Genomic DNA, 46,004 nt, shown 5'->3' on the forward strand with positions numbered 1-46,004 from the left:
CTCTCATTTCAGCATGAGCCTGCTTGAGCTGCCCCACAACCCAGGGCAGTTCTTCCACAGCCTCTTCCAGGGCAAAAAACTTGTTGAACTCATAAGCGGTCATAAACGTGAACACCTGATTGAGTGGGATTTAAGAGAACAGCATAGTTCAAACCAGTCTATCTGTCCATTCTCCGTACCGCTGAGAGACTGTTTTTCCGCCCACTCTGCGTGCTTATTCAGAATTTGAGACGAATCTTCTGGATAACCAAGGTATAAAACAACAACGCGCCCCAGTACATGCCGGTGGTCACCATCATGTTTTTAAACAACGAATTATTACCCGCAATGGGGAAAACCAGCGAAGCAATGGGCTTGGCGAAGGTTTGCGCCAAAGGGTAGCACACCACGATTACAATCATAATCAGCAAATAAATAACGCCGTAATAGCCCAGAAACCGCCAACCGTCTATTTCACGCATTTTAAGCTCGTTCCACATCACTCTTAGAGCCGATTGGGACACCCTCGCCCAACCGAAACGCTTTAGGCCCATTTTACTACATATCAAACATTTCTCTACAGTTTTAAAGCAATGAACCGATAAGGAGAAAGAGCAACCGACCCAAGCATCCAGAAAAGGAAAATGGCCATGACTTACCATGACCCCGATCAAACGCCAGACGATATTCAAGCGGCGCTGGATAGCGCCAACCAGCGCAACCCGGAAACTCAAACACCCGCTCACGAGGCCTTGCCCTCCGAGGTATTGACCCAGGGCGCAACAAGCTGCCCCCTGCTTAGCATTCGTTACGCCTTTACCAAATGCGGGCTCATGGCCGAAAAAGCGCCATGGCAAACCTTGAGCGCACTGGCTTTGGCCATTGGGTGCGGCTGGGTATGCAACTATTTTGGCGTTACCGTACTGGCGGGCTTGATTGCATACGCCATTGTTGCGGAAGAATAAGCAGCCAGCCGGTTTACCCCCATTTTTAGTGGTAGGCCCGACGTTTTCCGCCATCCACGCACAAGGTGCTCCCGGTAATGTATGAAGCCAGCTCCGAACATAAAAAGGCCACCGGGGGGCCAAATTCATCGGGATTTCCCAACCGGCGGGCAGGAATGGACTGGGCGTAATCGGCCAGCCAGGAAGCCCGATCGCTGTGTGGATTTTTGGCCAGATGATCGGCCAGCCGTTCTTCGGTGCGATCGGTTAAAATCATGCCGGGCGCCACGCAATTCACCGTAATCTGGTCCGGGGCCACCTCATTGGCCAAGGCCTTCAACATGGCCGTAATGGCCGGACGAAAGGCGTTAGACACCGCCAGTTCCGGGATGGGTTCAAACGCACTGAGAGAGGTGACGCAAATAATCCGCCCCCAGCGTTGCGCTTTCATACCGGGCAAAAACGCCGCATTGAGATGCGCCACGCTTTGAAACAACTGCTCAAAGCCCTCCTGCCAGGCCAGCATTTCGGTGTTGGCAGTGCGAGACGGCTTAGGGCCTCCCACGTTGTGAATGAGAATATCCGGGTCGCCAAAAGCAGCCCGAACCGCTTCAATCAAACGCTCCCGCCCCTCGGCAGAGGCCAGATCGGCCACGCTGCACAATACGGGGTGAGTAGAAAACTGCTGAATTTCAGCCACTGCCGCCGCCAGCGTTTCCGCGTTTCTGGCGCACAAGAATAGGCGAACCCCTTCTTGCGCCAACGCCTTGGCAACCGCTTTGCCCAGTCCTTTAGAAGAAGCGCACACCAGCGCCTTGCGGCCCGCAACGCCTAAATCCATACCCACACCCTTTCAGCAGTCACAACAAAAAAACATGCTAGCCCGAACCCCCTGGAATGAACAAGACAGAGGGTTGGCTCAGCCCGCTTCACGCCAGCGCCGCTCTGCCCATTGCCCCAAAGAAAACCCCCTTCCAATCGGGAAGAGGGTTCTTTGCAAAGTAATTTTTCATTACCTTACCTTCTTATGATACAAAATGGCGTCTGCCATCGCCATTGGCCATCTGTCTATAAACATGGACTGTTCTATTCAGTAACCGGGCCAAATCCGCACAACAGAGCGAGCTTGCCAAGCGATTTTGCTTGTTGAATGATAGAATACAAATCTGTTTGAGGGGGGGTGGCCATGATATTTTCCAAATTTATCGCACTGGTTTGTCCCAACGGGAAAGATCCGGCTGAAAAATACGCGGAATCTCTGGAGCAGATCCAAATGGCGGATGACATGGGTTTTTACGGCATTTGGCTGTCCGAAAATCACTTTTCATGCAAAACCGGTCTGCCCCAATTTCAGGGAGAAATCGGGATTACCCCCAAGCCGCTCATGTTTGGCATGAAAATTATTGAAAATACCCGGCAAATCCGGGTAGGTACAGCAGTTCGCAATATTGTTTTTTCCAATCCGTTACTGGTGGCCGAAGAGGCGCTGGTTTTTGATTTGCTCTCCAAGGGGCGTCTGGATTTGGGGGTGGGCTGCGGGTATCGGCCCTGGGAATTTGAAGGCTTTAAAATCAACCAGGCAGAAGCCAGAGCCCGTTTTCTGGAATCCCTTGAAATTCTGGATCGGGGCTTGCGAGGGGAAAGCTTCAGCTTTCAAGGCCAGTACTACGATATTCCCGAGGTGGCCTTGGTGCCAAAGCCTTACTATACGCTTCCCCGTCCCAAACTGTTTTTGGCCACCGGGGATATGGAGCAGGTGAAGCTGGCCGCACAGCGGGATTACGGGGTCATGTCCTTTTCAACCTCTAGTAAGGAACACCTGGTTGCGCTTTATGAAACCTACCGGGATATCGCTCAGCCTCTAGGGCATGATGTTTCTCGGGATCGTTTTCCGGTGACCCGCCAAATTTACATTCATCAAAACCCCGCCGTGGTGCAGGAATACGCTGAACGCAATTTGCCTCATTATCAAGCCGCCCTGGGCGATTTTAAAACCTGCCCCCCGCTGGAAGAACTGAAAAAACTCTACATCATCGGTACCCCGCAAGAGTGCGTGGCACAACTGCAAGCGCTGCGTGACGAGATGGGGTGCAGCCACGTTATTTTATGGTTTAACTTTGGCTGGCTCACCCATCAGGAAGTCAGCGAGCAAATGCGCTTATTCGCCGATGAAGTGATGCCTCATTTCGCCCCGGAAAAGAAAGCGGTGCCCTGCTAATGCCCACGGAGCAACACCACCCGGAATTACCTTGGGCCCCTATTTACACCACCCTGCGCTCTCATATTCCAGAAATCAGCGTTCAGGGCATCGTTTATATTTGGGCTGAAGATCGAAAACTGTTCGCCAATGCCGGTCGTTCCCTGCTAAAAATTGGCAATACCGAGGCCCCCTTGTGGAGCCGCTCCCTGCTGAAACCTTTCCAGCTGATGGTGTTATACCCCACTTTAAAGGCCGCTTATCCTCAACTGAGCGACGCCCATTTTGCGCTAATGAGCGCCTCCCACAGTGGCGATCCTGAACAAATTGAATTACTGCAAGACATGTTACACATTGGCAACTTGCAGCCCTCCGACCTGCAATGCCCTGCCTGTCGGTCCATGAATGGCCGTTCCAGCTCGGACAAAAGCACACTCAATCATCCTTGCGCCGGAAAACATCTGGCCCATTTGCTGTATCAAAAAGCAAAGCAACAACCGCTGCAATCCTACCTGTCATCCCACATAGAACCCTACCAACGCCTTCGGCAATTATTGCAATATTTACTGGGTAAAACGACGCTGGCGGAAACCGTTGACGGGTGCGGCATGCCCAACTATGAAATGAACGCCATAGAAGCCGCCCAGCTTTATCATGCACTGGTCATGCCGGTGGGCCCAGATTTGATGCGCCAAGCCCCGGATGAATTAACCGACATTTTAGGCGGCTGGGATGAAATCTCTGAACTGATTCGAAATAACCCGATGCTGATTGGCGGAAAAAACCGGCTGGATACCCGGCTGATGAGTGAGTTTCAGGCATTGAATATCAAACTCATCGCCAAAGAAGGGGCGGATGGACTTTTGGCGGTAGGACTGGGCCCCAGCCCCAAATTTTCGGACGGGCTGGGTATTTTCATTAAGGTGGCCTCCGGGTATGAACCCCAGCAACTAGAATTGATTTTGCAAACGTTGCTGGCGCAATTGGGTTTGATTCCCCCTCGCCATCAGGAAGCCGGAATTCTGGAAACCCATTTCCAGTTTGATGTATCGGGAGTGTCGGTATCCACATGATGGGGCCGTTTGAAATCATTGATATTTCCCAGCCCATCGACAGCCAAACCGCCTGTTTTCCGGGGGATACTGCCTTTCAGCGCAATATCACCGTTCACCACGATCAGTCTGGGGTGATTAATTTATCCGCCTTTACCATGAGCCCCCATGTGGGCACCCATGCGGACGCGCCGGTTCATATTCAGGGCGATTTAAACCAGCCTGCTCACAATACGGAAACGGTGGGGCAACTGCCCTTAACCCCGTTTATGGGGCCAACCGTGGTGGTGGATCTCTCCCCGCACACAGGCGAGATTGGCTGGCATCAGGTGGAAAGCCAACTGATGGGCTATTCCACGTTTCCGCAGCGGATTTTATTTAAAACCAGCCCATCCATTCGCTATGACGTTTTTGAGGACACTTACCCCTGTATATCCGTGGATTTGGCGGAAAAGCTGATTGCCCATCACGTCCTGTTAGTGGGCATCGATACCCCCTCGGTGGACGCCATCGACTCTAAAACACTGGAAACCCATCACGCCTTGCTGAAAGGCGGTGTGGTGTGGCTGGAAAATCTGGATTTAAGCGCTTTAAAAATCCGGCCCCATCAACCAGAGACTTATTTTTTAAGCGCCTTACCGCTCAAATTCATGAGTCTGGAAGCCTCTCCGGTTCGGGCCGTGCTGCTCAAGTTAGCACCCTGAACCAAGTCAGCTTTTTCAATAGCCTATTCGCTTTTCAGCAGAGCATGACAGGTATTTGACTGATTTCGCATCGGCTCAGAGAGCCTACCCAGCGCCTCTCATGCCCACTCAGTCGCTCCAAACCCAAGCAAAAAACGCCTACCATCACAATGGGAGACGCTACATTAACAGCGATCGAACTTACAATCACCGATCAAAATTTTAGACTTTAAAGAGTGAAGTAAAATGGAGGCGACAGGAATTGAACCCGCGACATCCTGCGTGCAAAGCAGGCGCTCTACCAACTGAGCTACCGCTTCGCGATTGCGTTTAGACATATTCCATTACTCCTGACTTTTACTGAAATGTTGAACTTTTGTTGTAGTTGTCCATTTTAACAACTATTCAGGGCGCACAAAACCGCTCATCAATTTACATAAATGGCCAATGGATTCGAAAAAAATCGGAAATTGTCGTAAAAGTTAGCCTTAGTTAGCATTGGAACAAAATTTCCAGTCCTTTAGCCTAAAATGATATTGTGACGGTTCCATTAACTAAATAGAAATGGGGGGCTTGCATGATGAAACGAATTACCACGGGAAGCTTGGCGCGCGCCATCCAGAAGGTTAACCCGATTGTGACCGATGACATGGTTAGAGGTTGGGTAGAAGAAAATTCCCTGCCAGCACACCGGAACCCCGGCAATAAGCGTGGATGGTGGTACGTTTTGCCCGAAAGCATCCCCGCATTTCTTATAAAAAGTCTGGAGATGACCAAACCAGAAGCCAAAGAGGTGTTGTTATCTTTGGGCTTTACGCCGAGCAAGGCAGCATAAATTTTAGCAAACACCAATTTTTCACATAAACCACATGAACCCAGGTTGGCCCGAATGAGCAACTTGGGTTTTGTGTTTAGGAAAACCTTTGCGTGAACCGGAGAGAAACAGGCGGGAAATATTGCTAAGAAAGAAGCTTCCTTTTTTATAGTGCATGCTCACACGTCACCAATAATATATATATAACGACGACGTGTGAGCAGCCTACACTGTAGTAGACGGATGAAAATCCTTAGTTCCATTTCAGGGAGAGGGTTTAAGGCGAATTTTTCACAAATTCAAATCTTTAAAAAACTTGAAAAGTGAGCTTCTTGGGGCAAGTGTTTACATTTACCAACATTCAAAACCATTTTTCAGAACATCAGCCGTCACCTTTGGCCAAAATTTCAATTCTCCTCCGCGCGTCAAAACCCAAACCCATGAAAAACAGCCTGTCTCTTCCGTTGGTCGCTAACAATGAAACGCTCAGCCATCAAATGCAGCCCCATAAGCAGGAGTTTTATGCTTTTAACACCTGAGCATCATCTTTTAAATTTCCGTTTGCTCTTGAGGCTCTGGCTTGAAGATTGAGCTGCCTTTAAAGTAACTTGTCTTCCCACCCAAGCTTAACCATCAGATTCCTAAACTCGTCATGAGGTAAAGCTGATATGGCAGCCCTGAATTCTTGGATTTCTATGGCAAATTGTTGTTTTTTATATTCCTCTAGAAATTGGATATTAATATCTTCCATCTCAGCCAATTTTTTCAGGGTGAAAACTTGCTCTTCTGTAAACCAACTGAACAGCTCCGCAAAGGGTTCTGGGCTTTCCTCTGTACATTCAAGAATTTTTTGCTTTCGCGCCTTTGTGGCCTCTAAACTTTCGGTCTGAAAAAGCCACTCTTGAACATTTCCCTGTAGATAGGCCGCAACTTGAGCCTCTTCTGTGAGAGGATTCCCCAGTAAGTTCAGCTTATCCCATAATGCCACCAGAGTGCTTTCTGTTATGGAAGTCAACAACTGATAGAATCGAAAAATATTGCTGTTATTCTCTTGTGCTATCGCCATGATTCCCCTTTCAATAATTACATTTTGTTTTTGTCCACATCAACAAAATAGCGGCTAAGCCTTTGATAGTTCCAGTCTCAAGGGCTCTTTATGCGGCCATGGCCGGAATGTTAAGGGTAAGAGTTTCGATATCAGAACAAGCCCCCAAAAAACAGACGGGACAAGCTGGCCGGTTATCATCGGGTAGTGCGTTTCCTCGTCTGCTTATCAGAGTCTCCAAGTGTCGATGGGTTCGTTTAGGTAGTGTTCTTACGTAAGAGACTTGGGAGTCTCAGAAACCGAGCTTGCGGCTTCGTTAGCTTCTCTTTGGCGTCTCGCCCGGATGCTGAGGATTAATTCAAACAACCCGGCTAACCTGCGGGAGCCTTCGGCATCAAAGCCCGCTTCTTCGTAGATTTTCTGCATTGGATATAACGATGTTGGGATGTCCATTTTGCCGGTTTCCTTTTTTGTCTTGCCTACTGTGTTTATAGATTAAAGTCTACGAATTTCATAATTCCATAATAACACCGATTTGATTTATGTCTACGATTTTCTTTAAAGAGGTTTGTTTTTTGTAAACTTATTTCTAAAACCTTGTAATATAGGTAGATGTTAGATATATTTGAATAATGTAGACATTCATTGATGAGGATCTAATATGACTAGAGGTGGTAAGCGGGATGGCGCAGGCCGTCCCACGAGAAGCGATAAAGAAGGCAAACAGCCTAAAGTTGTTTTGAGCTGCCGAGTAGAGGCGGAAACTTTAGCCTTTTTAGACAGCGAGAAACAGCGAACTGATCGCAGCATTGGAGAGTTGACTGATCTGGCTGTCTTCCTCCTTCAAAAGCACCCCGAAGAATCTTTTCCTTCGGTGGAGGCTTAGCCATGGCCGATCAAAAAGGCTGTGTCTGAAACTATTTTTGAATATCTGGCCTGATTCAGTACACCCGTTTTAAAGTCAGTAATTAAAAGGCAAGCGCTAATAACGCTAAATTAAGAAGGTGAGCCGCAACCCTTCTGAAGAGAGTCTTGCTAAAACACAGGGATCAAAAGCCAATGAACCACTATAAATGCTATCAGCCCTTAACGAATTTTCGGACTCCATAAAAAGAGGCGAAGCCAATGAAGCACTATAAATGCTATCAGCCCTTAACCGGAATGGATGACTTTGACTGTTTGCAAATAGCTTTTGAAATCATGATGCTCGATATGGGGGATCTACCTGGATTTCAAGCGGGTGTGAAAATAGAAGAAAACTTTCCCAAAGACCAAACCAAGGCAGAGCAAGAAAAACGGCTGACGGCGATGCTAAAGGCGCAGAATAAATTGGAATTGTCCCGGTCAGCAAGAAAAACACCTGATGCAGTGTTACAAGATGCTTTGAATCGCTTAGATAATGAGTTGGGTTTTCCACAAGATCAACAAGGTACGACAGCTTGGGAGATAGTCGGGATTTACCTTAAAAAAAGACGTAAAATGAGTTTGCAAGAGCAACTGGATGCCCACTTTGAACTCAAAGGTCAAAGACTGGCTTATCGCAATCGAGTGTTGGAGTTCCCCTACTTTGCATCAGATTTTTGGGGATTTTGCAAACAAAAATATTTACAAAAACAGCCTTTATTTTCCAACCGAGTGGTTATAAGAGAAGAAGAAGCCTATCCTAAAGAACTGTTTACTGAACTCGCTCCGAAAACATCAAAGGGCGGGTTACAACAGAAAATTGCTTTGTTCTTGTGTACACCAAGAACCATAAATGAAATAGAACAAGAATTTGGCTACAGCAAATCAGGAGCCTTCCTCAGTAATAAAAATCGAATAAATGACATATGGAATGATAAGAACCTTAACTACAAATTAAAGAAAAACAAAAGTAATGGGAAATGGGAAATCATTAAGCTTTGTTAAGCTCTTAAAACACCCTGTTCATCTATTGCGTACGGGTTTCAGTACGGGATCGCGTACGTTATATTCTTTTCTCGATCTGGCATTATTAAGTTCATCAGGCACCGACAAGCCTAAGCCCCAAAGAACAGGCTATAAGACTACCAGTCAGACATAAACGTTTATTACTGACTTTTACGTCCTGCCATCGCTCTTTGGTGGCAGGGCTTTTTTTGTGCCTGGAGTCAGTAATAAAGGATCCAATCATGACCCATAAATTTTCACATCCCTTTGTAGAAATTCGCTTTTACGTCCCTTTGGACTCAGAAGCATGGCAGGACTTTCAAGCCTCAAATGCCTTTGCCACTTTGGCTCAAGCCGGACTGGTGCAAATGCAGGAAGTTACGCAACATGTACAGAAAGGGAAAAAACATGCCTAGTACCATCAACGCCATGGCCCCATTGGTTGGTGTCACGCCGAAGGGAAAACACTTAACCCAGGAAGGCCAAGAGGCTTTTATTTCCACTTACAAAAGCTTTTGCTTCCGGCAATTGCCTCATACGGTTTTACGGCTTGATATGCCAACCTATGAAACCATCAAAGCTTTATCCAAGCTCAGAATGAAGGACTGGGCCAGTACAACACGCTGGAACCCAGACGCCGAAACCACCGGGTTATTGGGCGAGCTGGCCACCTTCCATTTCTTTGGATTTTCTCCCGAGCAGGCATTAAAAGACTTCAAGGATGGTTTATCAGGGGATGGAGGGGTTGATTTTCACTGGGCTGGCGAAGCGGTAGACGTGAAAACCACCCGTGGGCAGGCGTTAAAGTTCCGGTTTAACCGATCTAACAAAGCCAGCCGACGCGCCACTATTATTTTATTTTCACATCTGCAAGAAGAGGCAGACGGCGTTTTTGTTCAGCTATTGGGTTGGGCCTGGCGGTTCAGGCTTCACCCCTGGATGCGCTCAGATTCACGATCCGACTTTGTGCGGATTGAGACGCTACGCCGTGAAGGAATCCTTCAGCCAGTAGAAACCCTGAAAGCAATGATAGAGGGTGATTATCATGCGTAAGCCTGAAATTGAATGCAGCGCCGAAAGCCCCTGCCCTATTTGTGGAAACACGCACACTTGCATTTGGTTTGTTGATGCCGCTCAGAAGCCCACTTTAGGCCTACCCAAGAGCATGTACGATGGCTTGCCGCTGAAAAAAAGCTTCATCAATCCGCCAGCACCACCCGGCTGGTACGCAATTGAATGTTCTAACGTAAAGCACGAAGGCCAAAGAAGATGCGTTATGTTTGGCAAAGAGGCCGCTGAAGTTTTCCGCTTGATAGACGTGCTTCCCAAGCTGATTCATGCCAACTTCCAGAAACTAACTAACCAGAACCACTGGTAAGTAAAGCAATGGCCCGATTGATCCATGCTTCCCGGCATCAACCCTGCCCCATTTGCGGAAAGTTAGACGCTTGCCGCCGAACGGAAGATACCAACCCTCTTTATTTCTGCCTGCGAGTTCATAGCAGCTTGCAGACCCCTTCCGGCTGGCATTATCTGGGTGATGACAAAAACGGCGTGTTTGGACTATTCAAGCCGGACAACAAAAAGGAATATCGGCCATGGCAGGTTAAAAATGTACTGCCCCCAAACCAACCAAACCCTGATGCGCCTACAATTGCGGATAAGCTCATTACAAATCGGGCATCCGGCTATGAAGGTCTTCTTTCACAGCTCAGCATTGATCCGCTTCATTCCTATTGGGTAAAAAAGAAAGGGCTTCCTGATGCCGCTATTCAGCATTTCAACTTAAAATCCTACACTATGGCCACCCGGTTGGATGGAATGGCATCTGAGCTACCCGGCATCAGCCCAGGCGAGCCGGAGAAGATGATAGGAAAAGGCGGTTTGTTGTTGCCTGTCAGAAACTTCAAACAGCAGCTTCTTGGCTTTCAGGTTGTCCCTTCAGGGCGGATTGCACAAGAAAGCCATGGCCGACCCTGGAACAAAAGCAAATATATATGGCTCTCCTCTAAAGCAAAGGGAGGTCAAGGGCCATCATTACCAGAACCTTATAACGCCTTGCCCCTTGGTTACTTTCAGCCTGACACTTTGAATGATCCCAAGACACTCTATCTATCTGAAGGCATATTAAAATCCATGATCATCTGTTACCGGATGGGATGGCATATTTTGGGAACGGCATCGGCGGGTCGATTTTGCCCAAAACAATTAGAGGAAACCATCCAATCTGGTGAATTTTCAAGGGTGGTGTTAATTCCAGATGCGGGAATGCTCGACAACGCCAATATTGCCCGTGCCTATGCCAGTACAGCCAAAGCAGTTCAACAGATAGGCAGGCAACTTGAATGCCTTTGGTGGGAACAGACAACCAAAGCAACCGCCGACTTTGATGAACTCATTACAGATGGAAAAACGGACAGCTACCGGGTTTTAAGTTTTGACGAGTACTTCCTTAAACAATCCATTGAAACCCAAGAGCAGGCGGACAGGCTAAAATTTCTTAAAAAGCTGTTTTGGCTCCCCCGAGAAGTGCCTGTTCACCCCAAACCAACGCCCAACACGGCAAACATCCGTGAGGAAATGGCAAAAGCCTTTGAAAATATCTTGCTGCAAGGCCGTTCAGGCAAAGGGCTATTACATCTCTTTCAGGATCCAGCCGGTACCGGCAAAACAACCACGTTGGCCCGAACAGTAAAACAGTTGCATGATGCAGGCCGGTTAAAAGATCGTGTCCTCTTTCTGGTGAGAACCAAAGAACGCATAACGGATCTTGAGCAAATCTTAGGTGATGCCGCATTCTATGCTTATGGCCGGACAGAATCCCCTGAAAGCAACTTTTACTGCCAAAAACTTGAAGAATATGCCCGAATTGCAAACGCTCGCTTCAACCCTGGCCAATTTTGCCTGAATTGTCACGATGAATTAGAGTACCTCCGCAAAACCTGCCCTTATAAAGAGCAGCAAAAAGCCGCTAATCATGCCCGCATTGTGGTTGCCACCAATCATTCCTATATGGGTGAAAGCAGTCGGATTGAAAAGTTTGCAACCATCATCATTGATGAAGACCTGACATCAAGCGGCATTACTGAGCAGGTAAGCATTAACCCCGGACGGGATTTTGAGAAAATCCGCAACATAATTCAAAGCAAGCCGGATTTACAGCAGCAGTTCCCGCCAATGCATCCCCTTTGGCCTTTGCTGGATCAACTAGAGAGCTTGGCCATGGCCGGTACAGATAGCCCCGAAGAACAGCTTCAAAGCATCTGGGAAAGGCTGGAAGCGTCAAGCGTCTTTACACTCATCGGACAGTTTATGGCGAATTGGCCAATAAATAACCCAGAGGAAGCATTTCCATTTGAGAATCGCGCCCTCCTGTCTGAAGGTGGCCCAAGGCGGCTTATGTTTGATCTGATTCGAGCGCTCACCGATGGCAAAGAACGCCTGATTACAAGCAACGGGCGGATTATCTTTGAGCGCCCTTGCGCCAGTCTGAGCGTTTTGCGGAATAAAAAAGTCATCAGCCTGGATGCCACCCCTTTGGTTTCCCTTTTAGAAAATATATGGTCGCCTGAGAAAATATGCCGCTACGGCGATCTGAACTATGCGCCCAATGTAGAAGTGACACAGGTAATAGGTCGGGTTTTCTCCCCTGGCAAGCTGTCTACTACTGACACCCAAAAACTGCAAACGGTGGTTAAAAGTTTTATCCAGAACTATTCAAAACCCCTGATCATTATGCCCAAAAGCTTGGCACCAAAGTTGACAGAGGAAGACACAAGCACCATGCTCCATATTGACCATGAAAATCTGCAAGTTGGCTGGTGGGGGAATCAAACCCGAGGTAGTAACGACTATTTAGATTGTGACATAGCTGTTTTGGTTGGGAATTATCAAATCAACCCGGAAGCCATGCGCTTAAGGGTCAATGCACTTAGGCAAACCTCAGCCATCCAAGGGAAAATGCGTGAAATATTACAACCCATGACCTTGGCTGGCCATGGCTGGCTAATTCCTTACCGTTTCCAATCTTGTGAGCCTGATCCCTTAGTGCAGTTGACCATGCAAGAAGCCCAAGCTGCAGAATATGCCCAAGCGATTGGACGATTAAGGGCCATCAACCGAGATAAGCCGGTTCAAGTAGTTATCTTGAACGGCTATGTACTGAAAGGACTGCGAGTGGATTCAGTTCTAGAATGGCAAAGCTTGATGCACTCAAACCCGGAACAGAGAAAACGCCCAAACATTGAACAGTTGAACCATGAGAAGAGCGAGCAAGCACTACAGACGTTAGCATCATTCCTTGCTAAAAGCCCAAAAGATATCAGTAAGGCTCAAGTAGCAAGGGAAACAGGGCTATCCAGAAACACAATTGCCAAGTACTGGAAACAAGCGCAAGCCATTTCTTAAGGAAAGAGTTCAAACCTTTCAGCATTGATCAATCCCAATTTTTCATGGCGTCAATAACCTCTTGTTCAGCCGTCATGCAATAGTTTCGGGTGATTTTAATATCTGAATGCCCACAAGCCATCTGCAACATCACCAAAGATCGCCCTTTATTGGCGTTCAAGGTCACAAAGGCACGTCTCAGAGCATGAGGGCTAACCTTAACACCGACGGAACGCCCTATTCTCTCCAAACGCTGATAAAGCCCACTTCGAGTCATTGCCTTACCGTGTTTATCCCGCAAAATAAATGGCTTTAGGCTTAAATTGGCATCTCTCAAATGGTCTAAAAGAGCATCAGCAAGTGTTTTGGTTAAGCCTACACGCCGTGTCTTCCCTCCCTTACCCAGGCGAACAGTTAACGAATCTTTCAGAAAGTCGATATCCGACCATAGCAAAGCGCTTGCTTCCGAAGCTCTCAGCCCGGTGTGTGATAACAAAAGAACGATTAAACGCTCTTGAGTGGTTTGGCATTCAGCCAAAAGCTTTCCCAAGCTCTCCTCATCCACTGTAAAACGTTTTGGGGGCAAGTGTCGCTTGGGATAGAGCGGCTTTACCTCTTCCTGAAAATGGTCATCCAAGCACCCTTCCCTGCGAAGGAAGTTCCCTAAACAAAGAATCGACTTATAGTAATGCTCCCGTTTGGCAAACTGTACAGCCGGAATAGCCATTAGCTCTTTTTTCAGGTGGTTTGCCCTGACTTCGCTATATTTTGAGAAGTAAAGACCTACATAATGGCAGTAATCTTGAATGGTTCGCTCACTATAGACCCTACCGTTCAATGTTCCTTTGGCCATGGCGTTTACCCAAGCCGGAAGCATCCCGATATGGCTTTTCTGTTGAGCTTTTTTCTTTTGCTTAACGGCGGAAGCTTCCAAAGTGGCAATCATTTCCACCGCTTGAGGACTGATAAGCCAAGTGGTTTTATTGCCATAAGGCTTTGCAATGGCTGGAAGCTTGCCAGACTCGCACCATCGCTTAATGGTCATATCTGAAATCCTCAACTGATGAGCGGCTTCCTTAACTGATAAAAAGCCATGGCCAGCTTGCCGCTTTGTTGAAAAATGTTGAACTTTTGTTGAACTTTCATTAATTGTGTTGGACTTTTGCCCCAAATTTTGAGAATGCTCACAAACTAAAACAGCCCCTAGATTCGGTTGAATCTCTTGGGACTGTAAGTGTTTATCCAGAAGTGGGGTTTTGGAGGCGACAGGAATTGAACCCGCGACATCCTGCGTGCAAAGCAGGCGCTCTACCAACTGAGCTACGCCCCCAAGGCGATTTGTAATTTATAGCATACCCGACACTGGACTGGCAAAGGTTTTTTAAGGAAATAACTCGTTTTTAACGGGTAAGGGCCTTTTATTCCAAGCATCGGCCACCTGCGGCCCTAAAAACTAATTGCTTAAAATCGCTTGCCGCAAGGATTCCACCATGGCCGGAGTGGGTTGAGCGCTCTTCTTCCAAAGCACTTGCCCGGTGGGCCCCAGCAAAACAAATGAATATTCCTCTTTCTGCAACCCCAAAGCGGTCTTCAACTGCTTTGTATCAGCGTAAAAAGGATAAACACGGCTCATTAACATTTTATTACTAACCGTTTTTCGCATAAACGCTTCTATGGAACCGTTCAACGCTTTATAACGAGGCTCAATCACCGCGATTTCCACAATTTGAAGATTGCTGGACTGGGTTCGCAAACCATCAAACATCAGCAAGCCCTTTTCCAGCGTTGGCTGATGGCGGGGGTGAAACCCCATGGCAATCACGGTATTTTTGCCCAATAAGGCATTGGGGAAAGCGAACTTGCCAGCGCCGCTTAAACTCACCAACTCCCCTTTGGGCAACACGGCAGCCAGCCCCACACCCCAGGTACAAGTTGAAAAAGTAAGCAAAACAGCTAGAATAAGGGGAATGATTCTCAATGGTTTCATAAGGTAGCCAGAGGCCTTTCCAGTTATCCAACACGAAGCTCAGAATCACAATTATAAACGCGGATCTGGCCACGTCTCTACATTGACATCAGAATAGCTTCAGTTACACTAATTTTTATGTACCAATCGGTATATTTATGAGCACTAACCCCAATATAGTCAATACCCATTCCGCCATTCACTCAAACAACCCTGAACCCATTTACGCCAACCAATCCGAATGGTCCCGATGGATTCCGTTTGCTTTTTTACATGTGGGCGGGTTGGCCGCCTTCTGGTGTGGCTGGTCGCCGACTGCCGTTTTAATTGCGGTGGCCCTGTACTGGGTTCGCATGTTTGCCATTACCGCTTTCTATCATCGCTATTTTTCGCACCGCAGCTTTCAAACAGGCCGGGTGCAACAGTTTATATTTGCGGTTTGGGCCATGACCTCCGTGCAACGAGGCCCCTTGTGGTGGGCCTCGCATCATCGCAGGCACCACCGATTGGCCGACAAGCCCGGCGATCCTCACTCCCCGGTAACCGAAACCCTGCTGCAATCCCATATCGGCTGGATGACCGTGCCCGAGAATCTGGAAACCGATTACACCGTGATTAAAGATCTCACCCGCTTTCCAGAACTGGTTTTTTTAAACAAATTTGACTGGGTGGTACCGGCCTGCTACGCCATGGCCCTGTATGCACTGGGTTACACACTGGAGCAAATCGCCCCGTCTCTGGGAACCAATGGGTTTCAGATCCTCATTTGGGGATTCTTTATCAGTACAGTGGTTCTGTTTCATGGCACCTGCACCATCAATTCACTGGCCCACCTGTTTGGCAGCCGCCGCTACGCCACCGCCGATGATAGCCGGAACAACCTTTGGCTGGCCTTAATTACTCTGGGCGAAGGCTGGCACAACAACCACCATAAGTTCCAGAATACGGTGCGCCAAGGCTTTTACTGGTGGGAAATTGATATCACCTATTATGTTTTGCGGTTGATGGCAGGGCTGGGCATTATTCACAATCTCAATCCCGTGCCGGTGGAAGCCTACCAAACGGCTCCCACCTCTGCCCACCCCTCTGATACCAACGCCGGGGCAGGCCGATGAAGCAACTGGCCATTATTGGCAGCGGTATTTCCGGGCTGGGATGCCTCTATTTTTTACATGAGCATTACCAGATCACCCTCTACGAAAAAAACGACTACATTGGCGGCCATACCAACACGGTTGATGTGGAGGAAAACGGTAAAAAACTGCCGGTCGATACCGGCTTTATGGTGTTTAACAAAGTCACCTATCCCAACCTGTTGCAGTTGTTTGATACCCTGGCCATTCCCTACAAACCCACCGATATGTCCTTCAGCGTACGACATGAGGCGTTGAATTTAGAATGGAACGGCGCAGGGCTGAACAAACTGTTTGGGCAGCGTAAAAATTTATTCAACCTTCGCTTTTGGCGAATGCTAAAGCAAATGGAGCGCTTTAACCGGGAAGCGGTAGAAAATTTGGAAAACCCACGCTACAAAACCCTCAGCGTGGCGGAACTAGTTGCTGAACGAGGATACGGCCAAGACTTTCTGGAACTGTTCATGATTCCCATGAGTTCGGCCATCTGGTCCACCCCGCCCCATAAAATGATCCACTTTCCGGCCAGAACCTTAATCCGCTTTTTCTTTAACCACGGCTTTCTGGGGCTGGACACCCACCACCAATGGTACACCGTGGAAGCAGGTGCCCGCACTTATGTCCACCGACTATTATCGCTTTGCGCGCCTGAATTACAACTGAACCGGACGGTCGTGGGCGTGGAAACACAGGCCTCTGGTCAAGTAAAAGTCACCGCTCAAACCCCACAAGGGGCCAGAGAAAGCCGGGAATTTGACCGGGTGATTATGGCCAGCCACGCCGATCAATCGCTGGCCATGCTGACTCAGCCCACCCCCCTGCAAAAGGCCATTTTAAGCCCCTTTCAATATCAAAAAAATCAGGCCACCCTGCATACCGATAGCACACTGCTACCCAAAACCCAACGGTGCCGAGCCTCCTGGAATTATCAGATTCGTCCTGCCCAAGGGGGGGATCAGACCAGCGAATCGGTCATTTATGACGCCGCCACCCATTACTGGATGAACAGCCTGCAAGGGGTATCCGAGCATCAGGATTATCTGGTGACCATTAACGGTGAAGACTGGATTCAGCCCGATCAAATCCGAAACAAAATAGCCTACGAGCATCCCATTTTTGATGAAGCCGCCATTGCCGCTCAAGATCAACTGCCGCAACTCAACCAAGAAGGGCAACAAACCGGCATTTATTTCTGCGGCAGCTATTTCAGATTTGGTTTTCATGAAGACGCCTTTACCTCCGCCGTGGATTTAAGCACCTTTTTGCTGGGGGCCTTGTCTTGGAAGCGTTGAACTCTTGTCTGTATGAATGCGCCATTTTTCATGAACGACTGACCCCCAAAAAACACGCCTTTACCAATCGTTGCTTTTTCTTTTATCTGGATTTGGATGAACTGCAAACACTGGCCAATCGGTTTCGTTTGTTTAACATTGAAAAACCGGCCCTGTACCAGTTTAAAGCCTCCGATCATATGCCCCTGCAACCCACCGGCAGCTTAAAAGAGCGAGCCATTCAGGCATTCCGGCAAGCCGGATTGCAGGAACCCATTGAGAAAATTTCCTTACTGGCCAATGTCAGAACCCTGGGTTATGTGTTTAATCCCATTAGCCTGTTTTTTGCTTTTAACCCGGCGGGCCAATGTCTGGGCAGCTTGGCCCAGGTAGAAAATACCTTTCGGGAAATGAAAATTTTCCCCGCCCTCAACCGCCATGAAAACGAATCGCAGGGCTTTTTTAGCGAAGTGGTTAAACATTTTTATGTCTCTCCTTATTCCAAGCTGGATCAACAGTTTCGCTTTGGCATGTCCGTACCGGGGAAAAGCATACACTGCACCGTTTCCAGCCATGCCGGAGAAGAAACAGTTTTGCGCAGTGGCTTTAGCGGTAAAAAAATCCCCCTGAGCGATGCCCATTTATGGCGGTTAACCCTGCGCTATCCCCTCATCACCTGGCAGGTGACTGCCTTGATTCACTTACACGCACTGGTGCTTTGGCTTAAAAAAGTACCGTTGCACCTAAAAGAAGATCGGCTGTTTGAGCAACGAAACGTGCTGAGGCCCCGACCTGATTTGCAAATCTATTACGCGGAAAATGAGGTAACCCCATGAACGCACCACCGGAACTCAAGCAGGATGCATCCACCAGCAATCCTCCCCCACAAGGCTTGCCCCACGGGCTGAAAAACGAGCCTCCTAAAAACTTGTCATGGTCGGCCCGCATGGTATTCAACCTGTTATCGGGAATGCATCGGGGACAGCTGACCCTACGGTTTCCCGACGGCAGTGCGTCCACCATTGGCAAAGAACCCCACAGCGACTTTCAGGCCGTGATTCAAGTGCGGGATGAACGGTGCTTTAAGCGCATTATCCAGTTTGGCCATATTGGCTTTGCGGAAGCCTATCTGGATGGCGAGTGGGACACCCCCGATCTGGAAGCCGTGGTGTGCTGGTTTATCCTGAACATCGAAAATTCAACGGTGCTGGAAGGCTCTAAAAACAAGGCTTTCTGGGTCAACCTGCTGGGAAAAATCAACCGACTTTACCACTTGTTGCGCTCTAATAACGTAGATAACAGCCAAAAAAACATTCACGAGCATTATGATTTGGGAAACGATTTTTTCAAAATTTTTCTGGACCCCTCTCTCACTTATTCCTCGGCCCGCTTTACCCACCCGGAGCAATCGCTGGAAGAAGCGCAACTGAGTAAATACGAAGCGCTTTGCCAAAAAGTGCAGCTAAAACCCGGCGATCGGGTGCTGGAAATTGGCACCGGCTGGGGCGGCTTTGCGGTTTATATGGCCACCCAATACGGCTGCCACATTGATACGGTCACCATCTCTCAGGAGCAGTTCAACTTCGCCAAACAGCGCATTGAAACCGCCGGATTGAGTCATCAAATCACCGTTCACCTGCAAGATTACCGAAACATTCGCGGACAGTTCGATAAAATCGTATCGGTGGAAATGCTGGAAGCGGTGGGAGACGCCTACCTGAATACCTATTTCGCCCAATGCTCAAAATTGCTGAAGCCAGACGGCTTGCTGGGCATTCAATACATTACCTGCCCCGATAGCCGGTATGAACTGTTGAAAAACAACGTGGATTTTATCCAGAAACACATTTTTCCCGGTTCCCTGTTGCCTTCGGTGGGGCGGGTGAATCAGGCCATTAATCAAACCGGCCATTTGTTTTTGCACCAACTGGAAGACATGGGCAACAGTTACGCCAAAACCCTGCAACTGTGGCACGACGCCTTCAACGCCAATCTGCCCGAAGTTCGCAGACAAGGCTTTGACGAGCGCTTTATTCGCAAGTGGAATTACTACCTGATGTATTGCAAGGCCGCCTTCAGAATGCGTAACATTAGCGTGGTACAGGCCGTTTACACCAATCCCAACAACCTCAGCCTGTGGCAAGCACTCTAGTAAAAAAGTCAACCGTAGGAGATGAAACGATGTTGATCTGGGCCTTAAGACTCTGGTTTTTACTGGTATTTATTACCCAAACCACGGTGGTGGTGTGGGCCTGCTTACAGGAATCCCTGTTTCAAATTCCGGCGCCCGTCACCGGTGATCCGTGGTTTATTGCCACCTTGTACGATACCTATTTCGCGTTTTTTGTTTTTTACTGGTGGGTCTGCTACCGGGAATCCTCCTGGCTCAGCCGCATTTTGTGGTTTCTGCTGGTAATGGGTTTGGGCAACGTGGCCATGGCCGCTTACATGCTGATTGTGCTGTTCCGCCTGCCCACCACCGCTTCCGCCAAAGATGTGTTGTTGAAACCGGAATAAAAGCCTGTGATTGCCCAGTATGCTGAGATAACCGCATCCCAGCCAACCTAGGAAATAAACGCCATGCCGGAACTCTTCAGTTTAATGCCTTTAATAGGCTGGGCCGCTCTGGTCATTCTGGCCATGATGCTGGTGGTCACCGCCATTGCCAACCCCCTTAAAAATGCGGGGATTGTGGATGTGGCCTGGGCCTTCGGTTTTAGCCTGATTGCTGCCACCTACTTTTTGCTGGGCGATGGCTTTGTGTTACGCAAAGCGCTGATGCTGACCATGGCCACCCTGAGTAGCTGGCGTTTGGCCTGGTTTTTACTGCGCCGGGTCATCGCCCACCACCCGGAAGAAGATGGCCGCTACCATGTACTCCGAGAAGAATGGGGTCCCCAAAAATCGCCCTGGTTATTTTTTGGGGTGTTTTTGTTTCAGGGTGCCTTAATGCTGATTGTGTCCAGCCCCTTTGCCTTTTCGGCCATCAATCCCTTGCCCCAAATTATGCCCATTGAATGGGCGGGCCTTGGGCTGTGGGCCGTGGGGGCCTTGTTTGAAGCCATTGCCGATCAGCAACTCAGCGCCTTTAAGCAACAACCCGAAAATAAGGGCAAAGTTTGCCAAAGCGGACTGTGGGCCTATTCCCGGCATCCCAACTACTTTTTTGAATGGCTGCAATGGCTGGGCTACTATCTGTTTGCGCTGGCCAGTCCCGGTGGTTGGCTGACCCTTTACAGCCCCTTGCTCATGCTGTTTTTCCTGACCAAAATGACCGGGGTAGCGGCCACTGAGGCTCAGGCCCTAAAAACCAAGGGAGAAGCCTACCGCCAGTATCAGCAAACCACCAGCGCCTTTTTTCCGTGGTTCCCCAAGCAGAACCCAACCCAAACTTAGAAAATATAACAAGGACAACAACCCATGTGGATTTATAACCTGCTAGAAACCGATCGCTTGCCCGACCCGCTCATTCGCTGGGGCATTCGCAATATGCTGGCCCAAAAGGTAAAAGAAGAGAGCAAGCCCTCCTGGCAAGCCCGGCAACAATCGCTGATTCAATTTGTGGAAGAGCTGAAACGCAGCCCCATTGCCATTGAAACCGATGCCGCCAACGAGCAGCATTACGAAGTACCCAGTGAGTTTTTTGATCTAGTGCTGGGGCCTCGCAAAAAATACAGCAGCGCCTACTGGCACGAAACCACCCGCACCCTGGCGGAAGCGGAAGAAATTATGTTGGGCCTCACCTGTGAACGGGCCGATGTGCAGGATGGGCAAACCATTCTGGAGCTGGGATGCGGCTGGGGTTCGTTGTCTTTGTGGCTGGCCGAAAAATACCCCAAGGCCAACATTGTGGGGGTTTCCAACTCTCATTCTCAAAAGGCGTATATTGATGCTCAGGCCAAGGCCAGAGGCTTTAACAACCTGGAAATTTTAACCGCCAACATCGTTCACTTTGAAACCGATCGCCAATTCGATCGGGTTTTATCGGTTGAAATGTTTGAGCATATGAAAAACTACGAAAAGCTGCTGGCCAAAATCAGTGGTTGGCTAAAGCCCGAAGGCAAGCTGTTTGTGCATATTTTCACCCACCCCACCTTTGCCTATCATTACGAAGACAAAGACGGCACCGACTGGCTGACCCGCTACTTCTTCACCGGCGGCACCATGCCTTCTAACGATTTACTGCTATATTTCCAGAAGGATTTAAGCATTATTAACCAGTGGATTGTAAACGGCACTCACTATGAAAAAACCGCCAACGCCTGGGCCGAAAATATGTACACGCATCGCGCTCAGGTAGAAACCATTCTGAGTGCCACCTATGGCCCGGATCAGCTCAAAAAATGGTGGGTGTACTGGAAAGTGTTTTTCCTGGCCTGTGCGGAACTGTGGGGCTATAAAAACGGGGATGAATGGATGGTATCGCACTACCTGTTCCAGAAAAAGCCGGTGGCTTCAGAAACCCAAACGCTTCAGTTCGCACCAGCCAGCGAACAGGTACCCGTTTAAACATCGCTCCCGTTTGGGTCAGCACAATAGGTGTTCCATCTCATCGCAAAAAAGCAGGGCCAACCCAGGCCCTGCTTTTTTGCGGGTTACGGAATGGCCTTCACCCGCTCTCGGGCATATTTCACAAAGTCATCTTCAGTATCATTAGTCCCGGATAAACCAATGAAGCGCTCAAAGGCGCTTTTGGCCCCGGTGGTGTCTTTGGCGGTATCCAGGGCAACGCCCAGCGCATAGTAGGCATCGGTAAAGTCGGCGTTGTATTTAATGGCGTCACGATAACTCTGGGCGGCCAGAGACGGTTTTTTCTGCCCGTCCAGAATCAAGCCCTTATAGTAATGGGCCATGGCATCCTGATTGTTTTTGGCCAAAGCCTGATTCACCAGACTGAGCGCCTGAGGATAGCGTTTGCCGTTATAAGCTTCAATGGCGTTTTCCAAATCCTGAGAGGCGCCCTGCAAATTAATGGAAGCCAGCGCCTGCTGGGCCTCCGGGTATCCGGCCCGCAAGCTCAGCGCCTTTTGGTAAGCGGCCTGCGCCTTGGGCAAGTCTTTTTTCTGGTGGTAAGCCGTACCCAAATAGTAGGCGTAATCGGCGGTATTGGCATCCTGACTCATGGCTTTCTGGTACTCGGCAATGGCCGCATCCAGCTGCCCGGCGGTTTGCAGGCTAATGCCGTAAGCAGCGTGAATTTCAGGGGTATCGTTGCTCATCAGCGCTTTTTTAAACAACGGCAACGCCTCCTGGGTTTTGCCTTCCCGTTGTAATTGAACGGCCTGCTGATAGGCCTGATAACCCAGCCCTTGGGCTGAACTTTGCGCCAACGACTTAAAGGTTTCGTTTTCCGGCTCCAGGGCTTGGGCTTTCTGGAAGGCATCCGCGCTTTCCTGCCCCTTGCCCTGCGTTTGATAAATAGCCCCTAAGTTGGCCCAGGCGCTGGCCTGCTTGGGGTTAATGGCTAAGGCCCGTTTGTAGAAAAACGCAGCAGCCTCCAAATCCTTGCGATCGTGAAACTCTTCGCCAATTTGAGCCTGCACCGTGGCGTTACTCGCAAAGCGATCGGCGTACTTGCGCAACCCGGCGGCCACCTTACCCGGATCAGACTGTTGTTTGATCAGGGCCAGCATTTTTTCCTGAGCGGGCCGGTAGTTGGGGTCCACGGTTAACACCTTGTTGTAGCCCTCAATGGCCCCATCCGCATTGCCCGTATCTTGTAGCAACGTGGCCTTGTAAAAATTGGCCAGCAAATGATTGGGTTCTACCTGCAACACGGTATTGTAGGCGCTTAATGCCTTTTGATGCTGCTTTTGCTGCTGGAACAAGGTGCCCATATTCAAACGGATCATTTTTTTCACCTCAAACGGGGTGTTGCGATCCATTTCCGAAAAATGCTCAGCGGCGTTGTACTGCTGATAGGCTTGCTCGTACATGCGCTTTTTCTGAAAAACGCTGCCTAAATTGGCGTGTCCCAAAACGCTGCTGGGGTTAAATTTAATTTCATTTTGCCAAATTTTTTCCAGCATATTTAAGGCGCTCACGTTATCCGGGTCCACGGTCAGCGCCTTGTCAAAGTTCACCACGGCCTTGTCAATTTCTCCGGTTTTATACTGGGCGTTGCCCAGCTGCACCAGGGTTTCCGCATTCCCACCAATGGCACTGCCGCTATCTTTCACCGCAAGCGAGTAATAGCGCTTGGATTTTTCCGGCAAATTCACCACCGTAAATAAATCACCCAGAGCCTTGGCGGTGGCCGAATCGTTTTTATCCAGATCCAGCGCCAAGCCATATTCCACAATGGCTTCCGGGAACTTACCCTGCAACCTCAGTTGCTTGGCCATATCCAAATGCCTGTTTTTATCAGCGGCATTAATATTCAAATTGCGATAGGCAATGTTTAAATTGTCTTTGGCCACCAGCCGGTTTTTTTCATGCAGGGGCTTGCGCTCCATCCCTTCTGGCCATGCGGACTCCAGATAAAAGTAGGCTTTGCGAAAATCACTAAGCGCGTTCTGATCCTGGCGCTGTTTATCGTGATAATAATTACCACGCTTAATATACACAACCGCCAAATTGTTATACACCACCGGCAAACTGGGGGCAGGCGCAACGGTTAAGGCCCGTTCAAACGATTCGATAGATTGCGTCAGCTGGCCTTTATTAAAGGCATCGCTGCCCTGTTGGGAAAACCGGGCGTATTGATCCAAGTCCCCACTGCTGCTGTAATCATCCGGTACATCGTAGGGGGTAGGCGCATTGGTGGGTTGTGCCCAGCCCACCAGAGACGAACTGACGCAAACGCTGAAGGCCAGTGTCAGCAAGGTGCTAAAGGCCCAAACACGGGTACGAACAGTGGGTAAAAAATCAGAACGCGTTTGCATGATGGTAGCCTCTAACTGCATTTATCAAGCTCTATCCAAGCTGGTGTAGCCTATTATATAACACCCATAGCCCAGGTCAGCATGAAGCATAGCGCCAAAAGGGCATTGAATTTACCTGTAATTAGAATGCTGCCCTGCTTCATGGGCTTGATTGGGCCGGGGCCGAAAGTTAAACCACCCTCTTTCAAGGCTGACAGGCAAGGGCAACCCGCTCAAGTCCGCAAGGCATGTTCCGCCTGATGGGCCAGCTTGAAGTCCAGATCGCTCACCCCTTGGGCGGTATGCGTCCAGTAGCGAATGGTCAGTTTCTTCCAGTTCAAGCTTAAATCCGGGTGATGATCGGCCGCTTCTGACAGTTGGGCAATGGCGTTCAGTTTTTGCAGGGCATCCAGGTAGTTTTTGCCCTCATACACCCGTTCCAGAGCATTTTGATTAAAAATCCAGTCGGGAAGATCATTTAATTGATTTTCAATATCCACCCGCGACAAGGAAACCGTTGGGCAGGCCATCAGGCGCTCCTTCTGTCTGTTATTATTTGGCTCATGAATGCTCATTTAAAGCCCGATAGGCAGAAGAGCGAATATCGTAGCGAAACACTTGCAGGGTTTGTGTTCCCATTTTCAGGGCAATATCCGCCCATCCCCGGTTGCGGGTGGGCAGCAGGGAAATTTGCTGTCCCCGTCCAAAGAAAATTTCCCGCCCGTTTTTCACAATGGAAATATCCAGCAACCCATCGGATTGTTCGGCGTTCTGAATAATCTCCTCATTCACCCCATCCTGATCCAGATCAATTTGCCGAACCGCAAAAGGGCCATTTCCACGATCAGAGGCAATATTTCCCCCCGGCACCGGCGGAGCGGAACTGGCCACCACCACCTCTCGGGGAACGGGAACCGGGCGAGCCACTTTTTCAAGGTGAACCGGATTTTTCAGATCAATATCCGCCGGATTCAGTTCAGCCGAGCTTTGCAAGCCTGATGAAGAGGCCAGCGATGCCGTTTCAACCGCTGGGGATTCCACCACTGGCACTTCTTCCAAAGGCTCTAAAAAGCGGCCTTCGGTTTCCCGCTCTCCGCCATCACCCGAGCCAATAATACGGGCAAACACGCTGGTTCTGGCACCGGGCTTTAAAACGCGCGTTTCCCCGGTCAGGTTGTCATGCTCGTAACGCACGTCCGGCTTTTCATCGCTGGACCAGGTATCATAGCGAAAAAACAACTGGTACATCATTGCCATGACGACCAAAACCCCAATCAGCATCGGCATACCAGTGCATCCCCCAATCTCACCTTTATTCCTTCAATTATTATAAGCCAACGCCCCGGCAATTCAATGACGGAATTCAGCCTGAAAACCGGTGACCCTATCCAAACCCAAGCCAGCCCTTCTGCTCCAGCCCCGGTTTGCCCTCCCGTAAAAGCTGTACTATGCTAAACAGGCACTTGTTGCCCATCATTTTCATTCAAAATGTCAAAATGCATTTCATGATCAGGAGCCTTTCATGACCCGACTTTGCCTCCCCCTGTTAAGCACCCTGCTTTTTCTTTCCGCTTGCGCCAAACCGGAAACCACCACTCAACCCGTGGCCCCCATGTCTCAAGGGCAGCAAATTTTTCTAAGCCAGTGCGTGTCCTGCCATCAGGGAGCCGGAGATCCGCCTGGTCCCAACGTCGTAGTTCTGAATTCCCCCACCCTCAAACAGGAAGAAACCTTCCGGGCCTTGCTGCGCCAGCCCACGTCCTCCATGATGCGAAAATTCAGCGCACAGGAGCTACCCGACGCTGAAGTTCACGCACTGTATGAGTATCTTTCCAGCCTTCAGGGCCAGTAAAAGACGGGGTTAGCTGGAGGAATCCCGATTTTGATAATTGTGGCGCATTCTTGCTTCCAGATCATTTCGGCGGCGATTGGACAAGTCCGCCTGCGGCCGCCAGGGCGGGCTCAGAGAAGGAATACCAAGACTTCTAAACCTGTTAGGGGTCGACTCTTCCTCAACGTGTGCCAAAGCAGCTCTGCCACGATTTTGCGCAGGGTTAATGCGCAAGGGACTAATGCGAGGTTGCTCACGATGCGTACTGGCTCTCAAAGCTGTAAGACCGGACAAGAAGGGATTATTGGCAGGCTCTTCGGTTCTGGCTCTAGCCGCTCCTGCAGAGGACCGAAAAATAGAATCAATGGATTCATTAGGCTCATCATCGTCCGAATCATCAGAAAACCATGAACCTTCCGGGGCTAACACACCCCCATCTTCAGTTCTACGACGGTTCTGTTCTGCGCGGCTGTATTCAACAACGACACGATCAGTGTCAAAAAGATTCTGGGACTCAATTGCCATCAAATTGTCGGCCCGAGAGAGTTCAGGTCCATTGGCAACGCGGTTAAAGGCATCCAGTAAACTCCTTGGTGCAAGCCGCCGCGGTACACTGGGTTGCTCTGGTTCTGGTTCTGGCACATAGTTTTTGCCAAACTGAACAGAACCTGGACGACTGGAAATCCCACTGATTGAATTCATTTGATCAAAAATCCTAGCGATTAAATAAAACAGGTTAAATTAAATACGATCCATTCAATAATTTTGACTTGTTAACAATAAAAGCAAAGCCGATTCACAAATTGCCTGTCCAAACGGTCCTGTTCGGATTGGCATAGTCCGTCACCCTGTTTCAGGCCACTTCCAGCTGCAAGGTCACGTGGGTCAATCCAAATTTCTCTTTCAGGGCATGCTGAACCCGGTTCAGGGTCTCGCCACTGTAGGCTTCCGGTTTCACCTCAATATGCGCAGTTAAAAGGGCTTGTTGCATGTTGATATTCCACACATGCAGGTTGTGAATGGCGCTCACCCCTTCAAAACCCAATATTTCCGCTTCTATTTCCGCGATATCAATATGGCTGGGGCAACCTTCTAGCAACACATTGACGGAATCGCGCAGCAGGCCATAGGCGCTGAAAATAATCAACAGGGCAATTCCGCAACTGATGACCGGATCGGCCCAGGACCAGCCAAAGGCCCAAATCAGGGCGCCAGCCAGCACAGCGCCGATGGAACCCAGTAAATCGCCCAGCACATGCAAATAAGCGCCTTTAATATTCAGGTTATGCTGGTGATCGGCATGCAACAGCTTGGCGGAAATAATGTTAACAATCAGCCCCCCAAAGGCCACCACCATCATCAGGTTAGCCTTAATCGGCTCTGGTTGCTGAAAGCGATCGTAACTTTCCCACAGAATAAACAGCCCCATGGCCACCAGCAGCAAGGCATTCACAAAGGCGGTTAAAATTTCCACCCGCTGATACCCAAAAGTGCGATGGGCCGGAGCCGGACGATGCGATAACCAGGCCGCAAACAGAGACAGCCCAATGGCCGCCGAATCGGCGAACATATGAAAACCATCGGCCAGCAAAGCCAAACTGCCAGAGGCAATACCGCCCACCACTTCCACGATTAAATAGAGGAAGGTTAAGCCAAACACCCATTGCAACACCTTGAAGTGGCGGGCCGAAAGCGCCAGCGACAAGTGAGAATGCCCCCCATGATGCCCATGGTGATGATCGTCATGGACATGATCGTGTGGAGGGGAATCCCCATGAGGCGGATGATGATCATCATCGTGGTGGTGATCGTGATTCTGGCAGGTTTTACTCATGGGGATGGGGGTCCAATCTGTAGGGGATATGAAAAGCGCTATGAAAAACTTTCGATGACTTTTTTAATGCGGACCAAAGCCCAGTCCAAATCCGCTTCGCTTACCACCAGGGGCGGGGCAAAACGAATCACATAATCGTGGGTTTCCTTGCACAATACGCCTTCCGCTTTCAACGCTTCGCAGAAAGGGCGGGCCTTGGTATTCAGCTCAATGCCAATCAACAGGCCCCGGCCTCGAACTTCCACAATGCGGGGGCTTTGAATGTTTTTTAGCTCGGCCAGAAATTTTTTGCCCAGCGTGGCGGAACGCTCCACCAGATTTTCATCTTTCAGCACTTCCAGCGCAGTGCGGGCCACCGCGCAACCCAGGGGGTTACCGCCATAGGTACTGCCATGATCGCCGGGGTTGAAAACGCCCATCACCGAATCATTGGCCATGACCGCCGAAACAGGATAGAAGCCCCCCGACAGAGCCTTGCCCACTACAATCACATCGGGCTGAATGTTCTCGTGCTGGAAGGCGAACATTTTGCCGGTACGCCCCAGGCCGGTCTGGATTTCATCGGCAATAAACAACACGTTGTTCTGCTGGCACAGCTCCGAAATTTGCTTAAGATATCCTTCCTTGGGAATTAAAATACCGGCTTCGGCCTGAATGGGTTCAATAAAAATGGCGCAGGTATTGGGGTTAATGGCGTTTTTCACCGCTTCAATGTCATCGTATGGAATAATTTTAAAGCCCGGTGTAAACGGCCCAAAACCGTCTTTGTACTGGTGTTCGGTAGAAAAGCTGATGATGCTGATGGTGCGCCCGTGGAAATTATTTTCAAAAACAATAATTTCCGCCTGATTTTCAGGAATTCCCTTCACCTTATAACCCCACTTGCGGGCCATTTTAATGGCGGTTTCGCAAGCTTCAGCCCCGGAGTTCATGGGCAAGGCCCTGCTTAGGCCGGAAATGTCGCTGAGGGCCTTGTATAAAAGCGGCAACTGGTTGTTGCGAAAGGCCCGAGACGTCAAAGTGACCTTGGCCGCCTGCTCGATGAGCGTACTGAGAATGCGAGGGTGGCAATGCCCCTGATTGAGGGCCGAGTAGGAACTGAGACAGTCCAGATACTTCTTGCCGTCCACATCATAAACCCAGCAACCCTCGGCATGATCAATCACAATATCCAGCGGGTGGTAATTGTGGGCCCCGTATTGCTCCTCCAGGTTAATCAATTCCTGAGTGGACAGGGTGGCATTGGCGGTATCGGTGTTCATAATCCTAAATCTCCCAAACAATCAAACGCTTGTAAACGCCGTCAATAGCGGCTTATTTTTTCTCTTTCCCTAAATTTCCAGCGATTTTGGTAGCCTCTTCCACGGCACGGGCCAGCACCGAGCGAATTTTTCCGTCTTCCATGGTTAAAAGCGCCCCAATGGTGCAACCGGCAGGGGTGGTCACATCGTCTCTCAGGGCCGCCGGGTGCCGACCGGATTGCTGAACCATGGTAGCCGCCCCCAACAGGGTTTGAGACACAATCTTTAAAGCCGCCTCTCGGGGCAAGCCCACCCGAACGCCCCCATCGGCCAAGGCTTCCATAATCAGGAACACATAGGCGGGGCCGCTTCCGGCTAAACTGGTCACCGCGTTAAAATGGCTTTCATCCAGTTCCATGCAGATGCCCACGGCGTCAAAAATTTGCTGGGCAATGGCCAGGTGCTTTTGGGTAGCGTGGGTGCCGCCGCAAATGGTGGTCATAGCCTGTCCCACCGTGCAAGGGGTATTGGTCATGGCCCGAATCACGGGGTTTTCGGTAGCCAGCGTGTTTTCCATGGTTTCAATGGTGGCCCCGGCCACAATGGAAATAATAAGAGTATCGGGCTTCAGCCCACCCGCTTTCAGCTTTTCCAGAACTCCCTTAATGCCGTTGGGCTTTACGCACAGCAACAACACATCGGTATCCGCCAAGCGATCGTTATAGTTGGTTAAGGCGGTAATGCCCAATTCGGCCCGGATTTTTTCACAGGAGGCTTCCGTTTTAGCGGCGGCCCACACGTTTTTAAGGGTCACCATCTGTTTACGCATTAAGCCCTGAATGAGCGCCTGCCCCATGACTCCGGCCCCAATCACGCCCAGCTTGTGAAACTCCGCTTTTACCATTGTATCCAGCCCGCCTTAACCAATTTTGTGTTTTCTCGTGTGCCTCTTTATTGTACGCAACTCCCCCGTAAGTTGAAAGGGGGAGCCTTGGCCCGAGGCTGAAGGGAGGCGAACGGAGAAGCAAGGAAGCGTGGGGATGCCTTGCCCAGCGGGCCGCCTGCTTGAAACTATGTAACGCCCCCTTTCAGCTTCTCTTGACTCCCCCCGTGGTTGATTTAATATAGATCCACGCAACCCTCAGTTTAAGGAATCTCCCCCATGGCAAAAAAAGGCGAAGGCTGCGCTCACATTACGCTGAAAAGCAGCGAGAGCGACCACGAATACCACACCATTAAAAACAAAAGAAGCAACCCGGAGCGGATGGAAATCAAAAAATACGATCCCACCTTGCGCCGCCACGTTGCCTACAAAGAGAGCAAAAGCAGCAAATAGGCTTCTAGTTAGCCGATTTGCCCCCAGCTTTTTTTCAGATTTAAAAACCCGATCCCCGGATCGGGTTTTTGGTATTTACAATGTATTTTTTGACAAAGCGGAAACAAAACCCCGCATTCTACAGTCAAACCCTTTTATAGTCAGAGGCTGCCATGTTTATTCAATATCTGTTTAGCGATGCCCAGTATTTTTTCTGGTGGGTGATCATTGCCGCTGGCTCTGTTTGCCTGCACGAACTGTTTCACGCCTTGGCGGCCTATTGGGAAGGTGATTCCACCGCCAAAGACGCCGGATATTTCACTCTCAACCCACTAAAACACATGGGCGGGGCTTCGCTGGTGGTATTAATGCTAACGGGCATGTGCTGGGGCCTATGCCCGGTGAATCCCAGCCGGTTTCGCCACACCTACGGGGATGCGCTGGTGGCTTTTGCGGGGCCTTTCGCCAATTTGCTAATCATGGCCCTTTCCGGCTTGGCGGCCCTGCTGTTGATGAGCGCCATGGGCGAATCCGCCAGCGCCTTGCAAATGAACCTGCTCCGTTTTTTCAGATTGGCCGCCATGGCCAACGCCGCCTTTTTTCTGTTTAACCTAATCCCCATTCCACCGCTGGATGGTCACAGTATTATCAGCAGCTTTTTACCCGGCACCCGCAGCTTTTTTCAAAGCATGGGCAACGCCGGGTTTATGGTGGTGTTCATTCTGTTTTCCATTCCAGCCGCCAGAGCTTTCTTCTGGGGCGGCGCCACCCTGTTATCCCAAGGCAGTATGCTGCTTTGGAGTGGGCTGCTGGGGCTGTAATTATAGTTTTTTGAGCTTACAACAGGCTGTCCAGAGCGGCTTTCAGCTCAGGCTGGCGGAAGGTGTAGCCGCTGCCCAGCAAGGCCACCGGCTGTACCCGTTGACTGGCCAGCAGCAACTGATCGGCCATTTCGCCCAATACCGCTTTTACCGCAAATGCCGGGGCAGGCGGCGTCCAGTAGTGCATGGGCAACATGGGGCAAATTACCGCTTTACGCATGGCATCGGTAAACTGGTGATTGGTCACCGGGTTGGGAGACACCACATTGACCGGCCCTTTTAAATCGTCATGGGTCAGCATATGGGCCAAGGCGCCCACTACATCTTCCAGCGCAATCCAGCTCATGTACTGTTTTCCGTTGCCCAAATCGCCCGCCATGCCCAGCTTGAAGGGCCAGTACATGGCCTTCAGCGCGCCACCCTTGGGGCTTAAAATAATACCAAAGCGGCTGTTAACCACCCGAATGCCTTTATCACGAGCGGGCTGGCAAGCGTCTTCCCACTGTTTGCAGGTGTCGGCCAAAAAGCCGCTGCCCTTGCCACTAACATCGTTCAGCACTTCATCGCCCCGGTTGCCGTAAAATCCAACCGCAGAGGCGCAGATAAACACCTTGGGCGGATGATCCAGCTTGGCCAGCGTTTCTGCAATCAAACGTGTTCCTTTAACCCGGCTTTCCACAATTTTCTGCTTGCGTTCATCGCTCCAGCGGCCCCCGGCAATGTTTTCACCCGCCAGATGGATCACCGCGTCAATGTCATGCAGTTGCTGGGCATCCAGCTTGCCTGCGTTAATATCCCAAGTAATTTCAGGATCGCTGGTTAACCCCTTGCGACGCACCAAACGCACCGGCTGATGTCCCTGACGCTTTAATTCATGAATCAATTCGGAGCCAACCAACCCGGAAGCCCCGGAAATTAAAACCTTCATACCAAAACTCTCCCTATCCAAAACAGGTTATATGTATCTATCATATAACAGAGCAACCGTTGAAACCTATTCCAAAGCCCGATTCGCAACGGTTGTTTACGCAGCCACTTTTAAGATTGCCATTTTAGTGGGATTGACGATTCAGGTAAAATGAAGGAGGTTCATTCAAATGACATGCGATGAGCCTGCAAACAGAATCCATGAGAACCAACCCTTAACACAGACCGCAGAGAGAGGGAGGAACACCGGCCATGACTCAACCCTTGAGAACCCCGCAAGACAAGGTAAAAGTAATGTTTGTGTGCATGGGCAACATTTGCCGCTCCCCATCGGCAGAAGCAGTATTCCACTACATGGCCCAAACCAGTGGCCTGCGGGATTATATTGAAGTGGCCTCCTCTGGCACCCACGATTACCATGTGGGCCGTCCGGCGGATAAACGCTCGCATGCCGCAGCCCAAAGCCGGGGCATTGATTTAAGCGAGCATCGGGCCCAGCATTTTAAAGCCGAACATTGTATCCAGTACGATTATGTTCTGGTGATGGATCGGGTCAACCACGCGCACGTCATCGGGCATTGTCCCGCCGAGCATCAGCATAAAGTGCATTATTTTCTGGATTTTGCCCCGCAACTGAATTTGAAAGAAGTGCCTGATCCTTACTATGGCGGGGCGGATGGCTTTGACGTGGTACTGGATTTGATCGAGGCCGCCTCTGCGGGCTTGCTGGCTGAAATTCGGGAACGCCATGTAGATCCGGCCCGTGCGCATCCCGAAATTACCGCCTAATCTTAGCCAGAGCCTAAAATGCTAAAGGTATCCTCGGTTTTTTGAAAAACCATGTCCCGCAATTGCGGATATTGGCTGAGGGAATCCGATTCCGCGGCCAGGGCAAAGGCAGCCTTGCGGGCTTTTTCCAGGGTGTCTTTATCCTCAATTAAATCGGCCAGCACAAAATCCGGCAGCCCGCTTTGACGAGTCCCCAAAAACTCGCCCGGTCCCCGCAATTCCAAATCCCGCTCCGAAATATAAAAGCCGTCTTCGCTTTCCGTCAAAATACCCAGGCGGGTTAAGGTGGTTTCGGTCTTGCTATCGGACACCAGCACACAATAGGATTGATGGCTGCTCCGCCCCACCCGCCCCCGCAACTGGTGCAACTGAGACAGCCCGAAGCGATCAGCGTTTTCAATAATCATCACAGTGGCGTTCGGCACATCCACCCCCACTTCCACCACGGTGGTGCTGACCAGAATATCCAGATCCCCTGCCGCAAAGCGGCTCATGACCGCCTCTTTTTCTTCCGGGCGCATTTTGCCGTGCAGCAACCCAATGCGTAAATCCTGAAACACTTCCTGTTGCAGCCGCTCCGCTTCGGTAGTGGCCGCCTTGGCGGATAACGTTTCGGACTCTTCAATTAAAGGAAACACAATATAAGCTTGCCGCTTTTTAAGAATTTCCTGCCGGATAAGCTGGTAACCTTGGCCGATTTGGGAATGGGTCAGCAGTTTGGTTTGGATGGGAGTGCGCCCCGGTGGCAACTCGTCCAGAATGGACACGTCCAAATCCCCGTGCAAGGTCATGGCCAACGAACGGGGAATGGGGGTGGCAGTCATGGTTAACATTTCCGGGTGCTGGCCTTTGCCTTTCAGCAAGGTGCGCTGACGAACCCCAAAGCGATGCTGCTCATCCACCACCACGATGCCCAGCTTGGCAAACTCCACGTCATCCTGAATCAGGGCGTGGGTGCCAACCGCCACATGAATTTGCCCGTTCAGCAAGGCTTGTCTCAATTCTCGTCGCTCCCGAGCGCCTGACTTGCCCACAAACAAGCCAGCCCGAAGGCCCAAAGGGGTCAACCACTCCAGACACTTGCGATAATGCTGCTCGGCCAGAATTTCGGTAGGGGCCATTAAAGCGCCCTGATAGCCGTTTTCTACCGCTGCCAGCAAGGTTAAAATGGCCACAATAGTTTTACCACTGCCCACATCGCCTTGCAGCATGCGGTACATGGGTTCATCCGAGGCAATATCGCTAGAAATTTCGGCCCAAACCCGCTTTTGCGCCCCGGTTAAATCAAAGGGCAACAAGGCCCGTAACTGCTGGGCGTAGCCGCCTTCTTTGTAAGTTAAGTTCAGGCCCTTAATGGTGCGCTTGTACTGCTGACGAATGAGAGAAAGCCGGAGTTGCACATAAAACAGTTCATCAAACACCAGCCGCTCTCGGGCCTGAGTGGCCAAGGCACGGGTTTCGGGAAAATGAATTTGGCGCAGGGCTTCTTTTAGGGAGATCAACCCGTATTGCCGCAAAATAGCGGGCGGCATGGGATCAATGATGCTGTCCAGATGATCCTGCAATGCCTGATAAATAGCCTTGCGTAAAAAGCGCAGGTTCAGCCCCTCGGTAAGGGCGTAAATGGGCACAATGCGTCCCGCATGAATGGAATCGTTTTCCTGAACCCCGCTGGCATCCTGATAACTTAAAATTTCCAGCTGAGGGCGATCCATGGCCGGAATTTTTTTATAGGTATCCCATTTCACTTTGCCAGATAGCATGACATCGGCCCCCTTGGGGTAGCGATCCTTCTGTACTTCCAGCGAGGCCTGGCTGAGTTTACCCAAAAACCAGTTGGCGGCCATCATGCCCGTTTCATCGGTAATTACCAAACTCAAAATGGATAAACCGGTCTTGGTTTTATAGGCGCTTACGGTGCGAATGGTGCCAATAACGGTAACATCCTCCCCCTGATTCAGCTCCAGAATTTTGACCCGGTTGTTGTAATCCAGATAACGGCGGGGGAAGTAGTACAACAGGTTTTCTACGGTTTGAATGCCAACCATGCCCAGCAATTGAGCCAGTTTGGGGCCCACCCCTTTCAGGAATTTCACGTCCATATCGTGAATCGATTGCCCGCCCGCCTTGGATTGCAGGGTGGCTGTTTTGCGCTGAGAAGCGGCGCTTTGGGCGATATGCGCCAAAAAGCGCTCTATGTTTTCCAGTGCGGTAATACGCCCACTGAGATCCATAAACGGGTAGTTTTCAAACTTGCGGCGCAACGCATCCAGCCCCGCTTCTTCCCCCAGCATCAGCGGGGGTATTTCTTTCAGGGTGTCGCACATAAAGCGGGAGAACGTTTTTTTGCGCCCCTGCACATCCACGTAACGGTGTTCCTTTTCAATGGACACCGCCAGCCGGATATCTTTCAGTTTTAGCTGGGCCTCTTCGATGGATAGCACAGGAAAATTTCCCTTGGGGGTTACAAGGCGCATTGGCCAAACGGTGCCAGTATTATATAACACCCTCAGGCGTCACACGCTCATCTTTCTGTCTCATCGTCTGTCTCAGGCATGTGCTGGCACGCCGCATTGACCATGGGCTTCTCCCGCCATTCAGCGAAAAACGGGCAAGGGCGTTAAAATAACGCTGAAAAACCATTGGAAGAACTGAACCATTGTGAGATTATGTCGTCATTTCAAGCATAGTTGTCTTAAAGAGAGAGAAACTATTTCAGAGTATGATGGTAGCGCCTGTCTCCACCCGGGAGAAAAACGGGCCGGAACTATCACCTGTGCGGCCCCGGCGTTTATAGGCAGGAGTAAGGAAGAGGCAAAATTCATGCGCATTGCATTTCACTATCACCGGTTACTGGTTTCCCTGTTGGGCGGTTTGTTGGTGGGGCTGTTATGGCTCCCGGTAACAGCTTCGGCTCAAACCTCTTCCAACCCGGAAGCCATCCAGAATTACAATCAGGGCATTGAGGCCTACAACCAGGGGCGCACCAACGACGCCCTCAACAAATTCATTCGGGCCACTCAGGTGGATTCCGCCTATGGCGATGCCTACTACAATTTAGGCTCCATGTATTACCAATTGAAGCGCTACCCGGATGCGGCGGACATGTTCCAGAAGTCGGTGAACCTGACCCCCAACGATCACCATGCCAAATACAATCTGGCCCTCAGCCTGGAAAAATTGAACCGCAACGAGGAAGCCATCAATATTTTGTCTCTGATTCCGGCCAGCGATCCGCAGTACCCGCAAGCCAAAGCCAAGCTCAATGAGCTGCGTCCTGCCTTAAAGCCGCAAAGCGCTACAACCACTACCGCACCCGCCACAGTCAACAAACCGGCCGCGGCAGCCACCACCACGGCCAAGCCTGCTGCTGCCACAACTGCGGCGCCGGGTAAACTGGGCGTGAAGGTTTTTTCCAAGGGGTATGATGGCCCCACCGGCATTACCATTGGGCCGGGCGGTTTTATGTATGTGGCCAACTATTCCAAAAACCTGATTTACCGGGTAGGCGCCAATGGTGAAAAAACCGTGTTCAGCTCCGGCGAAGGGATTAAAGGCCCCATTGGCCTGACCTACAACCCCAAAACCAACGAGCTGTATGTGGCCAACTACCTGCTGAATAACGTGGCCCGCATTAATGCCGCCGGAAAAGCCAGTACGCTTATTGGCAGCCTGAACAAGCCTTACAACCTGTTTATGGACACCGTCAATAACGCTTTGTTCGTCTCCGAGCAAGATCCGGCCAACGTCATCTCCCGGATTTCATTGCCCTAGATCTGCCATTCCGCTTGATTTAAGCGTTCAGGCCTTTGTCTCAATGTTTGAGATGGAGGCCTGATTGCTGTTTAAGCGCTTTCAAATCAGCCACTGGGTTGCCGCAAAAAAGGCAAAATAAAACCGGGAAGCATGCCTCCCGGTTGTTAAAGTGATCCTTTCATCATTCCGACACAGAATGATAAAATTTTCACTCGGTATAACACAGTACCTGTTGCCAGGTACTTCTTTTCCCCCCATCTGGTAATGACTCCCCATCCCAATCTTTCATTTTCCCCAGTATCCACTCCCCTTGAGTCCCAACCCAAAAATGGACGTTTAAAGCGCCGTTTAAATTCTGCCAGCCCAGCGTTTTGTGGCCCCCTAAGGCAAACGCAAGCGTGACGCCTTGCAAGCAATTTAAGCCATGCCAAACAGAATTGATCAATTTCATCAATGCGCTTCTTCTCTGCTATCACCCGGGCTGTGCCATTCAGCAGCACGGGTACCCACTTGAACTGCGGCCAAACACCCAGTTCTTCACTTGTTATGATGGAGTAAAGAAACTGAAGAATATTTGATGCTATTTTGTAAAAAAATCTTTACAACTCAAAGCAAACGCCCGCCAGCCAAAGGCAAGCTGGTCGTTTTCAATGAGACCGAAAAAGGCAGACCAATATAGCGCCCTACATGCGTTCCGGGGCAGAAACACCCAGCAACGCCAGCGCTTGCGCCAGTGTTTTCTGAATGGCCCGAATCAACATCAAACGGGCTTGGGTCAAGGGCTGATCAGGGGTCAAAATGCGGCAAACCCCGTAAAAAGAATGAAACTGAGCCGCCAGTTCCTGCCCGTACTGGGTTACAAAATAAGGCGCTCTGGCCCGAGCGGCATCCCGAATCACATCCTCAAAACTATCCAGCAGCAGCATCAAAGTTTTCAACACTGCCTGATCTTTGGCATCCGTCAGAGACGCAAACAAAGGGGCCAAGTCCGACACACTCAGTTGTTGCTCGTATCCGGCCAATTGATCAGCAGGCACCAGGGGGGACGTTGTTTCGCCCGTATCCACATTTTGCAAAGGTTCCACGGCGTTCCGTAAAATACTGCAACACCGGGCATGGGCGTACTGCACATAAAACACCGGGTTCTCACTACTGGCGGAAGCTGCCAGATCCACATCAAAGTCCAGGGCGTTATCGGCGGACTTAGAAACCATCCAGAACCGGGTGGCATCAACCCCCACTTCCTCTACCACGTCCCGCAAAGTCAGCATTTTACGACGCTTGCCCATGCGGGTACGCTCGCCATCCACAATCAGATTCACCAATTGGCCCAGCAACACTTCAAACTGCTGCGGATTATGGCCCAATGCCTGAATGGCACCCCGCATGCGGGGGATATAGCCATGATGATCGGCGCCCCAGATATTCAGAATGCGGTTATAGCGGGGGTTTCCCTGAGCGTCTTTACGGTTGAATTTATCATCGTGGTAAGCGATATCGGGAGTCAGGTAGGTGAAACTACCATCCGACTTGCGCAACACCCGATCTTTTTCATCTTCAAACTCGGTAGACTTAAACCACAGGGCTTCCTCAGCCTCATAGGTAAAGCCTTTTTCCATCAGCCGGGTTAAAGTGGCCTGAATCACATCCCGATCGTAGAGGTATTCTTTTTCAGAAATCCAGCTCTCAAACGGCACCCGCATCTGAGCCAGCAAATCCTGCTGATCGGCCAGTAAAAACGCACGGGCAAAGGTTTGCACCGACTGGTAGATGGCTGGGTTCAAAGGCTGATGGGCATCCACCGGCTCACTCAGCAGTAACTGCTTGCGTTGTGCATCCGCCAGATATGCCTTGGCCACATCCAGCACATACTCACCCGGATAAGGCAGGGTTTCCGGCAGGTGGGCAGGGGCGGGAATGGCCCCTTCGGCCTGAAGCAGTTCCACACAACGCCAGTAAACCGAGGTGGTAATGTTCCCCATTTGCACGCCAGCGTCGTTAATATAGAATTCGGCGGTTACATCGGCCCCGCAATGGCGCAGCAGCCGGATAATGGTATCTCCCAAAGCCGCCCAGCGGCCATGCCCAATATGGAGCGGCCCGGTCGGGTTGGCGGAAACATATTCCAGCAGGATTCGCTCAGCCTGTTGGCTATCGTTTTTGCCCAGGGTGGGGTTATGGATAATGGCCACCAGGGCATCCGCCATCAAAGCGCTGGATAACCGGAAATTCAGATAACCGCCCATCACGCTCACCTCAAAGGGAGCTGATTGCAGATGCTGATGAATGACTTCGGCAATTTTAGGAGGCGCCATTTTGGTATGACGGGCTAAAAAAGAAACGTTTACGGCGTAATCGCCATGATCCAGATTCCGGGGGCGCTCCAGCCGCAAGGCAGAGAGTAGAGCGTCATCAACGGTTAACTGGTTAAGCTGGGGGGCGGCGCTTTGCAGGGCGCTGGCCAGGTGAGAAAGAAGGCGCTGTTTAATCATAGTGTATTTACTCTAGCAGAAAAGGGCTGAGCAAAAAAGCAGGCAACCGCCCTGAGCGAGCCGGATTTAAAAGCCCTCAAGCGTCCTGCGGGCCTTCAACCCAGATATTCAAAAGGGGCCGCAGCCCCTCTTGAAACCTGAAACAGAACCGAATCAAAGTCCTACTCCGCAATTTCATCCGCTGAGGTTTCAACGACGGGTAAGGATGGACCTTCCAGCATTAATATGGCCAAATCGTTGTCGGCCAGCATATCTTCCGAGAAAAGAAATGATACCTTCAATTCCAGCTCGGCCAGATGACGCCCACCGACGGAAAATTCCGAAATAGTCTCCAGAGAAATGGTCCACAGTTCTTCGGGGCTGCCGTCCTTTTTGTAGGACTGAATTTGGAGAGAGTCCTCATCCACGGCAACCAGTTTACCTTCGTAATAGCGATTGAAAGCGCCCTGACGCACGAATACAAACCTTTTCAACAAAGGCAGCAGTTTACGATACATTCTGGGGGGTCTCCATATAGCTCACTTTTCCAAACGTTTCCCTTGTTTAAAGATTTTAAACGATGTTAGCAATTAGCGCAATCGCCCAAAACTCAACCATAAAGGGGAGATTCAGAGATTCAATTCTGAAATAGCAAACCTTGTGGCTTTACCTCAAAAAGTACAGAGAAAAAAAACCAGTGAAATCAAGCATCCAGCCCTGATGCCAATCAAGCGAAAAACCGTGCCCAACCTACCCGATCAGGCCTCCCCAACTGACTAGAATATTGCCCTAAAAGCTGGAAAAAACCAGGGTCAAAATGGCAAAACCAAAGTGCCACAACGATTTTCAGGAAATAAGATTATATTAAGCGGGTATAGACGTGAGGACATAGGCCACACTATAATGACAAACATTCAGGATAGGTAGTAGGGTCAGACGGGCAGGTTAATCATGACGCAAGCTTCAGTACAAGTTGATAACGCAGTAATCCGGCTGGTTCTGGTTGAGGATTACAAACTGGTTCGTATTGGTTTACGGTCAGTACTCAATGAAGATCCTCGCATTAATGTGGTGGGCGAAGCTGAAACCGGAGAGCAGGGTGTCGATTTGATTAAATCGCTCAAACCGGACATTGTGATTCTGGATTTGGGACTGCCCGGCATTGACGGCATTGAAGTTACTAAAATCATTAAAAGCTTTGATGACACCATTAAAATCATTATTTTAACCTCGCATGAAGTGGAAGATGAGGTGCTGGCCGCGCTTTCCGCCGGGGCCAACGCCTACTGCCTGAAAGAAATTACCTCCAATCGGCTGATTGAAGTGGTGAAATCCGTTTATGAAGGGGCAGCCTGGCTGGACCCGGCCATTGCGGGTATGGCGCTGGAAATGTTTTCCAGCACCGGCATGAAGTCCAGAACAGGCGGACCCGGTTCCCGGCCCGACTTGCAATTGACCGATCGGGAAAACCAGGTGCTGACCTTACTGGTTGAGGGCAAAAGCAATTCCGAAATCGCGGACTCCTTATCCGTCAGTGTCCACACTGCCAAAGCGCATGTTTGCAGTATTCTGCAAAAACTATCCGTACATGACCGGGTGCAAGCGGCGGTTAAGGCGGTCAAAGAAAATCTCGTTTGATTGAGACGTTAAAGTCCTCAAACGCTCCGGCTAATGTTGTTTGGTCAGGGCTACCATTGTGTGATGCAAATTTTTAAGCGGGTTGTACCCGAATTTTTCCAGACAGCCTCCCGCGAAGAAACCGCATGCCCAGCAACTGAAAAGGAAGAAACCGCAAAAAGGCTAACACTTAGAAGTAACCCAGCGGTTATTTCCGGGTTATTTTTAATGTTGCTGATTACCATTGCGGGGTTTAGCGTTTACACCCTCGAGCTGAACCAGCAGCGTAATGATTTGGTTCAAGTCCTGATTTGGCAACGAAAACTCAGGGAATACTACATTGTAGATTTGTATACACAAAGCCAGGGCCTTCCGGCCAACCCAAACAAGGCTGTGGCCCAAATTCTGCATAACCTGAACGTTATGCGCTACGGCGGATCATTAAAAATTCCGGGGAAGGCAAACCCCTTCCACTTTCAGGCGGCGAGTCACCCGGCCATTCAAAATGAGTTAAGTCAAAAAATAAAACGCTATCAACAGCTAAAGGTGCAGGGTGAGCAACTCTCCAAAATAAAAACCGGAACACCCGCCTATCAAACTGGGCTACAAGCCTTTCACCAATCGTTAAGCCAAATGGACGCCCCCCGGCAAGAAATTCTGGAAGTTTACGCCAACTCACTGGATCAGGCTTTAAATACCAGCTTCTGGATTGAAATGTTGGGCTTGTTAATTGCCTGCGGGATAGGATTGACGCTGTCCCTTCAGCAGCAACAATCCAGCCAGTCACTGAGCGAAAGCGAGCGTCGGTTTCGCAAAATTTTTGACGCGGGGCCGTTGGGAAAAATCCTGATCGGGGCGGATGACAAAGTGCTTCGGGTTAATGAGGCGCTGAAAAAAATGCTGGGATATTCCGAGCGGCAATGGATGACTCATCACCCCATAGACACCCTCACCCATCCGGCGGATTGGGAACAGGAAAAACCGTTGCGAGAGGCGTTGCTGAAAGGGCACATTGAATACTATCAACTTGAAAAACGGTGCAAGCATGCCGATGGGCATTATGTGTGGACCTTATCTTCCACCGCGCTGATTAACAATCAGGCGGGCGTTCCGGGCATAACCGTTATTCAAATGCAGGATATTTCTGCCCAGAAACAGGCACTGGAAGCGCTCCAGGCCTCTGAAAACCAATATAGAACGATTATTGAACTGGCCATGGATGGCATTATGGTGGCGGACAAAAATAACATTATTATTACCGCCAATTCATACGCGCACCGTATTTTTGGTTACGAAAGCGAACAATTGACAGGGGAACCACTAAGCCGGATGATGCCAGCCTTGTGTCAGGAGGAATTTTTAAAACACCTCAAGCTGCCAAAGCCCTCCCTGAAAAACCAATTCAACGATAAACGCCTGGTGTTGGAAGCGCTCAAAAAAGATGGCACAGTGTTCACCGCTGAAGTGTCCTTATCCAGCTGGGATAACACCAATGAGGAAAGGCTGACCACAGCCATTATTCGAGACATTACAGAGCGCACCCGCTTGCAGCGAGAACGAGAAGCGTTGCTGGAAACCAAGCGGAATCTAGAAGAGTTTACCCTGATTGCTTCTCACGATTTGCAGGAACCCCTGCGGAAAATCTCCTTTTACGCAGAACGCTTCAGCCATCGGGAAGCAGAGCGAATGAAGGAAGAGTCTCGTCACGATATTAAACGCATGTTATCCGCAACGCATCGCATGCAAAATTTAATGAGCGATCTATTGGCGTATGCCCGAGTATCATCGCAATCAATCCGCATGGCCCCCATCCAGCTCAATCACATTCTGGAAGAACTGGCGCTGGAGCTTTCCAGTGAGATAAAGCTGAGCAAAGCCCATTTAGACATTGAAGCCCTGCCTGTGATTGAGGCGGATGAAAACCACATGCGTATTTTATTTCGAAATTTATTGCAAAATGCCTTAAAATATGGCCAACTCGGGGTATCCCCCCATATTCGTATCTATGGTAAATTAATTGAACCTAATCCATATGTTGCCAAAACCCCTTTTTTAGAAATTCATGTGGCAGATAATGGCATTGGCTTTGATGAGAAATATCTGGATCGCATTTTCAAGGTATTTCAAAAACTGCATAGTCAATCAGAGTTCTCGGGAACAGGGGTTGGATTAGCCACTTGCAAAAAAATTGTGGATCTACACGCTGGCAGTATTACGGCAATCAGTAAGCCGGGGCAAGGCTCAACCTTTATTGTGACCCTACCCACTGTACAAAAATCAATTGCACCACAATGAAGAGACAGGTAACCAGACTTGAGTATACAGGCCAATACAACGCATTCCATCAACATTTTGATTGCTGATGACGACCCGGACGATCAGTTAATGGCCTGCGAAGCGTTGGCCCATAGTTGTCCGCCCAGCCAGGTATTTTGCGTGGGAGACGGAGAAGAACTGCTGGATTTTTTATACAACCGGGGCATTTATCAAAACAAAGAAACGGTGATGCCGGATTTGATTTTGCTGGATTTGAACATGCCGCGCAAAAACGGTATTGAAGCGCTAAAGGAAATAAAGTCGGATCCCGACCTCAAGCATTTACCCATTGTGGTACTCACCACCTCCAAAGAAGAAGAAGATATTTATCGCACTTATGACCTTGGGGTAAATTCTTTTATTACCAAGCCCATTACTTACGAAGCGTTGTTAAATACAATGAAAATTTTAGGGAAATATTGGTTTGAAGTTGTCCAGCTACCTTCAGAAAGAAACGACGGATGATAGCCAGCTAACCCCCATTCGGGTGTTGCTGGTTGATGATGATGAAGACGAGTATATTATCACTCGTCGAATTATCTCTGAAATTGTGGGCAGAAAACATCTGCTGGATTGGGCATCCACCTATGAAGAAGGCGTATCGCTGATTGAGAGAAGCAACCACGATATTTATCTGATTGATTACCGGCTGGATGAGCATACCGGACTGGATTTGCTTAAAGAAGCCATTGCCAATGGCTGTACCCAACCCATCATTCTTTTAACCGGACAAGAAGATCGAGAGGTGGACATTGAGGCCATGCGATCGGGGGCATGGGATTATCTGGTTAAAGGGAGAATTGACGCCCCTATTTTGGAGCGAGCCATCCGTTACACCCTGGAGCATCGCAAGGTGCTGGATGTGATGCTGAAAAGCCAGAAACAACGCGAGAAATTTGTAGCCACCTTAACCCACGATTTAAAAACACCCATTAAAGCGGAGTTTCGCATTTTTGAGTTATTACTGGCCGAACGCTTTGGGCCAATTACCGAAGATCAAGAGGGCGTCATTCATGAAATGCTTCGCTCCAACCGGTTTATGTATCAAATGGTGGATAACCTGCTGACCGCGTTCAAGTTTGATAGCGGGCACATGCTACTTAGAATGGAAATGACGGATATTAATGAGCTAGTAGCCTCAACCATTAATATGGATTTAATGGGCTTGGCCCAAGAGCGGGATCAGTCACTGTCGCTCAACCTGGGAGAAAATATCCCCTACATTTTTGCTGATGCTTTGGAAATTAAACGGGTGATCTACAATTTGGTTCAAAATGCGGTGAACTATACCCCCAAAGGCGGAAAAATAAAAGTAAGCAGCTGGTTTGAAGCCCACAACATTTTTATTTCCGTGGTAGATACGGGACCCGGAATTGATGAGGGCATTCAAAAAACATTATTTGAGCCTTATGCGTCTATGGCCAAACGGTATCGACATATAGGAACAGGGTTAGGGCTTTACATATCAAAAAAAATCATAGAAGCCCATCAAGGGGAATTAACCGTGGAAAGCGAACTGGGCAAAGGCAGCCAATTTGTTTTCAGCTTACCGGATCAACAAGGCGAAAAAACACGAACCGTCAGCCTGGTTTAAGGACACAAACCGACCGCCAAAGAACCGCATTTCAAAAAATAGATACTCTCTAAAAGGCTAAAACAAAGAAGCCCGCACCTAATCAACCAGGCAGTCGTGTTTACCCCCTTCAGGCAATAACAGTACTACCTGCGTATTGTTATATTTGTAAACATTAAATCAAATCAAACAATAAAAACGATGCCCCACACGATCCATTGAGACGCGCTAGTGATTAAAACACGAGGAGGGAAGAAACAATGGCCCTACAAAATGTTAAAAAAACGCACCTAAAAAAGAAAACAACGCTACATGAGTGGCCCCTGAAAAATGACCTTTCAGAAAAGCTGATTGAAAGCGATCAGGATTTGGAACTGGAAAGTTTATACACGCCCGAAATCATTTATCAAAACGAGTTGGGAGAATATTACGCATTACAGGATTATGAGGAATGACCCATATTATTTGTTTATATAGCCAAACAAGGTAATAGTATTGATAGACATCAACATCTATACTAATCATTGTAATTGGGTTCTTCTTAACACCTCAGCCTCATCCACATTTAGAATCATTAGCCTCTGCGGAGAGAAGGGTAAATCTACCAACGGAATTAACCATTGGTAAGTGCCCGAACAATGAAGTCTCCGCAGAGGCTTTTTTTTGCCTATGGCTGGAATAACCCCTGAAAAGAATGAATGATCGCATTGCCATCAACCTGAGTTTCTTTACCATGGAACCAGGTTTTACGAGACTTAACGAGTGGATTACCCTGTGCATCCAATATTGAAGTTTCACGAGGGGTTCGAATAGACTCGGTTCCGAATATTTTAGTCCTCGACTCTTGTCGGCCTAAAATACCTCTTCCAGTACTCACACTGTTGCCCATGGCATCCTGATACCGGGTGGATTTTGTACCAAACCAGCCTCGCCGGTTTTCAACCTTCATGCCAGGCCCTTCAATACGAATAGAATCTGCGTACATACAGACGGAACTACTGAAAAGAAAAGCCATTGAAAAAGCAACAAAACGACCGTAAAAAGGCATAAAAGCATTCCTCTTAAAACTCAGTTCATCTTTTTAAAAGCACATGCATAGTGACTGTGGCTTAAGACAAATGTTCCCCACATAAAAAACGCCCGCTACTGAGAAGTAACGGACGTTTTTTTCAAATAAACCCTTGGCAGAGCGCTATCTTCCCGGGACCTTACAGTCCGAGTATTGTGGCGGTGAGCAGTCTTTTCGGCCGTGTTCGGAATGGGAACGGGAGT

Annotated in this window: 47 protein-coding genes, 2 tRNA genes and 1 rRNA gene (1 of these 50 cut by a window edge); 28 read left to right on the forward strand and 22 right to left on the reverse strand. The window is 49.6% G+C overall.

Going from position 1 to position 46,004, the window contains the following annotated elements; all coding sequences use genetic code 11:
• Together ACEW81_RS01510 and ACEW81_RS01515 are read right to left on the reverse strand one after the other, a co-directional pair.
• A protein-coding gene (locus tag ACEW81_RS01510; RefSeq protein WP_373531195.1) for a DUF2203 domain-containing protein crosses the window boundary here: on the reverse strand, positions 1–103 show its beginning. 329 nt of this gene lie to the left of the window's left edge; 103 of the gene's 432 nt are visible here — the first part of the coding sequence; it begins with the start codon at positions 101–103; its stop codon lies beyond the left edge, outside the window.
• A 115-nt stretch (positions 104–218) separates the two neighbouring features.
• Positions 219–461, reverse strand: a complete 243-nt coding sequence (locus tag ACEW81_RS01515; RefSeq protein WP_373531196.1) for a hypothetical protein — start codon at positions 459–461, stop codon at positions 219–221.
• A 168-nt stretch (positions 462–629) separates the two neighbouring features.
• Between ACEW81_RS01515 and ACEW81_RS01520 the strand changes: the two genes are divergently transcribed.
• Positions 630–944: a hypothetical protein gene (locus ACEW81_RS01520; protein WP_373531197.1), complete on the forward strand. Its 315-nt coding sequence runs from the start codon at positions 630–632 to the stop codon at positions 942–944.
• 25 nt (positions 945–969) lie between these two features.
• Here ACEW81_RS01520 and ACEW81_RS01525 read toward each other — a convergent pair whose 3' ends face one another.
• Positions 970–1,764 carry an SDR family oxidoreductase gene (locus ACEW81_RS01525; protein WP_373531198.1) on the reverse strand — a complete coding sequence of 265 codons (795 nt, stop codon included), beginning with the start codon at positions 1,762–1,764 and terminating at the stop codon, positions 970–972.
• A 345-nt stretch (positions 1,765–2,109) separates the two neighbouring features.
• Between ACEW81_RS01525 and ACEW81_RS01530 the strand changes: the two genes are divergently transcribed.
• From ACEW81_RS01530 to ACEW81_RS01540, 3 genes are read left to right on the forward strand one after another with little or no spacing between them, the layout of a single operon-like run.
• A complete protein-coding gene (locus ACEW81_RS01530) occupies positions 2,110–3,141 on the forward strand; it encodes an LLM class flavin-dependent oxidoreductase (RefSeq protein ID WP_373531199.1) in 1,032 nt (343 codons plus the stop codon).
• Positions 3,141–4,193: an asparaginase gene (locus ACEW81_RS01535; RefSeq protein WP_373531200.1), complete on the forward strand. Its 1,053-nt coding sequence runs from the start codon at positions 3,141–3,143 to the stop codon at positions 4,191–4,193. Before ACEW81_RS01530 ends, ACEW81_RS01535 begins: the two co-directional genes overlap by 1 nt.
• Positions 4,190–4,876, forward strand: coding sequence for a cyclase family protein (locus ACEW81_RS01540; protein ID WP_373531201.1), 687 nt, complete (start codon positions 4,190–4,192; stop codon positions 4,874–4,876). The genes ACEW81_RS01535 and ACEW81_RS01540 overlap by 4 nt, the downstream gene beginning before the upstream one ends.
• 226 nt (positions 4,877–5,102) lie before the next feature.
• On the opposite strand, the gene ACEW81_RS01545 is transcribed toward ACEW81_RS01540, so the two are convergent.
• Positions 5,103–5,169, reverse strand: a tRNA-Ala gene (locus ACEW81_RS01545).
• A gap of 263 nt (positions 5,170–5,432) precedes the next feature.
• On the opposite strand from ACEW81_RS01545, the gene ACEW81_RS01550 reads away from it, so the two are divergent.
• Positions 5,433–5,690 carry a hypothetical protein gene (locus ACEW81_RS01550; protein ID WP_373531202.1) on the forward strand — a complete coding sequence of 86 codons (258 nt, stop codon included), beginning with the start codon at positions 5,433–5,435 and terminating at the stop codon, positions 5,688–5,690.
• Positions 5,691–6,267: 577 nt separating this feature from the next.
• On the opposite strand, the gene ACEW81_RS01555 is transcribed toward ACEW81_RS01550, so the two are convergent.
• On the reverse strand, positions 6,268–6,735 hold the full coding sequence (locus tag ACEW81_RS01555) for a hypothetical protein (protein ID WP_373531203.1): 468 nt from the start codon (positions 6,733–6,735) through the stop codon (positions 6,268–6,270).
• Between the two features lie 249 nt (positions 6,736–6,984).
• Entirely contained in the window at positions 6,985–7,167 is a 183-nt protein-coding gene (locus tag ACEW81_RS01560) for a hypothetical protein (RefSeq protein WP_373531204.1), read from the reverse strand.
• A gap of 208 nt (positions 7,168–7,375) precedes the next feature.
• On the opposite strand from ACEW81_RS01560, the gene ACEW81_RS01565 reads away from it, so the two are divergent.
• The 6 genes from ACEW81_RS01565 to ACEW81_RS01590 all read left to right on the forward strand — a co-directional run bounded on the left by ACEW81_RS01565 (position 7,376) and on the right by ACEW81_RS01590 (position 13,029).
• Complete coding sequence (locus tag ACEW81_RS01565; RefSeq protein ID WP_373531205.1) at positions 7,376–7,600, forward strand: hypothetical protein; 225 nt, start codon at positions 7,376–7,378, stop codon at positions 7,598–7,600.
• 239 nt (positions 7,601–7,839) lie between these two features.
• Complete coding sequence (locus ACEW81_RS01570) at positions 7,840–8,622, forward strand: hypothetical protein (protein ID WP_373531206.1); 783 nt, start codon at positions 7,840–7,842, stop codon at positions 8,620–8,622.
• A gap of 242 nt (positions 8,623–8,864) precedes the next feature.
• Positions 8,865–9,038 carry a hypothetical protein gene (locus tag ACEW81_RS01575; protein WP_373531207.1) on the forward strand — a complete coding sequence of 58 codons (174 nt, stop codon included), beginning with the start codon at positions 8,865–8,867 and terminating at the stop codon, positions 9,036–9,038.
• The gene (locus ACEW81_RS01580; RefSeq protein ID WP_373531208.1) at positions 9,031–9,675 is read left to right on the forward strand and encodes a hypothetical protein; all 645 of its coding nucleotides are present in this window, start codon (positions 9,031–9,033) and stop codon (positions 9,673–9,675) included. The genes ACEW81_RS01575 and ACEW81_RS01580 overlap by 8 nt, the downstream gene beginning before the upstream one ends.
• Positions 9,668–10,000 (forward strand): hypothetical protein, encoded by a 333-nt coding sequence (locus tag ACEW81_RS01585; RefSeq protein WP_373531209.1) that lies wholly within the window; start codon positions 9,668–9,670, stop codon positions 9,998–10,000. The genes ACEW81_RS01580 and ACEW81_RS01585 overlap by 8 nt, the downstream gene beginning before the upstream one ends.
• Before the next feature lie 128 nt (positions 10,001–10,128).
• Positions 10,129–13,029, forward strand: coding sequence for a DEAD/DEAH box helicase family protein (locus ACEW81_RS01590; protein WP_373531210.1), 2,901 nt, complete (start codon positions 10,129–10,131; stop codon positions 13,027–13,029).
• Positions 13,030–13,057: 28 nt separating this feature from the next.
• On the opposite strand, the gene ACEW81_RS01595 is transcribed toward ACEW81_RS01590, so the two are convergent.
• From ACEW81_RS01595 to ACEW81_RS01605, 3 genes are all read right to left on the reverse strand, one after another.
• Positions 13,058–14,179 (reverse strand): tyrosine-type recombinase/integrase, encoded by a 1,122-nt coding sequence (locus ACEW81_RS01595; RefSeq protein WP_373531211.1) that lies wholly within the window; start codon positions 14,177–14,179, stop codon positions 13,058–13,060.
• Between the two features lie 86 nt (positions 14,180–14,265).
• Positions 14,266–14,338: transfer RNA gene (locus tag ACEW81_RS01600), tRNA-Ala, on the reverse strand.
• Between the two features lie 123 nt (positions 14,339–14,461).
• Positions 14,462–14,995 (reverse strand): hypothetical protein, encoded by a 534-nt coding sequence (locus ACEW81_RS01605; protein ID WP_373531212.1) that lies wholly within the window; start codon positions 14,993–14,995, stop codon positions 14,462–14,464.
• 137 nt (positions 14,996–15,132) lie between these two features.
• Between ACEW81_RS01605 and ACEW81_RS01610 the strand changes: the two genes are divergently transcribed.
• From ACEW81_RS01610 to ACEW81_RS01640, 7 genes are all read left to right on the forward strand, one after another.
• Positions 15,133–16,089 carry an acyl-CoA desaturase gene (locus tag ACEW81_RS01610; protein ID WP_373531213.1) on the forward strand — a complete coding sequence of 319 codons (957 nt, stop codon included), beginning with the start codon at positions 15,133–15,135 and terminating at the stop codon, positions 16,087–16,089.
• Positions 16,086–17,399, forward strand: a complete 1,314-nt coding sequence (locus tag ACEW81_RS01615) for an NAD(P)/FAD-dependent oxidoreductase (RefSeq protein ID WP_373531214.1) — start codon at positions 16,086–16,088, stop codon at positions 17,397–17,399. Before ACEW81_RS01610 ends, ACEW81_RS01615 begins: the two co-directional genes overlap by 4 nt.
• Positions 17,387–18,214 (forward strand): DUF1365 domain-containing protein, encoded by an 828-nt coding sequence (locus tag ACEW81_RS01620; protein WP_373531215.1) that lies wholly within the window; start codon positions 17,387–17,389, stop codon positions 18,212–18,214. The genes ACEW81_RS01615 and ACEW81_RS01620 overlap by 13 nt, the downstream gene beginning before the upstream one ends.
• A complete protein-coding gene (locus ACEW81_RS01625) occupies positions 18,211–19,530 on the forward strand; it encodes a class I SAM-dependent methyltransferase (RefSeq protein WP_373531216.1) in 1,320 nt (439 codons plus the stop codon). Before ACEW81_RS01620 ends, ACEW81_RS01625 begins: the two co-directional genes overlap by 4 nt.
• Before the next feature lie 29 nt (positions 19,531–19,559).
• Positions 19,560–19,895, forward strand: a complete 336-nt coding sequence (locus ACEW81_RS01630) for a DUF1475 family protein (RefSeq protein WP_373531217.1) — start codon at positions 19,560–19,562, stop codon at positions 19,893–19,895.
• Positions 19,896–19,958: 63 nt separating this feature from the next.
• Positions 19,959–20,774: a DUF1295 domain-containing protein gene (locus tag ACEW81_RS01635; RefSeq protein WP_373531218.1), complete on the forward strand. Its 816-nt coding sequence runs from the start codon at positions 19,959–19,961 to the stop codon at positions 20,772–20,774.
• Positions 20,775–20,798: 24 nt separating this feature from the next.
• Complete coding sequence (locus ACEW81_RS01640; RefSeq protein WP_373531219.1) at positions 20,799–21,887, forward strand: SAM-dependent methyltransferase; 1,089 nt, start codon at positions 20,799–20,801, stop codon at positions 21,885–21,887.
• Between the two features lie 86 nt (positions 21,888–21,973).
• On the opposite strand, the gene ACEW81_RS01645 is transcribed toward ACEW81_RS01640, so the two are convergent.
• The 3 genes from ACEW81_RS01645 to ACEW81_RS01655 form a co-directional block, all read right to left on the reverse strand.
• Entirely contained in the window at positions 21,974–24,262 is a 2,289-nt protein-coding gene (locus tag ACEW81_RS01645; RefSeq protein ID WP_373531220.1) for a tetratricopeptide repeat protein, read from the reverse strand.
• Between the two features lie 212 nt (positions 24,263–24,474).
• Positions 24,475–24,771, reverse strand: coding sequence for a 4a-hydroxytetrahydrobiopterin dehydratase (locus ACEW81_RS01650; protein WP_373531221.1), 297 nt, complete (start codon positions 24,769–24,771; stop codon positions 24,475–24,477).
• A 31-nt stretch (positions 24,772–24,802) separates the two neighbouring features.
• A complete protein-coding gene (locus ACEW81_RS01655) occupies positions 24,803–25,528 on the reverse strand; it encodes a hypothetical protein (protein WP_373531222.1) in 726 nt (241 codons plus the stop codon).
• 235 nt (positions 25,529–25,763) lie between these two features.
• On the opposite strand from ACEW81_RS01655, the gene ACEW81_RS01660 reads away from it, so the two are divergent.
• The gene (locus ACEW81_RS01660; RefSeq protein WP_373531223.1) at positions 25,764–26,093 is read left to right on the forward strand and encodes a c-type cytochrome; all 330 of its coding nucleotides are present in this window, start codon (positions 25,764–25,766) and stop codon (positions 26,091–26,093) included.
• Positions 26,094–26,102: 9 nt separating this feature from the next.
• On the opposite strand, the gene ACEW81_RS01665 is transcribed toward ACEW81_RS01660, so the two are convergent.
• The 4 genes from ACEW81_RS01665 to proC form a co-directional block, all read right to left on the reverse strand.
• Positions 26,103–26,774, reverse strand: a complete 672-nt coding sequence (locus ACEW81_RS01665; protein ID WP_373531224.1) for a hypothetical protein — start codon at positions 26,772–26,774, stop codon at positions 26,103–26,105.
• A gap of 151 nt (positions 26,775–26,925) precedes the next feature.
• On the reverse strand, positions 26,926–27,906 hold the full coding sequence (locus ACEW81_RS01670; protein ID WP_373531225.1) for a cation diffusion facilitator family transporter: 981 nt from the start codon (positions 27,904–27,906) through the stop codon (positions 26,926–26,928).
• Positions 27,907–27,944: 38 nt separating this feature from the next.
• On the reverse strand, positions 27,945–29,168 hold the full coding sequence (gene rocD, locus ACEW81_RS01675; protein ID WP_373531226.1) for an ornithine--oxo-acid transaminase: 1,224 nt from the start codon (positions 29,166–29,168) through the stop codon (positions 27,945–27,947).
• 52 nt (positions 29,169–29,220) lie between these two features.
• Positions 29,221–30,051: a pyrroline-5-carboxylate reductase gene (gene proC / locus ACEW81_RS01680; RefSeq protein ID WP_373531227.1), complete on the reverse strand. Its 831-nt coding sequence runs from the start codon at positions 30,049–30,051 to the stop codon at positions 29,221–29,223.
• A 258-nt stretch (positions 30,052–30,309) separates the two neighbouring features.
• Between proC and rpmG the strand changes: the two genes are divergently transcribed.
• Together rpmG and ACEW81_RS01690 are read left to right on the forward strand one after the other, a co-directional pair.
• Positions 30,310–30,483: a 50S ribosomal protein L33 gene (gene rpmG / locus ACEW81_RS01685; protein ID WP_373531228.1), complete on the forward strand. Its 174-nt coding sequence runs from the start codon at positions 30,310–30,312 to the stop codon at positions 30,481–30,483.
• 152 nt (positions 30,484–30,635) lie between these two features.
• Entirely contained in the window at positions 30,636–31,283 is a 648-nt protein-coding gene (locus ACEW81_RS01690; protein WP_373531229.1) for a site-2 protease family protein, read from the forward strand.
• Between the two features lie 16 nt (positions 31,284–31,299).
• Here the strand turns inward: ACEW81_RS01690 and ACEW81_RS01695 are convergent, their stop codons facing one another.
• Positions 31,300–32,211, reverse strand: a complete 912-nt coding sequence (locus tag ACEW81_RS01695; RefSeq protein ID WP_373531230.1) for a TIGR01777 family oxidoreductase — start codon at positions 32,209–32,211, stop codon at positions 31,300–31,302.
• A 251-nt stretch (positions 32,212–32,462) separates the two neighbouring features.
• Here ACEW81_RS01695 and ACEW81_RS01700 point away from each other — a divergent pair, with 251 nt between their 5' ends.
• Positions 32,463–32,999, forward strand: coding sequence for a low molecular weight protein-tyrosine-phosphatase (locus ACEW81_RS01700; protein WP_373531231.1), 537 nt, complete (start codon positions 32,463–32,465; stop codon positions 32,997–32,999).
• Between the two features lie 2 nt (positions 33,000–33,001).
• Here ACEW81_RS01700 and recG read toward each other — a convergent pair whose 3' ends face one another.
• Positions 33,002–35,443: an ATP-dependent DNA helicase RecG gene (recG, locus tag ACEW81_RS01705; RefSeq protein WP_373531232.1), complete on the reverse strand. Its 2,442-nt coding sequence runs from the start codon at positions 35,441–35,443 to the stop codon at positions 33,002–33,004.
• A gap of 379 nt (positions 35,444–35,822) precedes the next feature.
• Between recG and ACEW81_RS01710 the strand changes: the two genes are divergently transcribed.
• Positions 35,823–36,773 carry a tetratricopeptide repeat protein gene (locus tag ACEW81_RS01710; protein WP_373531233.1) on the forward strand — a complete coding sequence of 317 codons (951 nt, stop codon included), beginning with the start codon at positions 35,823–35,825 and terminating at the stop codon, positions 36,771–36,773.
• A 665-nt stretch (positions 36,774–37,438) separates the two neighbouring features.
• On the opposite strand, the gene argS is transcribed toward ACEW81_RS01710, so the two are convergent.
• Both argS and ACEW81_RS01720 read right to left on the reverse strand, forming a co-directional pair.
• A complete protein-coding gene (gene argS / locus ACEW81_RS01715; protein WP_373531234.1) occupies positions 37,439–39,247 on the reverse strand; it encodes an arginine--tRNA ligase in 1,809 nt (602 codons plus the stop codon).
• A gap of 161 nt (positions 39,248–39,408) precedes the next feature.
• On the reverse strand, positions 39,409–39,744 hold the full coding sequence (locus ACEW81_RS01720; protein WP_373531235.1) for a hypothetical protein: 336 nt from the start codon (positions 39,742–39,744) through the stop codon (positions 39,409–39,411).
• Positions 39,745–40,177: 433 nt separating this feature from the next.
• Here ACEW81_RS01720 and ACEW81_RS01725 point away from each other — a divergent pair, with 433 nt between their 5' ends.
• From ACEW81_RS01725 to ACEW81_RS01745, 5 genes are all read left to right on the forward strand, one after another.
• A complete protein-coding gene (locus tag ACEW81_RS01725) occupies positions 40,178–40,864 on the forward strand; it encodes a response regulator (RefSeq protein ID WP_373531236.1) in 687 nt (228 codons plus the stop codon).
• Between the two features lie 63 nt (positions 40,865–40,927).
• Positions 40,928–43,138 (forward strand): sensor histidine kinase, encoded by a 2,211-nt coding sequence (locus ACEW81_RS01730; RefSeq protein ID WP_373531237.1) that lies wholly within the window; start codon positions 40,928–40,930, stop codon positions 43,136–43,138.
• A gap of 60 nt (positions 43,139–43,198) precedes the next feature.
• On the forward strand, positions 43,199–43,624 hold the full coding sequence (locus ACEW81_RS01735) for a response regulator (protein WP_373531242.1): 426 nt from the start codon (positions 43,199–43,201) through the stop codon (positions 43,622–43,624).
• Positions 43,590–44,753 carry an ATP-binding response regulator gene (locus ACEW81_RS01740; protein ID WP_373531238.1) on the forward strand — a complete coding sequence of 388 codons (1,164 nt, stop codon included), beginning with the start codon at positions 43,590–43,592 and terminating at the stop codon, positions 44,751–44,753. Before ACEW81_RS01735 ends, ACEW81_RS01740 begins: the two co-directional genes overlap by 35 nt.
• A gap of 239 nt (positions 44,754–44,992) precedes the next feature.
• Positions 44,993–45,187: a hypothetical protein gene (locus ACEW81_RS01745; RefSeq protein WP_373531239.1), complete on the forward strand. Its 195-nt coding sequence runs from the start codon at positions 44,993–44,995 to the stop codon at positions 45,185–45,187.
• A 212-nt stretch (positions 45,188–45,399) separates the two neighbouring features.
• Here the strand turns inward: ACEW81_RS01745 and ACEW81_RS01750 are convergent, their stop codons facing one another.
• Positions 45,400–45,780 carry a hypothetical protein gene (locus ACEW81_RS01750; RefSeq protein ID WP_373531240.1) on the reverse strand — a complete coding sequence of 127 codons (381 nt, stop codon included), beginning with the start codon at positions 45,778–45,780 and terminating at the stop codon, positions 45,400–45,402.
• Between the two features lie 131 nt (positions 45,781–45,911).
• Positions 45,912–46,004 (reverse strand): 5S ribosomal RNA (rrf, locus tag ACEW81_RS13870); the annotation flags it as partial.

It is taken from the genome of Vampirovibrio sp. (assembly GCF_041737375.1).
Taxonomy (GTDB): domain Bacteria; phylum Cyanobacteriota; class Vampirovibrionia; order Vampirovibrionales; family Vampirovibrionaceae; genus Vampirovibrio.

What these genes read in the sequence shown, in the direction of transcription:
- proC (WP_373531227.1), bottom strand. Translation starts at nt 30,051, where the DNA reads ATGGTAAAAGCGGAGTTTCACAAGCTGGGCGTGATTGGGGCCGGAGTC.
- ACEW81_RS01610 (WP_373531213.1), top strand. Translation starts at nt 15,133, where the DNA reads ATGAGCACTAACCCCAATATAGTCAATACCCATTCCGCCATTCACTCA.
- ACEW81_RS01660 (WP_373531223.1), top strand. Translation starts at nt 25,764, where the DNA reads ATGACCCGACTTTGCCTCCCCCTGTTAAGCACCCTGCTTTTTCTTTCC.
- ACEW81_RS01525 (WP_373531198.1), bottom strand. Translation starts at nt 1,764, where the DNA reads ATGGATTTAGGCGTTGCGGGCCGCAAGGCGCTGGTGTGCGCTTCTTCT.
- argS (WP_373531234.1), bottom strand. Translation starts at nt 39,247, where the DNA reads ATGATTAAACAGCGCCTTCTTTCTCACCTGGCCAGCGCCCTGCAAAGC.
- ACEW81_RS01575 (WP_373531207.1), top strand. Translation starts at nt 8,865, where the DNA reads ATGACCCATAAATTTTCACATCCCTTTGTAGAAATTCGCTTTTACGTC.
- ACEW81_RS01550 (WP_373531202.1), top strand. Translation starts at nt 5,433, where the DNA reads ATGATGAAACGAATTACCACGGGAAGCTTGGCGCGCGCCATCCAGAAG.
- ACEW81_RS01530 (WP_373531199.1), top strand. Translation starts at nt 2,110, where the DNA reads ATGATATTTTCCAAATTTATCGCACTGGTTTGTCCCAACGGGAAAGAT.
- ACEW81_RS01710 (WP_373531233.1), top strand. Translation starts at nt 35,823, where the DNA reads ATGCGCATTGCATTTCACTATCACCGGTTACTGGTTTCCCTGTTGGGC.
- ACEW81_RS01655 (WP_373531222.1), bottom strand. Translation starts at nt 25,528, where the DNA reads ATGCCGATGCTGATTGGGGTTTTGGTCGTCATGGCAATGATGTACCAG.
- ACEW81_RS01645 (WP_373531220.1), bottom strand. Translation starts at nt 24,262, where the DNA reads ATGCAAACGCGTTCTGATTTTTTACCCACTGTTCGTACCCGTGTTTGG.
- ACEW81_RS01565 (WP_373531205.1), top strand. Translation starts at nt 7,376, where the DNA reads ATGACTAGAGGTGGTAAGCGGGATGGCGCAGGCCGTCCCACGAGAAGC.
- ACEW81_RS01615 (WP_373531214.1), top strand. Translation starts at nt 16,086, where the DNA reads ATGAAGCAACTGGCCATTATTGGCAGCGGTATTTCCGGGCTGGGATGC.
- ACEW81_RS01695 (WP_373531230.1), bottom strand. Translation starts at nt 32,211, where the DNA reads ATGAAGGTTTTAATTTCCGGGGCTTCCGGGTTGGTTGGCTCCGAATTG.
- ACEW81_RS01750 (WP_373531240.1), bottom strand. Translation starts at nt 45,780, where the DNA reads ATGCCTTTTTACGGTCGTTTTGTTGCTTTTTCAATGGCTTTTCTTTTC.
- ACEW81_RS01745 (WP_373531239.1), top strand. Translation starts at nt 44,993, where the DNA reads ATGGCCCTACAAAATGTTAAAAAAACGCACCTAAAAAAGAAAACAACG.
- ACEW81_RS01515 (WP_373531196.1), bottom strand. Translation starts at nt 461, where the DNA reads ATGCGTGAAATAGACGGTTGGCGGTTTCTGGGCTATTACGGCGTTATT.
- rpmG (WP_373531228.1), top strand. Translation starts at nt 30,310, where the DNA reads ATGGCAAAAAAAGGCGAAGGCTGCGCTCACATTACGCTGAAAAGCAGC.
- ACEW81_RS01665 (WP_373531224.1), bottom strand. Translation starts at nt 26,774, where the DNA reads ATGAATTCAATCAGTGGGATTTCCAGTCGTCCAGGTTCTGTTCAGTTT.
- ACEW81_RS01555 (WP_373531203.1), bottom strand. Translation starts at nt 6,735, where the DNA reads ATGGCGATAGCACAAGAGAATAACAGCAATATTTTTCGATTCTATCAG.
- ACEW81_RS01640 (WP_373531219.1), top strand. Translation starts at nt 20,799, where the DNA reads ATGTGGATTTATAACCTGCTAGAAACCGATCGCTTGCCCGACCCGCTC.
- ACEW81_RS01535 (WP_373531200.1), top strand. Translation starts at nt 3,141, where the DNA reads ATGCCCACGGAGCAACACCACCCGGAATTACCTTGGGCCCCTATTTAC.
- ACEW81_RS01585 (WP_373531209.1), top strand. Translation starts at nt 9,668, where the DNA reads ATGCGTAAGCCTGAAATTGAATGCAGCGCCGAAAGCCCCTGCCCTATT.
- ACEW81_RS01670 (WP_373531225.1), bottom strand. Translation starts at nt 27,906, where the DNA reads ATGAGTAAAACCTGCCAGAATCACGATCACCACCACGATGATGATCAT.
- ACEW81_RS01580 (WP_373531208.1), top strand. Translation starts at nt 9,031, where the DNA reads ATGCCTAGTACCATCAACGCCATGGCCCCATTGGTTGGTGTCACGCCG.
- ACEW81_RS01730 (WP_373531237.1), top strand. Translation starts at nt 40,928, where the DNA reads ATGCAAATTTTTAAGCGGGTTGTACCCGAATTTTTCCAGACAGCCTCC.
- ACEW81_RS01560 (WP_373531204.1), bottom strand. Translation starts at nt 7,167, where the DNA reads ATGGACATCCCAACATCGTTATATCCAATGCAGAAAATCTACGAAGAA.
- ACEW81_RS01635 (WP_373531218.1), top strand. Translation starts at nt 19,959, where the DNA reads ATGCCGGAACTCTTCAGTTTAATGCCTTTAATAGGCTGGGCCGCTCTG.
- ACEW81_RS01605 (WP_373531212.1), bottom strand. Translation starts at nt 14,995, where the DNA reads ATGAAACCATTGAGAATCATTCCCCTTATTCTAGCTGTTTTGCTTACT.
- ACEW81_RS01625 (WP_373531216.1), top strand. Translation starts at nt 18,211, where the DNA reads ATGAACGCACCACCGGAACTCAAGCAGGATGCATCCACCAGCAATCCT.
- rocD (WP_373531226.1), bottom strand. Translation starts at nt 29,168, where the DNA reads ATGAACACCGATACCGCCAATGCCACCCTGTCCACTCAGGAATTGATT.
- ACEW81_RS01690 (WP_373531229.1), top strand. Translation starts at nt 30,636, where the DNA reads ATGTTTATTCAATATCTGTTTAGCGATGCCCAGTATTTTTTCTGGTGG.
- ACEW81_RS01700 (WP_373531231.1), top strand. Translation starts at nt 32,463, where the DNA reads ATGACTCAACCCTTGAGAACCCCGCAAGACAAGGTAAAAGTAATGTTT.
- ACEW81_RS01520 (WP_373531197.1), top strand. Translation starts at nt 630, where the DNA reads ATGACTTACCATGACCCCGATCAAACGCCAGACGATATTCAAGCGGCG.
- ACEW81_RS01725 (WP_373531236.1), top strand. Translation starts at nt 40,178, where the DNA reads ATGACGCAAGCTTCAGTACAAGTTGATAACGCAGTAATCCGGCTGGTT.
- ACEW81_RS01630 (WP_373531217.1), top strand. Translation starts at nt 19,560, where the DNA reads ATGTTGATCTGGGCCTTAAGACTCTGGTTTTTACTGGTATTTATTACC.
- ACEW81_RS01540 (WP_373531201.1), top strand. Translation starts at nt 4,190, where the DNA reads ATGATGGGGCCGTTTGAAATCATTGATATTTCCCAGCCCATCGACAGC.
- ACEW81_RS01650 (WP_373531221.1), bottom strand. Translation starts at nt 24,771, where the DNA reads ATGGCCTGCCCAACGGTTTCCTTGTCGCGGGTGGATATTGAAAATCAA.
- ACEW81_RS01570 (WP_373531206.1), top strand. Translation starts at nt 7,840, where the DNA reads ATGAAGCACTATAAATGCTATCAGCCCTTAACCGGAATGGATGACTTT.
- ACEW81_RS01720 (WP_373531235.1), bottom strand. Translation starts at nt 39,744, where the DNA reads ATGTATCGTAAACTGCTGCCTTTGTTGAAAAGGTTTGTATTCGTGCGT.